The sequence below is a fragment of the Flavobacterium sp. HJSW_4 genome, assembly GCF_042436695.1.
In the GTDB taxonomy this organism is placed as follows: domain Bacteria; phylum Bacteroidota; class Bacteroidia; order Flavobacteriales; family Flavobacteriaceae; genus Flavobacterium.
This window is the reverse complement of the sequence record NZ_JBHNPP010000016.1, coordinates 57,672-115,342: the sequence shown is the minus strand read 5'-3', so window position 1 is coordinate 115,342 and position 57,671 is coordinate 57,672. Positions and strand designations below refer to the sequence as shown.

Sequence of the window (57,671 nt, the reverse complement as noted above, 5' to 3'; positions counted from 1 at the left end):
CAATGCCGATGGAGGTTGGAAAAGGTTACAGCATTAGAGGGCCACAGTCTTTTGACAGTCTAATTCGTACTGACTTTACTGGAAAATTCTATGGAACACCAAACAATGGAGATGTTCCAATTTCAACTACAGCTGATAAATTTCTCTTAATTGGAAACCCTTATCCATCTGCTATTGATGGGCGCCAATTTATTAGAGACAATGGAAATGTTGGACCACTATATTTTTGGACACACGTTTCGCCTCCAAAAAAAGAAAACGGAAGCAACACATACACATACAGCAGCCCTGATTATGCAGTATTAACATTATTTGGATCAACAAAAGCTACAACTGGAGGAGAAACACCTTCTGGATATATTGGTGTAGGACAAGCATTTATTTTAAAACCACAAGTAACTTCTATTACATTTACCAATAGCCAGCGTGTGAAAGCAAATAACACACAGTTTTTCAAAACCACAGCAAAAGAAGCTGAAATTGAAGTAAACCGTTTATGGTTAAATTTAAGCAACGACCAAGATGCATTTAAACAAATGCTAATTGGATATGCAGAAGGCGCAACAAATAGCTTCGATTATAATTATGATGCTACGACGTTGTCTGGCAATACATATGTTGATTTCTATAGTATAAATGAAACTAAGAAACTTACCATTCAGGCAAGAGCTTTACCATTTGACAATACAGAAACAATTCCTCTTGGTTATAAATCAACTGCTGAAAGTCAGTTTACAATCTCGATAGATCACGCAGATGGTTTCTTCAACAAACAAGCTGTTTATCTGGAAGATAAAACTACAGGTACTATAACTGACCTACGTTCTTCTAATTACACTTTCAAAACTGCTGTCGGAACTTTTACAGATCGTTTTATACTACGATACACGAACAAAACATTAGGCACAGATGATTTTGAAAATGTAGCAGATGGAGTTTTAGTTGCTGTAAAATCAAAAGTAATAAATGTAACAAGTGGCATCGAAAACATTAAGGAAGTACAAATCTTTACAATCGGAGGCCAATCACTTTTCAACAAAAATAAAATTGAAGCAAAAGAATTACAGATCGCCAATTTGTATTCTAGCAACCAAGTTTTATTAGTAAAAGTAACTCTTGAAAATAATCATACAGTCACAAAGAAAATCATCTTTAATTAATAACAAAAACCCATCTTAAAAGATGGGTTTCTTGTTTTTATCATTTTTGAAACAACGAAAAATTCTTTTTATAATTAGAAAATAAAATCTCTAACCAATTCTAAAACTTCATTGATCTCTTCTTTTGAATTGTAACTATGAATACAAAAACGAAGACGTTCTTGACCTTCTGGAACAATTGGAGAAAGAATAGCCTGAACATCAAATCCTTTATTTTGGAGTTTCTCTGACAACTCTTTTACATTTTTATTTCCAGGAACAATGGCAGAATGTATTGGAGATTTACTATGAACAAACATCGGTTTTAAACCCAATAAATTCTTCTGCTGATTGAAAAACACAATATTCTGGCGGAGCTTTTCAATGGCCTCTTTTTCGTTTTCCAACTGCTGATAGGCCGTAAAAATTGTTGCAACAGCGTGAGGAGATAAAGCCGTAGTATAAATAAAACTTCTAGCAAAATTGATTAGATATTCTCTAAGGGCAATGCTTCCTAAAATTGCTGCGCCTTGACAACCTAGACCTTTTCCAAAAGTTACAATTCGAGCAAAAAATCTATCGTGCAATTGCAGATATTGAGTAAGGCCTTCGCCTTTTTCCCCAAAGACTCCCAAAGCGTGAGCTTCATCAACAATCAAATAGCAATTGTATTTTTCTGAAAGCTGTATCAATTCTTCCAAATTTGGGCAATCTCCATCCATAGAAAAAACCGTTTCAGTCACAATGTAAATTGTAGCATCTGAAAATTTAAGGATAAGTTGCTCCAAATCTTCAAAATCATTATGAATAAAATGATGTGATTGGGCTTTACTCATGGCAATACCATCTTTTATTGAGGCATGACATAATTCATCATATAAAACAACATCATTTTCTTGCGGTATAGCGCTAAAAAAACCAAAATTGGCATCATAGCCCGAATTAAAAATTAAAGCCGTTTCTGCCTCATGAAATTCCGCTATAAAACTTTCTGCAATTTGATAAAGAGAATGGTTTCCCGAAATTAATCTTGAACCTGTAGCACCATTTTGAAAAATTTCACTTTCTAACAAATAAGCGTGCGTATGCTTGTAAATAGTTTCTGATTTAGAAAACCCGATATAATCATTTGAAGAAAAATCGATCAGATTATTAAACACAGGCAATTTTCTAAACAGACCGTTCTGTTTAGAACTTTCAATTTTAAGATTAAGACTTTCTGGCAATTCCATAAAAACAAAGTTAGGCAATTCATTTTAGAATAAAATAAACAGCGAGCTGCTAGAGCCCGCTGTCTTTCTAAATTTAAACCGCACTTATAAAAGGTGATTTTCTACTATAATTAGATTCGACCATCTCTTTTACTATAAATTTCGAGATGTCCATTGCAGTAATTTTATCTCCTAAACAATCTTCAAGATCAACAGAGATTTCAGAACTATCATCAGAAAAAACAATTAACGGAACTCGAACTTGCGTCCAATCTACTTTACTTTCGTTTAAAAGATCATAAGTAAATTGTCGGTCTTTTTGAATTTCAGGAAAATTCGTTTTCATCCAATCGGTAGCCATTGTTGTTTTTGGACTTTTTTTATCGAATGGAGTATCGATATTTAATCCGGCCAACAAAACATATCTTTCAATGCTATAATTTTTCATGGCCCTCAAAACGTTCTTTGTCGCTTGGCTCGCAACCAAAGGCTCTCCCCGACGTTGACCTATAGCACATAAAACCGCTTGACAATCTTTGAGCAATAGGTTTATCGATTCTTCATTAATAGCATCGCCCTTAATGATTTCTATTTTTGAATTTTGAATAGTAAAATTGTCTGGATTTCTTAGTAGAAGTTTTACACTAAATCCGTTTTCTAATAACTGGTTTACAAGATATTTTCCAGTTCTTCCGCCACCGCCTAAAACGGCAACTTTTGATATATTTTCCATATATACCTTTATAAAATTTGACATAAATAAGTTATGCTCCATCATACAAGACGAAGCATAAGCGTAAAAACTTACTGAGCTTTTACAATTGATCAAATATTTTACAAAGAGATTTTAATACTTCAAAAATAAGAAAAAAAGAAGAGGAATACCAGATTCCTCTTCTTATATAATTCATATACGGCTCTATATTAATATAGAATACTATAAAATTTAATTCGTAATTGTATAGGTGACAGTATTAGTTCCAACGCTAATCATCATATAACTAGTCGTATTTGGGTCATATCCACGATTAGCAATGTCACGATAAATGGCGCTAAAAGGAGACTCGCAACAATCACCAAGCCATGGAGCGGTATATGTCGGTCCTACGACAACATTTTCAGTTTCAATCGCTTTTTGATTGTTTACTGAAGCTTTAGTAACATTCTCAGAATTTGTAGTTAGAGACATTGTCCCAAAACCTAATGCAATTAGCAGCATTCCTAAAAAACTTTTTTCATACTATTTTTTTTAAATGTTAAACATCTACAAACGTAGCACATGTTAAGTAAAATATTACAATTTTTTATTTTGGCTTTTGGCTTAATTTGTTAATTTTATGATATATAGCCATTTACAATAAAAATCACTTTTAATTTAAAGCATAAAAAAAGCCAGACAATACTGTCTGGCTTTTTTTACTTATTCTGAAATTGTCTTAGTCAACTAATACAATAATCTTATTGTTTTTCATTTCGATTGTTCCTGACTTAATCTCTAAAGTATAAGTTTGGTCATTCACTCTCGTAAATTTATCAGCAGCCTCTTTAGAAAAACTGAAGCTTGGAGCTGCAATTTTAATTGTTCCTTCTTCTAGAATAGAAACAATTGGCGCGTGATGATTTAAAATCTGAAAGCTTCCATTAACTCCTGGCAAGCTAACCGAAGTTACCTCTCCTGAAAATAATTTTGCTTCTGGTGATACTATTTCTAAAATCATAATTTTTTAGTTATGAGTTATGAGTTATGAGTTATAAGTGAGATGAAACTCATAATTTATAACTCATAATTCATAATTATATTAAGCTTCTGCCAACATTTTCTCTCCAGCCTCAATTGCATCTTGAATAGAACCTTTCAAGTTGAAAGCAGCTTCTGGAAGGTGATCTAACTCACCATCGATGATCATGTTAAATCCTTTGATAGTATCTTTAATATCAACTAATACACCTGGGATACCTGTAAATTGCTCTGCTACGTGGAATGGCTGAGACAAGAAACGTTGTACACGACGTGCTCTTGATACTGCAAGTTTATCTTCTTCAGATAACTCTTCCATACCAAGAATCGCGATGATATCTTGAAGTTGTTTGTATTTTTGAAGAATTTCTTTTACTCTTTGTGCACAGTCGTAGTGCTCATTTCCTAAAATTTGTGGAGTTAAGATTCTAGAAGTAGAATCTAACGGGTCAACTGCAGGGTAGATACCTAACTCAGCAATTTTACGAGACAATACAGTTGTTGCATCTAAGTGCGCGAAAGTTGTAGCCGGCGCCGGGTCAGTTAAGTCATCCGCAGGAACGTAAACCGCTTGTACAGATGTAATAGATCCTTTGTTTGTAGATGTAATACGCTCTTGCATAGCTCCCATCTCAGTTGCCAATGTTGGTTGGTAACCTACCGCAGATGGCATACGACCTAAAAGTGCTGATACCTCAGAACCTGCTTGTGTAAAACGGAAGATGTTATCAACGAAGAATAATACATCTTTACCTTGGTCAGATCCAGCCCCATCACGGAAATACTCAGCGATAGATAATCCTGAAAGTGCTACACGAGCACGAGCTCCAGGTGGCTCATTCATTTGTCCGAAAACGAAAGTAGCTTTAGACTCTCTCATTCCTGGCATATCTACTTTAGATAAATCCCATCCTCCATTTTCCATAGAGTGCATGAAATCATCACCGTATTTAATAATTCCTGACTCTAACATCTCACGAAGCAAGTCATTTCCTTCACGTGTTCTTTCACCTACTCCAGCGAATACTGAAAGTCCACCGTGACCTTTTGCGATATTGTTGATCAACTCCTGAATCAATACTGTTTTACCAACACCAGCACCACCGAACAATCCAATTTTACCTCCTTTTGCGTAAGGCTCGATCAAATCGATTACTTTGATACCTGTAAATAAAACTTCAGATGAAGTTGATAAATCTTCAAATCTTGGTGCAGGTCTGTGAATTGGCAGACCGTTCTCTCCAGTTTTTGGCAATTCGCCTAAACCGTCAATGGCATCTCCAACAACATTAAATAATCTTCCATATACATCTGGACCGATTGGCATTTGGATTGGATTTCCAGTTCCAACTACTTCATATCCTCTACTTAAACCGTCTGTTGAATCCATAGAAATGGTACGAACAGTGTTTTCACCAATATGAGATTGTACTTCTAGAACTAAAATAGTTCCGTCTTTTTTAGTGATTTCTAGTGAATCATAAATTTTTGGAAGTTCAACATCTTTACCGTTGAAAACTACGTCTACTACTGGTCCAATGATTTGAGCAACTTTTCCTATTACTTTTGACATTACTTATGTATTTATTAAATAGCTATTTAGGTTTATCGAAAATACCTCTTTTTTCAGAGCGCAAAGATAATTTTTTAAAATATAAAATCAATTTTTTTTTCATAAAAAATAGCATGATTTTGTTTGATTCATAAAACTTGTCTAAAAAATAACAAAAACAGCATTTTTTTCATCAAAAGAAAAAACCGCTTCATTGGCAAAAATGAGCGGTTTTTTATGTTTTCCTTTTTTTAATGTTATGGAAGTGTCGCTGGATACTGAATTGGATAAACTCCTAAATCAACATGGCGCAGTGTCGAGCCATATTGTGCATTAATAGCATCAATAAAAATATTTGCAATTAAGCCGTAACCTCTCGCACTTGGATGCACACCATCTAGAGAGAAAGCACCACCGGTCGCAAAAGAAGAACTCATTACGAAATTGCCAAATCTAATTCCTCCATTAGCCAATTGTGTCATAGTTGCTCTTGTATCTACAAATGCAAGACCTTTTTCTTTTGCAACAGCTTCGATTGTTACATTATATGCATCTGTCGCTTTTTTAATTTCTGCAATTTCCGTTGGAATCAACACATGCTTATCTTGCAAAGGATAAGATATTCCGAATGCATTTAACGGAGCTGGAGGAGCAATACCGATTCCAGAATTGGCAGCTGTCGGCGCAGTACCAATATCAGGTCTAGTTGTCAATACAACTAAATCTGTAGCTTTAGCTTGTCTCGCTTGTCCGAAAACCGCACCATAAAAAGCCGCGTTCTGCGCTCCTAATGTTGGAGTAAATGCCGCTGTTAGTTGCACTCTCAAATCTGTTAAACTTTCATCTTTTATTAATAATGGACTTGCACCAGTTTCAGAAAGCAAATTAATTCTATCACCAGCATTAAAAGCGGTTAATGCTTGTTTTAACGGACCGTACAATTGTGTATTAAGAGCTTTTATTGTAGCCACACCTACAGCTTCATTATTTTTTCCAATTACTTTAGCCGTAAGCGGATTGTAAGGAACTGTCGTAAAGTGAGGCAAAGTAGTAATGTATGGCAAATTTGCCACAACACCTTTTGCTCCTTTTGCTGTTAAAGCAGTAGCCAAATTAGCATATACATTAGCAAAAACTGCTGGGTCTGTAATATCACTTGCCCCATAAGTAGCTGGATTAGGATTTCCTGTCTGATCTTTTCCAGTTCCGCCAGAAGTTGCATATCCCAAAACATCATTACCACCAATAAACAAAGAGAAGAAAGTTGGATCTTGTGCAACACCATCACCTAAAACTGTAGATGTAGCTGTACTTGAGAATCTTGCATAATATGGATTTGCCAATCCTGCTGCAACACCAGCAACGTTACCATAACCTGCTGCTAGCAAATGATAACTTTTAGCACCTGGAACTCCTAAATTATTAAATGTTCCAGTAAGATGAGCTGTAACTTCTGTAGTTGGCTTTCCTACCACATTTACAGGAGTTTGAGTTGGTCCATCAAAATACAAACGAGTTCCTGCTACTACATTTCCTCCCAAAAGCAAACCTCCAATATTATCATTCATTAGCGGCTGCGTAAAAGCTCCGCCGCCTGCAGCTACAAATTGCTGCGCTAAAATATTCGGATATGAATTCTCTTGTCCTTTCTTAAACAAAGCATTATCGCTATAACCTGCAGCAAAAGAATCTCCAAGCGCCACATACTTTGTAAAAACAGCAGAACCTGGAACTACTGGAACTTCTGCCGGAGTATTATTATCATCATTATTACAAGCTGCCATAAAAGCCAAAGAAACCAACAACAGCGTTTTTATATTTTTTTTCATAATTAGTACTTTTAGATTATTACCTCTTCATTTTCCCAAATAACTTCAGTGAAGTCATTTCAATTTCACATAATTACACCGTTATGGATTGATTGTCCAAGATGCAAACCACATTTGACCAATCATACCTGCTCCAATAACCTGAAGGTAATCTTTTCCGAAAAGATTTGTTGCGCCAACTTTAATAACCGATTTCCATTTTGGAATCCCGTAATTTACTTGAGCATCAAGAACAGTATTTTCTGGAATCATACCATCTCCGAAAGAAGACTCCCATAAGTACTCAGAATTCCATCTTACGTTTACATTAAATCCTAAGTTTTTAATCACTTTTGCATTTCCTAAAGAAGCTTTAATTCTATGTTTTGGAGTATTAAAACCAGCAACGAAATCAGGATCATCTTGTTGATCGAAATTAAATTGAGCATAATTATAGTTTACACCAACTTCAAAATCCTTATATACTTTTTTAGATAATCCTGCTCCAAAACCAAAAGATGAGATTTGAGCAGTTGTATTTGTATAAACCTGATACACTCTTCTATCTCCAAACGCAAGAGCTTGATACGTCTGTTGTACTGCAGGGTTTGTTGCATCTGTTCCAACCGTTCCGTAGTAAGGAGAGATAACTCTTGCAGTATTCATAAAGTCATTATAAATATTGTAGTAAGCATTCAAATCTACTGATAAGTCATTTTGAACTACTGTACGATATCCTGCTTCGAAAGCCTGAACTTGCTCTGGTTTTACCAAACCAATATTAGCCACTTGAAGATCACCAGGATTAGCCGAAGCTGCAAAAGCCTGAACTGAAGCTACCGTATAAGCATTACGATAAGCATTTTGACCAGACATATTGATTGTTGCCGGCTGACCCGCTATTGACTGACCTGCCGCACTTACATTTACTGTTTCTTGAAAACGATCTAAATTCTCTGGAGCCGAACCGATTAAAGCAAAAGGCCCTAAGTCTAAACCAATATATTGATCTTGTGTAGTTGGATTACGGAAACCTGTTTGATAAGACAATCTGAAATTGTGATTTTTTGATGCACCCGCAGAATAAACAAATGAAACTCTTGGAGAAACATTTCCATCAAAGTTTTGGCTTTTATCGTAACGCAATGACCCTGTAAATTTCAATCTGTCGTCTAAGAATTTTTTCTGTAATTGAGCATAAGCACCATATTCTTTATATTCAATTGGTCCATCATAATCTGTAAAGATTGTTCCTTCTGAATCCATTACATATTTTCTCCATGAACCTCCAACTTGAACTTCTGCCCATTTGATAACATCTCTAAAATTATAATTCACATCAGAGTGATATAATTTTGAGTGATCGATAAATTTAGCTCCTTGAGTCAAATCTGGATTTGCCACTACAGTTTCCAAAGCACTATTAAATTGCGCGCTTCCTGGTTCAAATCTTGCAGAACCTGTTGGTTTTGGAATGAATGAAATCGCCGCAGGCAACACATTATAATCAGCAAAATTTCTTGCAATTGAAGCAGACTCATTTGCATTTGTCCCCATAACTGCTCCCGCATATTGGTAAGCTGTAGCATAATTTGTAAACCATTCCTGATCTGATTTCGCAGCTCTGTTCACATTCCACGCAGCAAATCTCATATCATAAGAATTTCCAGCATCTTCACTTGTAAAATAAATTCGTCCGAAAAAGTTTTTACCCTTAACCTCAAATTTACCTTGCTGCATTAAGAAATCTTTCAAAGCATATCTATTTGCTCCTTGATAAATTGTACTTCCTGTTCCAATTTTATATTGCAAGATGAATTCTGTATCATCAGCCCAAGGTTTAATATGCGCACTAAAATCTGCTTTCATACTTTTAACCTTGTTATCTGTTAAGTCTTGTTCACGATATCCAGTTCTACTAACTTGTCCAACATTTGGGATAAAAGTTGTTACCTCGTCTCCATAAATATTCAAACCATCATAGTTTTGATTTACCGCGTGACTTTCACCTCCACTAGTCATACTTCTTTTATCAGCAGCAATCCATTCTGAAGCCTCCATATAAGTAAAGTTAGCTTTCATCGCAAAATGTTTCGTAAAAGCTTTAGCTGCTCTAATTCCAAAATCATTATAATCATTTGTTCCAGCAACATCCTGACTTGTTTGTCCATATTTATAGTAAACACTTATACCTTCATTTGTAAATGGACTTTTACTAGTCATAAACATAATTCCGTTAAAAGCATTTGCACCATATAATGCAGAAGAAGCACCTGGCAGCAACTCAACACTAGCTACATCAATATCAGATACCCCAATAAGATTTCCTAAAACAAAATTCAAGGCTGGAGAAGAATTATCCATTCCATCCACTAACTGCATGAAACGAGTATTCGCAACCGTTGCAAAACCACGTGTATTTATAGATTTAAAAGAGATACTACTCGTATTGAAGTTTACCTCTTTTAAATTCTCCAAACCATCGTAAAAAGTTGCAGCTGTTGTATTTTTAATTTCTTGAATCCCCATACGTTCAATTGTAACCGGAGATTCAATTACACGTTCTGGCGTTCTTGATGCAGAAACTACGATTTCATCTAATTTCGTTTCTTCATCTTTTAAAACCACATTTACTTTTTGATTTGCCGATGTCACACTTATCGTTTTCGATTCAAATCCTACAGCAGAAACCTTCAGAGAAAAAGGCAGCTTAGAATTCGTAGTCAATTTAAACGATCCATCGAAATCAGTAGAAGTACCACTGTTTTCTCCGACAACAACAACATTAGCACCAGGAATAGATTGTTTGTTACCATCTGTAACCGAACCTGTAATTGTATTCTGCGCAAAGGACACTCCGCTGAATAACAACATAATTAGCAAGTAGACTCTCATTTTGGGTTAGTTTTTTGTTAGTATATATAGCCAAAGTAAGAAATATTTTAACATGTATAAAAAAACGTTAAATAAAATTAATATTTGACATCATTTTTTACAATATTTTAACTATTTGATAATTCAATTTATTAAAATAAAAACAAAGAAAACGAGAAGAAAAACCAACATACTATGCATACATATAAAATTTCATCAAAAAATTGAAAATTTCATAAAAATACATATGTTCAAAAAAATTATTGACAATAAAAAAAAGCGAGACCTAAATCTCGCTTTTTTAACATATTTCTATTTCGAAAAATAAACTTATTCTACCGTAACCGATTTTGCTAGGTTACGTGGTTGATCTACATTACATCCTCTCATTACAGCAATGTAATAAGAAAGCAATTGCAAAGGAATTGTTGTAACCAATGGAGACAATGCATCTGAAGTTTCTGGAATTTCGATTACATAATCTGCCAATTCACGAACTTGAACATCACCTTTTGTAACTACAGCAATGATTTTACCACTTCTTGATTTAATTTCCTGGATATTACTTACGATTTTGTCATAATGTCCTTGTTTAGGAGCAATAACAATAACCGGCATCAATTCATCAATTAAAGCAATCGGACCATGCTTCATTTCTGCTGCAGGATAACCTTCAGCATGGATATATGAAATCTCTTTTAATTTCAATGCTCCTTCTAAAGCAACAGGGAAATTATATCCTCTACCTAAATAAAGACAGTTTGGCGCATCTTTAAAAGCAGCTGCAATTTCTTTAGCTCTAGCATCAGTTTCTAACGCTTCAGCCACTTTCTCAGGAATAATTTCTAATTCTTGAAGATAAGTATGGAAATCTGTATTTGATAACGTTCCTTTCGCTTTTCCTAAACGTAAAGCAATCATCGTTAAAACTGTAATTTGAGTAGTAAACGCTTTTGTAGATGCCACTCCAATTTCTGGTCCAGCATGCGTATAAGCACCTGCATGGCTTTCTCTAGAAATAGAAGAACCAACTACGTTACAAACTCCAAATACAAAAGCTCCGTTTTCTTTAGCCAATTTAATAGCTGCCATAGTATCTGCAGTTTCACCAGATTGTGAAATAGCGATAACTACATCATCTTTATTGATAATTGGATTTCTGTATCTAAACTCAGAAGCATATTCTACCTCTACAGGAATACGGGTAAATTCCTCAAAGATATACTCTGCTACTAAACCCGCGTGCCAAGAAGTTCCACAAGCAACAATTAAGATTCTTTTTGCATTTAAGAATTTCTCCAAATTATCTTCAACACCAGCCATCTGAACAATTCCTTCATTTGCATGAAGTCTTCCTCTGTAAGTGTCTTTAATTACACTTGGCTGCTCGTAGATTTCTTTAAGCATGAAATGATCATACCCTCCTTTTTCAATCTGCTCCAAATTCATTTGAAGCTCTTGAATGTAAGGATCTACTAAAGAGTCATCTTGGATTTTTCTAATTTTGATTGGCTTATGCAATCTGATATTTGCCATTTCGCCATCTTCTAAATAAACTGCATTAGAAGTATACTCAATAAATGGAGAAGCATCAGAGGCAATAAAATATTCGCCTTCACCAACTCCAATTGCCAACGGACTTCCTAATCTAGCCGCTACAATTTCGTTTGGATTTTTTCTATCAAAAACAGCGATTGCATACGCACCAACAACTTGGTTTAATGCAACTTGAACAGCTTTACCTAATTTAAGATTTTCTTTCTTTTGAACTTCTTCTATTAAATTAACTAAAACTTCAGTATCTGTATCCGATTTAAAAGTGTAACCTCTTTTGATAAGCTCTTCTTTCAAAGGCGCATAATTCTCAATAATTCCGTTATGGATGATTGCTAAATCTCCAGAATTAGAAAGATGAGGGTGCGAATTCACGTCATTTGGAACCCCGTGTGTTGCCCAACGCGTGTGCCCAATTCCAATATTTCCGTTTATTGTAAAACCTTCATTGGCTTTAGCTTCAAGATCAGAAACCTTACCTTTTGTTTTGCAAACTTTAATGCCCGACTCTTCGTCATACAACATAACGCCGGCACTATCATATCCTCTGTACTCAAGACGCTTTAATCCTTTTATTACAATAGGATAGGCATCTCGGTGACCGATATATCCAACAATTCCACACATATATATTTATTAATTTGGTTTCGTGTAGTAAACCTCAAGTTTCAATCTTTTATCATCCGGGATAGAAGCTTTTCCTCCATAAATGATTGTCCCTAAAGGATTCATAATTGATGTTCTAGGTACTGCAGATATAATCTCATTTTTATTCTTCAACGCATTAAATGCAATGGTTGCAGGGCTTTGAGAAACAACCAAACCTAAATCAACATTTTTTGCCGTCGCATCTTTTATCAGATTACGAATATGGCCTGTAATTCTAATTTTATAACTTTTCCCTCTTTTGTCAGAACCAAGAGTAATTAAACCTCCATAAGTCGAAGAAGCATCTGTAGAATAATCAACCAAAACAGCATTATTTGTCAAGTCATACAAATAAACTCTGTTTGGTTCTCCCGTATCCTTCATTTTTTCAGCATCGATATTAAACACCAAATTAGCCTCATTAACCTTCCAACCTTTAACGATAGCATTACTTCTCATTTCATCCAATTGGTCTGGAACTCCATTAGCACCAGTTACTGGCTCGCCTTTAGAATTATAACTCAATACATCTGTCGGATTAAAAAGCTTTACAACTGCTATAGATCCTTGTCCTCCTTTTAAATAAAGCTTTTCGTCCCCTTCTGTTTTATTAACATTTGTAGTTATGGCATTTACATAATCAGGATTTCGCACATCATCGAGAAAATTCGCTGTACTTGTTGTGGCTGCAGCAACTCCTTTCAAATTCAAAACAATAGTTTTATCCTCCGTAGTTTCTGGAGCATCTGTTGTAATTGCTGTTTTGGCTTTGTATTTAATTGTGATTTTACCTTCACTAAAATTCAGCAATGCCATATTAGTTGGGTTAGCCCCAGACTTTTCAACACTAAAATACAAACCTCTAAAATATTCTTGAAAAAGATCTTCAGTCGAAAGCTTTGAAGCTGCCGCATTTAAAATTTTATCTTGAAAAAACTGTTTGTTTAATTGCAAACGCATTTCAGGTTTTACTCTAGACAATGTTTTAGTACCATCAGTAGTAATACTATCCTTGTACTCCGTTGCATTAAAATAGAATTGTGTATTTTCCTCTGGTTTTTCAGCATCATTTAAAAAAGCACCTATTCTTTTATTCTGAAATTCGGTATTTTGATCCGTATAATAAAACTGAGGAATCTGAGAACCGCCACTATAATAGCTAGTTCTCATCTGGATTCCAGATTCATATATCTTTAAATCAAGCTTTCCATCTTTGCTTCCATAGATAGAATCCAAAACATAAGTATTATCTCCGTTATCTTTCGTTTCAGTTACTTTACTATAATACGGAATTTGTAAAACAGCACTTTCAATCACAGGAGACTCTCCAATTGTTGGAGAATAAATAACAAGCCCTACTTGAGTAACAAAATTTGCAGTCGTAGTTCCAAAAAGCGGATTTTCAAAAATACCAAGAGCATTTGGTGTCATACCACTTGACTGCACAGGAGTAACTTCTTGATTATATGCTAAAACATCATAATTTTCAGATTCAAGCCCAAAATGATCTTCACCAACTAAACCTTCACCAATCGCATTAAAATCTTTGTCACAAGAATATAAAAATACAGCCATTACAGCTAAAAGAGTTTTCTTAATAAAAGAAGTTCTATACATGTCTAATAATAAAATTAAAATTTAAAGTCCAAATGTTCTGTAGAAATTTGTATAAGCATCAGCAAATCCGTCTTTCCCGGCGAAAGGTAAAAAAGGTTTTCCTGAAGATTCTATAAATTTTGTTAAACTTGGAGAAACATTTTCTGAAGCAATAATTACACCATCAGAATGTAAAATACTAGCTTTTAAAACATTCTCGTAATTTGGCACTTCTAAATCTGACACTGCTTCATGAGGAACACCATCAAATTTAACTTTATTTATCATTTCTAAATCTAAGTTTTCATCAAACGATTGTCCGTAAACAGAAGTAATAATTTTAGTTTCAGAAAACAATGCTTCATGTTTATAATAATGCTTCATATAAATAGGAAGCATCGCTGCAAGCCAGCCATGAACATGTATAATATCTGGAACCCAGTTTAATTTTTTTACGGTCTCAACAACTCCTTTTGCAAAGAAGATCGCTCTTTCGTCATTATCAGGGTATAAAGCTCCTTCTTCATCCGTAAAAGTTGCTTTACGTTTGAAATATTCATCATTATCAATAAAATAAACCTGAATTCTTTCTTTCGGAATCGATGCTACTTTAATAATCAATGGCATATCTAAGTCATTCACTACCAAATTCATCCCTGAAAGTCTTATCACTTCATGCAATTGATGTCTTCTTTCATTTATGTTCCCATATCTAGGCATGAAAATTCTTATCTGGCCACCTTGGTCATTAATCATTTTCGGAACGTCATAAGACATTAAAGAAACCTCATTTTCAGCCAAGTAAGGCACGACTTCAGATGATACATATAATATCCTCTTATCTTTCATAATAGTATTTTACTTAATTTTGGTAATAAAAACGTCGCAAAATTACAAAATTTTATGCAGTTTATAACTAATATATTATGTTTGCATAAATTTTAATAATACCTCAATGCATATTTTCTACAGTAAAGCAGCGTTGATAGCCTATCTTAAAACTATCAAAACCGCAAATTCAACTATCGGATTTGTACCTACAATGGGCGCTTTACACCAAGGACATTTGGCTTTAATGCAGCGTTCGCTAAAAGAAAACAACGACACCGTAGTAAGTATTTTTGTCAATCCAACTCAATTTAACAACGCTGAAGATTTAGCTAAATATCCTCGAACATTAGAAGAAGATATTAAGAAAATGCGTACATTAAGTGATAAAATTATTTTATACGCACCTTCTGTTGAAGATATTTATGAAGGAAATACCGTTTCGCAGACTTTTGATTTTGACGGATTAGAAAACCAGATGGAAGGAAAATTCCGTCCTGGTCATTTTAATGGCGTTGGAACAATTGTAAAACGCCTTTTTGAAATCGTAACTCCAACAAATGCTTATTTTGGAGAAAAAGATTTTCAGCAGCTTCAAATCGTTAAAAAATTAGTCGAAAAAACAGAATTGCCTGTAAATGTTGTAGGCTGTCCTATTTTTAGAGAAGAAAATGAGCTTGCCATGAGTTCAAGAAATGAACGTTTGACTTCTGAAGAAAGAAAAGACGCTTCAATTATTTACAAAACTTTGACCGAGGCAAAAGAGATCTTTCAAAATCATAGTCCGCAAGAAACAATTGAATTTGTAGAAAATTCTTTCAAAGACAACAAAGAATTCGAACTGGAGTATTTTGTTATTGCTGACGAATCTACACTTTTATCTATCGATCAGAAAGAGAATGATAAAAAATATCGTGCATTTATAGCGGTATTTGTTAATTCTATAAGACTGATTGACACCATTTCATTTAATTAATCTAACTTTGCAACATGCAAATTCAAGTTATAAAATCAAAAATTCATCGAGTTAAAGTAACCGGAGCCGATTTAAATTATATTGGCAGTATTACTATTGATGAAACTCTACTAGAGGCTTCAAATATTATTGAAGGCGAAAAAGTATCTATTGTTAACATTAATAATGGCGAGCGTTTTGAAACTTACGCTATTAAAGGTGAAAAAAATTCAGGAGAAATTACTTTAAATGGTCCTGCAGCTAGAAAAGTGCAAAAAGATGACATCATCATTATCATTTCTTATGCTACATTGGATTTTGAAGAAGCAAAAACCTTCAAACCATGGATTATTTTCCCGAATGAAAACGACAATTCTTTAACCTAAGATTTTCTTTTTCTTACCGAATTCCCCTACTTTGTCAAAAGCCAATTTTGCACAAAAAAATCTTCTTTTGCCTTAATCGAAAATGATTTTGGCGCTAAAACACTCTGCTTCAAATTTTAAACTACTTAAAAAAGAAGCAAATAAAATAGTATATTGCTACACTATTTTCAATACTTTTTAATTTACTGAAATGCCACAAATCATGAAAAAAGTTTACCTACTATTTTTATTAATTTCGTTTTCGTCGTTTGCCCAAAAAACGTTCGACAACATTAAATCAGAAAAACTCGGAGAAGAGCGTAGAATTACAATCGGACTTCCAGCTTCGTACGAAGCCAACAAAGACAAAAAATATCCAGTTCTTTATTTATTGGATGGCGATTATTTATTTGATCCTTTTTCTGGAGCTGTAAATTATGCGACTTATTGGGATGACATTCCAGAAATGATTATCATTGGAATTCACCAAAATAAAGATGGAGAACGTTATGATGATTCAACAATTGATCAGAATGAAGGACTTCCTTTTGAAAAAGGAGCAAAATTTTTCGAATTTATCGGAGCTGAATTAGTGCCATATATTGAAAAAAAATACCGCACATCGCCTTTCAGACTTATTGCAGGTCATGATATAACAGCAAGTTTTGCAAATTTTTATTTGTATAAAGAATTTCCGCTTTTTAATGCTTACATCTGTTTAAGCCCAGAGCTTGCCCCAAAAATGGAAGTGCGTATTGCAGAGAAATTTGCTAAAATAAAAAGCCCTATTTTCTATTATCTTTCTGCTGGAGAAGGTGATATCAAAAAAATTAAAGAGCCAATTGATAAATTAAACAGTAATATTAAAATCGCTAATAATCCGTTAGTGAATTATAAATATGATGTATTTAAAGGCGCAACACATTATACAGAAGTATTACATTCTATACCAAGTGCATTATACCAGATTTTTGAAGTATACAGACCTATAAATTCTGCCGAATACAACGACAAAATTGCGGTTCTTGAAACAGGTTATGCAGAATATTTAGAAAAAAAATACGCTACAATGTCTGAAGTTTTAGGAGTTCAAATTCCTGTTCGAATGAGTGATTTTAAAGTAATGGAAAATCTTATTCTAAAAAGAAACGCCTACGATGAGTTAGGTAAAATGGCCGAAATTGGAAATGTAAATTATCCAAAAGCTATGTTGGGAGAATATGAATTAGGTTTGATGTACGAAAAAATGGGCGATCCTAAACACGCTTCGAAAAAATACCAAAACGCTTCACAAATGGAGCCAATTGGCGATTTGAACAAAGACATGATGTATGAGAAAATTGACGAAATGAATACACTTGCTAAAAAAAGTAAATAATGTCAAAAGTTAAAACTTCCTTCTTCTGCCAAAACTGCGGAACCCAATATTCTAAATGGCAAGGGCAATGCAACGCGTGCAAAGAATGGAATACGATTGCCGAAGAAATCATTCAAAAACAAGATAAGGTTGCTTGGAAAAGTGAACCTACTCCAACAAGCAAAGCACCAAAGCCTTTAAAAATTAACGAAATTGATTCTACTCAGGAAGTTCGAATGGACACTACCGACGGAGAATTGAATCGTGTTTTAGGCGGCGGACTTGTTCCTGGATCTTTAACTCTTTTGGGCGGTGAGCCCGGCATCGGAAAAAGTACACTTTTACTTCAAGTTTCTCTAAAATTACCTTATAAAACATTGTATGTTTCGGGCGAGGAAAGTCAGAAACAAATAAAAATGCGTGCAGAAAGAATTACGCCAAACAGCGAAAACTGTTATATTCTAACTGAAACCAAAACGCAGAATATTTTCAAACAAATCGAAACCATTCAGCCTGAAGTGGTCATTATTGACTCGATTCAGACTTTACATACCGATTATATCGAATCGACTGCAGGAAGTATTTCTCAAATTCGCGAAACCACTGCAGAACTAATTAAATTTGCCAAAGAAAGTAATATCCCAGTTATCTTGATTGGACATATTACGAAAGACGGAAATATCGCCGGACCAAAAATTTTGGAACACATGGTTGATACCGTTTTACAATTTGAAGGCGACAGAAACCATATTTACCGAATTTTACGTTCGCTTAAAAACCGTTTCGGTTCAACATCAGAACTTGGAATTTACGAAATGTTGGGCAGCGGATTGCGAGAAGTCAGCAATCCTTCTGAAATTCTGATTTCGCATAAAGACGAAGAACTTTCTGGAACTGCTATCGCTACAACTCTTGAAGGCATGCGTCCGCTAATGATTGAAATCCAATCTTTGGTTAGCACCGCAGTTTACGGAACACCTCAAAGAAGCACGACAGGATATAACGCCAAAAGGCTAAACATGATTTTAGCTGTTTTAGAAAAAAGAGCTGGATTTCGCTTAGGCGCAAAAGACGTTTTCCTGAATGTTACGGGTGGAATTTCTGTAGATGATCCCGCAATTGACTTGGCGGTTGTTGCTGCAATTTTATCCTCAAACGAAGATATTCCGGTTGGAAAAGGATTCTGTTTTGCGGGTGAAGTTGGGCTTTCTGGCGAAATTCGTCCTGTGAATCGTGTAGACCAACGCATTCAAGAGGCTGAAAAACTAGGTTTCGACACTATTTTTGTTTCTAAATACAACAAAATTGCTTTAAAAAATACTGGAATTAAGATTGAGCTTGTAGCAAAAATTGAAGATGTTGCAAGTATACTTTTTGGCTGATTTCTAAAACATTTCCTCTATGAATTTTCCAAAACAAAAAATATACAAAGCGCTAAAAATACTAGGAATAGTAATCGTATTGCTTTGCATCGGACTTTACTATTTTCGTGATTCCCTTTTAAAACAAGCTATTGCAAAAGTTACGCACAAAATGGCTGTGCAGTATCAAAGCAACTTTTCTGTAAAGTCGGCAACATTTGATGGCTTATCGACCATAAAATTGACAGATGTTGTTTTGGCGCCAATAAATGCTGATACGCTTTGTAAAATTAAAAACATAGAAACCAGCATCAGTTTAAGTAGTTTATTAATTGGGGATGTTCAGGTTGGAACTTTAAAAATTGACAACGGGTATATTCAATTAGTAAAAAAAGGCAAAAAACGAAATTTTGACGCTTTTCTAAAAAGAGATCGTGAAGAAACCGAATCAAACGAAAAACGCAAATATGCTGCTTTTGCTTACAGAATCATTTCTAAAGTATTGAATTTGGTTCCGACCGATATGGATTTGAAAAACTTTCAATTCAAAATCAATGATAACGGAAAACAAGCTTTTGTTGATGTAGACAAGCTTGTTTTAAACAATAAACAACTTGAAACCAATCTTCATGTTCAAGCAAAAGATTTTGATCAGCGCTGGAACATCAAAGGTTTTGCCGATCCGAGAAATAAAAAAGCTGACATTCGTTTTTTCAACCTAGATACTGGTGCCATTCGTGTTCCGTATTTGGATCAGCGTTACAACTTAAAAGCAAGTTTTGATTCTATTCGTTTGAATGTTCAAAACATTGACAAAAGCGGCAGCGAACTTCATATTGACGGTTACACTTCAATCGCCAATCTTAAAATCAATCACCCGAAAATCGCAAGCAAAGATGTGGTTATTAAAAATGCCCGCTTTGATTATCGATTTTTACTAGGAGATAGTTTTATTTCTATCGACAGTTCTTCAACTATGCAGTTGAACAAGATTAAAGTTCGTCCTTATATTTCTTACGATACTGAAAAAGACACGATTTATACTTTGAAAATGGATATTCCGAAAATGAATGCGCAAGATTTTATCGTTTCGCTTCCAGACGGATTATTTACACATTTCCAAGGAATGCAAGCAACTGGAAATTTTGATTACAAATTGGATTTTAAATTCAATAAAAACAAACCAAACACACTTGTTTTTGATAGCAAACTAAACAAAGAAGATTTACGAATTACCAAATATGGCGAAGCCGATTTAAATAAATTAAATGGCGAATTTGTTTATCGCGCTATAATTCAAAATGTATTACAGCGACCTGTTTTAGTTGGAACAGGAAACCCAAATTATACTCCGTTAGACCAAATTTCTCCTTATTTGAGAAAATCGGTTTTAACAACAGAAGATCCATCTTTCTTTTCGCATCGCGGATTTATAAATGAGGCTTTCAAACAATCGATTCTGAAAAACATTCGAACTAAGAAATTCTCTCGCGGTGCTAGTACAATTAGCATGCAGTTGATTAAGAATGTCTTTTTAACCCGTGAAAAAACGCTTTCGCGAAAGCTTGAAGAAATTCTATTAGTTTATATTTTAGAAAACAACCGAATTGTAAGCAAGGAAAGAATGTTGGAAGTTTATTTCAATATTATCGAATGGGGACCAAACGTGTACGGAATTGGAGAAGCGAGTCATTTCTACTTCCAAAAAAGCCCTTCTGCTTTAAACGTGGATGAATGTTTGTACTTGGCGACGATTATTCCGAAACCGAGAAAATTCATGTATCAATTTAACGACCAAGGTAATTTGAAAGATTACGCCATAAAAAACCAAAAGTTCTTGAAGAATTTGATGTTCAGAAGAGGACTTTTAGTTCCAGAAGACACGATTGGATTATTGCCAGTTTATATTTCTGGAAATGCGCGTTCTTTAATTCGCATTAAAGTTCCAGATTCTACAGCAATCAAAGCAGATTCTTTAGCTGTTGATGATGAATTTGATTTATAAAAAACAAAAAATCCCGATAACATAAGCTATCGGGATTTTTTATTTGAGAGATTACAAATTAAGGCGCTGGATCAGGAATTATAGCCTGAACAGCATCAATTTCTGCTAAGATTTGTTTAGAAAGAACAACATCAATGGTATCGATGTTTTCTTTTAATTGCTCCATAGTTGTTGCGCCAATAATGGCACTTGTCAAGAACGGTTGTTGTAAAACAAATCCCATTGCTAGTTGCGTTAGCGTTAAACCGTGTTTTTTAGCGATTTCTTGATACAATTTTGTCGCTTCGGTACATTGTTCACTATTGTAACGTTTGTATTGTGGAAAAAGATTAATTCTCGCTTTCGGGAGACTTTCTCCTGTTAAGAATTTTCCAGTCAAAACTCCGAAGGCTAAAGGCGAATATCCTAACAAACCAACATTCTCGTATTTTGAAACTTCTGCAGAGTTTACTTCAAACAAACGATTCAATAAAGAATACGGATTTTGAACGGTTTTGATTCTTGGCAAATCGTTGTATTTGCTTTCTTCTAAAAGACGCATCATTCCCCAAGCATTTTCATTAGAAACTCCAATGTGTTTGATTTTACCTTCTTTGATTAATCCATCGAAAGTTTCCAGAATTTCTCTGAAGTTGTCTTCCCAAACATCATCATGCCCTTGAAATGCACGCGTTCCGAAATTATTCGTTTTTCTTTCTGGCCAGTGCATTTGATACAAATCGATATAATCAGTTTGCAATCTTTTTAAACTGTTTTCAACTGCGTATTTAATGCTTGCAGGAGAAAAATCCAATTTCTCACGCATGTATCCAAAATTCGGATTTGGACCAGCAATTTTAGATGCCAAAACAACTTTATCTCTATTTCCTGATTTCTTAAACCAAGTTCCAATAATTTTTTCTGTGCTTCCGTAAGTCGCTTCACTCGCAGGAACTGAATACATTTCGGCTGTATCAAAGAAATTTACTCCTCTTTCAAGAGCGTAATCCATTTGTTCGTGTCCTTCTGCTTCTGTATTCTGCTGTCCGAAAGTCATCGTTCCAAGACAAATTTTACTAACTTTTATATCGGTGTTAGGTAATGTAGTGTATTTCATTTTTTTCTTTAGGTTCAAAGTTGCAAAGAAGCAAAGGTACAAAGTGATTTTTCAAATAGAAAAATGAGAAAGGTTAAAAAAAGTACAAGGTTTTAAAACTTTACAGAATAAAAAAAGGCTCAAAAGTAAAAACCTTTGAGCCTTTGTACCTCAGAACCTCTGTCCCTTAGTTTATGCTATTCAACATCTCAGCAATCTCATCTAATCTTGGAGTCAAGATGATTTCGATTCTACGGTTTTTAGCTTTTCCTTCTGGAGTTGTATTACTTGCCAAAGGAGAAAATTCGCTTCTTCCTGCTGCTGTTAATTTCTGTTTATTGATTTTTGGGTTTTCGCTTAAAATAGCCACAATTGCCGTTGCTCTTTTTGTAGACAAATCCCAGTTATTTGCAATTGGTCCTGAACCTGCGTATGGATCATCATCTGTATGTCCTTCGATTAAAACAGAAAGATCTGGATTATCGCCTAAAACTTTTCCAAGTTCAACAACCGCTCTTTTTCCTTCAGTTCCAACTGCCCAGCTTCCAGAATTGAAAAGTAATTTGTTTTCCATAGAAACATATACTTTTCCGTTTTTATGTTCAACCGTCAAACCTTTACCTTCAAAACCAGTTAATGCTTTAGATAAAGTTTCTTTCAGTTTGCGCATTGCTTCTTCTTTAGCCGCAATCATATCTTCTAATTCTTTTAGACGATTTGCCGTTTTGTCCAAACGCGCTTTTTCGTCTGAAAGAGCTTTTGCTTTTGCTTCTAACTGCGCTAACAAGTCACGGTTTTTAGCCATGTTTTTCTCTAATGCATCGTTGCTATTTTTCTCCAATGCATTATAAGAATCTTGTAAAACTTTGTATTTATTTTGAGCCGCAACTAAATCTGCTTTTTGTTTTGCCAAATCATCATTAGCAGTTGCTAAATCTTTAGTCAGTTTATCACGATCTAATTCTAATTGATTCTTTACTTTCTTCAAATTATCATTTTCGTCAGTAATAGAACGATTCTCTTTCTTCAAATCTGAATATTTTGTTTCTAAATCATTGTAAATTTTCTTAGAAACACACGACGTTGTGGATAAAGCTAAAGCTAGTAATCCGATGGAGGCTTTTTTAATCATCATCTTTAATTGATTTTATTTTGGGCGTTTAATACATTTAAACTTTCAGTTAAATTCTGTCCCGAAGTTTCGGGGGTAAATTCCAAATTCAAAAACAGAACCTGAATTCACACTTAAAATTTAAACTGCATTTTACTTTACAAGAACAATACCAAAAATTAGTCGATCTCGACTAAAATTGGACAATGGTCTGAATGCATAGCTTCTGGCAGTATAACAGCTCTTTTCAATCTGTCTCCTAACGCATCGCTAACTAAATTATAATCGATACGCCAACCTTTGTTATTTCCTCTTGCTCCTGCGCGGTAACTCCACCAAGAATAATGATGCGGTTCTTTATTAAAATGACGGAAACTATCGATAAATCCAGATTTCATGAAAGAATCTAACCAAGCACGTTCTGCTGGAAGAAATCCTGAAACGGTTTTATTACGAACTGGATCGTGAATATCTATTGCTTCGTGACAAATATTATAATCTCCACAGATAATAAGATTCGGAACCGTAAGTTTTAGTTCATTAATATAATTTTGGAAATCATCCATGAACATAAATTTATGATCCAATCTTTCAATATTTGTTCCAGATGGAAGATACAAACTCATTACAGAAACATCATCAAAATCGGCACGAAGATTTCTTCCTTCAAAATCCATGTGATGAATTCCTGTTCCGTAAACAATATTATTTGGTTTCGTTTTAGAAAGAATTGCTACTCCGCTATACCCTTTTTTGGTCGCAGGATAGTAATATTGAAACGGATAACCTGCAGCTGTAATATCATCTACCGGAATTTGATCCTGCGTAGCTTTTATTTCCTGAAGGCATATTACATCAGGATTTGCTTGCTTTAGCCACTCGATAAACCCTTTGTTTATTGCCGCTCTAATTCCGTTTACATTATAAGAAATAATTTTCATCAGTGATTTTTTTAGGATTTCAAATGTAATAAAAAAGTGCAAAGTTTGTCTTGGAAACAATGAAAAGTAGACTTTTTTGTTATCTTTGTTCGCTGTTCTAATAAATTAAAAGTAGTACATGGGTTTAGTTACCGCGAAAGAAGTTGCAAAGGCAATAAATGTTGAAAAGTACGGGGTTTTCGGTACTTTTTCTGGCTGGATTCTTATGAAGGTTCTTAAGATCTCGACCCTTAATAAAATTTACGATCGTAACAAACATTTGACAGACCTTGACTTTTTGAATGGAATTTTGGATGAAATGGAAATTAAATTCGAAATCCCTGAAGAAGATTTAAAGCGTTTGCCAAAAGATGGCGCGTATATTACCATTTCGAATCATCCGCTTGGTGGAATTGACGGAATTTTACTTTTGAAATTGATGCTTGAAAGAGAGCCAAATTTCAAAATCATTGCCAATTTCTTATTACACAGAATTGTTCCGATGAAAAAATACATTATGCCGGTTAATCCTTTTGAAAATCATAAGGATGCAAAATCGAGCGTAATCGGAATTAAAGAAACTTTACGCCATTTAAGCGACGGAAAACCGTTGGGAATTTTCCCTGCAGGTGAAGTTTCGACTTATAAAGATGGGAAATTAGTTGTAGACAAACCTTGGGAAGAAGGCGCGTTGAAATTAATCAGAAAAGCAAAAGTTCCTGTAGTTCCAATATATTTTCATGCTAAAAACAGTAAATTATTCTACTGGCTTTCTAAAATTGATGACACTTTGCGTACTGCAAAATTACCTTCTGAGCTTTTAACGCAGAAAGATCGTGTAATTAAAGTTCGTATTGGAAAACCAATTTCTGTAAGTGAACAAAACGAAATTGAATCTTTTGAAGAATATTCAGAATTCTTAAGAAAGAAAACCTATATGCTTGCCAATCCGTTTGAAAAAGATACCAAACTGATTGACACAGCGAGTTTAAAAATCCAAAAAGCACCTAAGAAAATTGCTACTGCAGCAAATGAGTCAAAACTGATTGACGAAGTGCAGGCGTTACGTAATAGTGACAGCAGATTTTTACAAAGCAAAAACTATGAAGTTTTCTTTGCAAGCGCAAAAGAAATTCCGAACATTTTGCATGAAATTGGACGCTTACGCGAAATTACTTTCCGTGAAGTTGGTGAAGGAACAAATGAATCTATTGACATCGATCAGTACGATCAATATTATCACCATATGTTTTTATGGGATGATGAAACCAAAAAAATAGCTGGTGCGTATCGTATGGGATTAGGTTCTGAAATTTATCCAAAACATGGTATTGAAGGATTTTATCTAACAGATCTTTTCAGATTTGAACCGGAACTTCATGATATGATGCACAAATCGATTGAAATGGGTCGTGCATTTATCGTAAAAGAATACCAGCAAAAACCAATGCCTTTGTTCTTGTTATGGAAAGGTATTATTCATACAACTTTACGTCATCCAGAACACAAATATTTAGTTGGAGGTGTAAGTATCAGCAATCAGTTTTCAGATTTCTCTAAATCATTAATGATTGAGTTTATGAAATCGAACTACTACGATCCGTATATTGCGCAATACATTCACCCGAAAAAAGCGTATAAAGTTAAACTGAAAGACGCTGATAAAGATTTTATCTTCGATGAAGCAGAATCTGATTTGAATAAGTTTGATAAAATCATTGACGAATTAGAACCCGGAAACTTACGTTTGCCAGTTTTAATTAAGAAATACATCAAACAAAATGCAAGAGTTGTTGCTTTCAACGTCGATCCTTTGTTTAACAATGCTATTGATGGTTTAATGTACATTAGAATTGCAGATATTCCAGAAAGCACGATGAAACCTGTTATAGAAGAGTTTCAGATTGAACTAGAAAAGAAATTATCTGAGAAGGAAGATTAATCATAAAATAAAAAAACCGTTTCTTGAGGAAACGGTTTTTTTTTATTTCATTTTTTATTTAAGCTAAGCTTTCGTTTTAAAAACTAAAACCAAGCTTTTTTCTCCACTTGGTATGTTTTATAAAACTCCTCATCAGATTTAGTCAAATAAATAATTCCTTCAACGAATCCAACTATTCCTCCTAAACCGCAAGTAACTATACTTACAACCAATTGAATAATTCCTTCTTTTTGGTAGCCTAAATAAAACTTATGTGCTCCAAACGAACCTAATAAGATTCCTAAAATTCCGGCAATAACTTTTTTATTCTCCATTTCTGAATTTGATTTTGTGTTTTCCATATAACATCAACTCTTATGTTTCCCCTACTCTTAAGGATTTTCAGTTACTCCATTTCTTCTTTTTAACAAAGGGCAAATTTATTCTCGGCAAGCGCTAACAGCAAGACCAAAGAGTTTTTATTCTATCAGAATAAGACATTTCTAAATAAAAAATCCCATTCATTTCTGAACAGGATTTAAGCAATATATTCGTTTGCTATTAAAACCAGCCTTTTTTACCAACTTGGTAAGTTTGGTAAAATTCTTCATCTGATTTTGTCAAGTAGATAATTCCTTCAATAAATCCGATTATACTTCCGATTCCACAAGTAACAACGCTAATTACGATTTGGATAATTCCTTCTTGAGTATAACCTAAGACAAACTTATGAATCCCTAAAGATCCGAAAAGGATACCCATAAGTCCTGCTAATACTTTTTTATTTTCTTGTTTAGGCTGAGACGGGGTATTCCAGCTTTCTGGTTTTGTAGTTTCCATTTTTATATTATTTAGTTAATTATTAATTCCTATTTCATCAATTTCTTCAACAGTACTTTTTGGATCTGCACCATAATAATTTTCTCCATGCTCACCTTCTGTTATTAGTAAAACCAGCATCCAAATTGGTCCAGCCAACGGAATTAAAGAAACTAAAACTGTCCAGCCACTTTTTCCTATATCATGCATTCTTCTAACTGTAACAGCCAAAGACGGGATTAGAGAAGCAAACGCATAAAGAAGAAATAATCCCACTGCAACTGAAATGCCTATCGTTGGGCCTAAAACTACTGATAGCATAAGCGATAAGAAGCCAATTACAAAAAAGAGAAGTGTTGTTACAAGGCGAAAATACCAATATTCACTTCTTCTAGCTCTCCCATTAAAGTTCGCATAGTTTTGGAACATGGCAGTTTTGTACCATTCAATCATAATTTAAGATAATTTGTTTGGGCCTACTCTTAGGATTTTCGGCTTTCTCCGAACTTTAAAAAAGAACCTATTTAGATTCATTCTTTTAAAATTCGGAAACAATATTATTAAAAAATACGAAATAAAACTAATCTTACCAAATAAAATTTACAAGAAAAAACTCGTTATTAAAACCTAAAGGCTGTAGGCTAGATTTTACCGTAAACCGCTTTAATTTTATCTACAATTACCTGAGCCAAACGCTCATGGCTTTCAAAAGTCCAACCTGCAATATGAGGCGTCAGCAAGACATTTTTTGCATTCATAAGATATTGAAGCGCTTCGGGAGTGCTGTTTTCTTGAAAAAGGGTTTCAAACGAAAGTTTCTCATATTCCAAAACATCCAAACCTGCCCCTAGAATTTTCTTCGCTTTCAAAGCTTCAACCAAATCAGCCGTCACGATGTTTTTACCTCGTGAAGTATTTATGATCCAAAAAGGCTTTTTAAAGGCATTTATAAAGCCGCTGTCAACCATTTTATCTGTTTCTGGTGTCCAAGGAAGATGGAGACTTAAAACGTCTGCTTTTTCGCGTAATTCATCCAATGAAACTTGTTTGGCATTTTCATCGCCAACATTATCCAAAATATCATAGCATAAAACTTCTGTATCAAAACCTCGGAGTTTTTTAGCGAAAGCTTTACCCATGTTTCCGTAACCGATAATTCCGACTGTTTTTAAATCCAGTTCGTGGCCACGATTGCTTTCTCGATTCCAATGACCTGCCTTAACTTCAGCATCAGCCTGATTTAAATTATTGAATAAAGATAAAATTACGCCAAGCGAATGCTCTGCAACAGCGTTGCGATTTCCTTCTGGAGCCGCAATGAGATGAATTCCTTTCGCGGAAGCATACTCACAATCAATACTTTCTAGACCTGCACCAACTCTTGCAATAAATTGCAACTTTGTTGCAGCGTCTAAAAATGTCTTATCAATCTTGAAACGACTACGAATTACGATTCCGTTATAGTCTTGAATTTTTGCTTCAATTTCTTCTTTTGAAGATTTGAAATCGGCGTGATTTTCGAAACCAGCTTCTTCCAATTGATTCCAAAGAATTGGATTATTGCTGTCGATATGAAGAATTTTTATACTCATTTTTTACTGAATTTTATAAATACAAAAATACGGGAAATATAATCTAGCGAAGTCGCAAAGACGCAAAGAAATATTTTAATAAAAAAAAAACAGAAAACTTCGTGCCTTTATGCCTTTGTGGCAAACTCCTTTTTTATTGCTCAGATTTTTTTTAACTTTGAAAGAATAAGAATTTTCAAATTCTATCATAATTACTCCAGAAAATCTTCTCAAATGAAATTAACCAAGACTTTTACAGCCTTTTTTGAAAACGAAAAATCAGGAGGAATTATCTTGCTCATTGTTACGCTTTTATCTTTATTTCTTGCTAATTCTTCTTTTCAAATCCCTTATGTTGCTTTTTGGGAAAAAGAAATTTCAGGACATTCTATTACACATTGGATCAATGATGGCTTAATGACCATATTCTTTCTTTTGATTGGTTTGGAATTGGAAAGAGAAATTTATCACGGTGAATTATCGAATATAAAAAATGCGTCTCTGCCGATAATGGCTGCTTTTGGAGGAATGCTAGTTCCCGCTGCAATCTTTTTGGCTTTAAATTACGGAACAACCACACAAAATGGCGCCGGAATTCCGATGGCTACTGATATTGCTTTTGCAATCGGAATTTTATCGCTTCTTGGCAGCAGAGTTCCTGCTTCTTTAAAAGTTTTTCTAACAGCACTTGCCGTTATTGACGATTTAGGAGCAATTATAGTTATTGCTATTTTTTACACCACATCAATTTCTTTTCTGAATCTTGGAATCGCGCTTGGAGTCTGGTGTCTTCTATTTGTTTTAAATCGAATGAAAATTCACAACCTTATTCCGTATCTCATTGGCGGAGTTATAATGTGGTATTTTATGCTCAATTCTGGAGTTCATGCAACCATTACTGGAGTTATTTTGGCATTTGTTATTCCGTTTGGAGATGGTGGTGAAAAAACATCTTCATATAGACTACAGCATTTTTTACATCAACCTGTTGCTTTTTTTATCCTTCCGCTTTTTGCAGTTGCCAATACTGCTTTAACAATCTCAGACAATTGGCACGAAGGCCTTAACCATGTCAACACTTACGGAATTATTCTAGGTCTTGTCGTTGGAAAACCGCTTGGAATTTTACTTTTCTCTTCAGTTGGCGTAACCTCAGGTTTATGCATTTTACCGAAAAACTTAAAATGGGCACATATTCTAGGCGCAGGAATGCTCGGTGGAATTGGTTTTACGATGTCAATTTTCATTACCGTTTTAGCATTCAAAAATCCTGAAATTATTGTTTTTTCTAAAATAGCAATCCTGATCGCTTCTTTCTTAGCGGGGCTTTTCGGATTTGTTTATTTGAAATACACTCTTAGTAAAAAATGAAATTTCAATTTAAATACTTTGTAGAGCTACTTGCGAAGATTCCTCCTTCCTCGGAATGACAAACTGAACTCTTTGATTTTCAAAATAAAAAATTCCAAATCCCAATGATAAAATTGGAATTTGGAATTTTAAAATATTGAAATTTAAATAACCTAACCTTTGATTTGTTTCAAAGAAGTCTTGATTCCTTTAATTAATGATGAACTGAAACCATTGTGCTCCATTTCATTTAAACCGACAATTGTACAGCCTTGTGGCGTTGTTACACGGTCGATTAATTGTTCTGGGTGCACTCGTTCTTCCAAAAGCATTTTTGCTGCGCCTTTTACCGTTTGAGCAGCAATTGCCAAAGCGGTGTTAGAATCGAATCCAATTTCGATTCCTGCTTGCATAGACGCACGTATGTAGCGTAATGCATAGGCAGTTCCGCACGCGCCTAAAACTGTTGCCGCATCCATCAATTTTTCGTCGATTACAGGAGCTGTTCCTAAATCTTGAAATAGATCTACAATTGGTGTAGCGTTTTCTTTGTATTTTTCTGGGAAAGAAATACAAGTCGCCGATTCTCCAAATTGCGCCGCAATATTTGGCATAATACGCACAACTGGAAATTCGTAGTTTGTTTTGGTTTGAAACACATCCAAAGACAATCCGCTTACGGCAGAAGCAATTGTTTTGTTTTTAATAACTGGCAGAATTTCGGCCAAAACAGTATCTACCTGATACGGCTTTATAGTTAAAATTACAACATCAGCTTCCTCGATGTTGTGTTTATTATCGTTAGAAACCGTAATTCCATATTCTGATAAATATTGAATACTTGCAATGTTTCTTCTTGTGACAGTAACTTGGTTGTTTTTCGAGAATTTGGCAATTCCCAAGGCAATAGAAACCCCAAGGTTTCCTCCTCCAATAATGTGTACTTTCATTTTGGTTGGATTTAATTTATTTCTGGTTGATAAATAGCTTTTTTCCGCGTACAAATTACGCAGATTTTAGAGATCTTAAATCACTGTAATAAACTAATTTGTGGCAAAAATCTAGAATCCTAGAATCAAGTTAGCTACTCCAAAGTAGAGCATAATTCCAAATACATCGTTGGTTGTAGTGATAAACGGACCTGTAGCGATTGCGGGGTCAATTTTATTTTTGTTCAGGAAAAGCGGTACCAAAGTTCCTAAAGTTGCTGCAAAAAGAATCACCACAATCATAGAAATTGAAATCGCAAATCCTACCAGATACTGCTGATACATGATGGAATGATATCCCAATAAAAGCAATGAAATAATACTTCCAGAAATCATAGAAACGGTAATTTCTTTAGTAAAATAACCGCGGCTGAAATCTTTCAAAGTTCCGTTTGCCAAACCTTGCACAACAATTGCTGAAGCTTGAACTCCGATATTTCCTGCGGTTGCAGATAATAAAGGCACAAAAATGATTAAAGTAGAATATTTTTGAAAAGTGCTTTCGTTTCCTTTCAAAACAAAAGAAGCTACAATTTCGATCACCATTCCAATCAAAAGCCAAGGTAAACGCGCTTTTGTCAATTCGTAAACGCTGTCATTCGATTCAACGTCTTGCGTAATACCCGCCGCCAATTGGTAATCTTTATCAGCTTCTTCCTTGATTACGTCTACGATATCGTCAATGGTAATTCTTCCAACCAAACGACCTAGTTCGTCAACAACAGGAATTGCCTCCAAATCATACTTTTGCATGATACGAGCTACCTCAACATCTTCTGTATCAACATTTACAAAATTTAATTTTCGGATGTAAACTTCTCCAATTTGTGTTTTGGTCGAAGAAGTCAATAAATCTTTCAGCGAAAGCCTTCCTTTTAATCGGTTTTCATCATCAACTACATAAATAGAATGTACTCTAGAAACATTTTCTGCCTGAATTCTCATTTCTTTAACGCAGGTTAAAACGTTCCAGTTTTCATTCACTTTCACAAGCTCTTTACCCATCAAACCACCAGCCGTGTTTTCATCGTAACGCAAAAGATCAACAATGTCTTTGGCGTGTTCAACGTCAACTAACTCCGAAATTACTTCCGCTTTTATTTCTTGCGAAAGTTCGGCGATAATATCGGCAGCATCATTGGTTTCAAGCTCATCAAGCTCTTCCGCGATTTCCTTTGGTGAAAGTCGGCTTAAGATGTTTTCACGCAGATCCTCTTCCAATTCAAGAAGAATTTCAGCGGTTTTATCACTATCTAAAACCTTAAAGATGTAAGTTGCCTCATCAAAATCTAATTCGTCTAAGATTTCGGCGATATCGGCGTGGTGTAAATCATTCAATAAAACTTCAAGTTCATTGTCGTTTTTATTGATGATCAGCTCTTCTAACTGATGTATAAATTCTTTACTAACTTTGAACTCCATCGGTTTCTATTTTTAGAGTTAGTTCAATAAATTCATCGACGCTTAATTGCTCGGGACGTTTATCAAAGATAGTGTCTTCTCGCAAATTGTCTGATAAATTTAATGTTTTCAAACTGTTACGTAATGTTTTTCGTCTCTGCTGAAAAGCGGTTTTTACTACTGTAAAAAACAACTTTTCGCTGCAAGGAAGACTGTAATCTTCCTTTCGGGTCATTCTCATCACACCCGATTTGACCTTGGGCGGAGGAATAAAAACGTTTTCATTAACCGTAAACAGATACTCGGTATCATAGAAAGCCTGAGCTAAAACTGATAATATTCCGTAGGTTTTTGAGCCTTTCTTTTCGCAGATGCGCTCAGCTACTTCTTTCTGAAACATTCCAGAAAATTCTGGAATCTGGTCTCTAAGCTCTAAAGTCCTAAAAACAATCTGAGAAGAAATATTATACGGAAAGTTACCTATTATGGCAAACTGTTTATTTTGGTAAACTTCATTTATATTATACTTCAGGAAATCCTGAGAGATAATTTTATTTTTTAATTTCGGATAATTGGCATCCAAATACGCTACCGATTCGGTATCAATCTCAATAACGTGCGTGTTGATTGGTTTGTCAAGCAAATACTTAGTAAGCACACCCATCCCTGGCCCTATTTCTAAAACCTCATCATATCCATTAAAAGTCAAAGTGTCTGCAATGGCTTTTGCGATACTTTCATCTTTAAGAAAGTGCTGTCCTAAATGTTTTTTTGCTTTTACTTTTTCCATTTCATTTCTTGTTTGCTTCCTGCTTTTAATATTTTAATAAGCAGATCCCATAATCGTATTCATAAACATATATTGAAAATGAATAACGTCAAATTGAATTCTTTCTAAACCGGTCAACAATCCAATGTTGGTTTTGTAACCGAATCTATAGTTTAAAAAATCAACATTCTTATTTTCCTTATTTTTGAAAGTCCTATTTGTATTGAACTTATCATTATCCTCTTTCAATGAAGCGCAAGGACGTGAAGAAGATATAATTGTTTTATTTTGTTTGTAAAAATTGTCAATTTTACTTTTTAAAACAGCATATTTTTGATTTACAAATGCATCATAAAATGTAGTTTCATTTGTGTCAAAATAGTTTTCCTCGGGAATTTCTGCTTTAATTTCATCGATATACTCAATAATTTCATTACCCTTATCATGAATGTGCGTTGCAAACCCCGTTATTTCTCCAAATGTTTTAGGCGACTCCTCATTTTTTATCTTTAAAACTTCATATTTAGAAAGGACGAAATTTTTTAAAATTTCTTTTGAAGTATATTCAATATCTCTAAATTCATTAAGTTGTAAAATAATAGATTTTGCCGTTTCTTCTTCATACACCACCTCTTTTTTGCTTTGACAACAAACATTCAGACTTAACAATAAAAACAAAACAATCTTTATTTGTAGGTGTTTCATAAACAAGATAGGTGGACAAACACAATTTTTAGTTCGAAATTAATTTTTTGCAAATATACTTTTTTTAGGTATTAAGCAGATAGACCTGTTAATTTTAATCTATAATATTCTTTGCTCCTTCAAAAATCACTTTTCAAGACCAATTTTATTCGTTTCCAAAAAAGACTAGTGCTCTGAAATAACTTCCAATTCTGTTCTGAAAGAAAGCATTTTATCAGCAAAGAGAGTTAAAGCTTCTCTGTGGAATTCTGGTTCGTCTTCGATATAAAACTTATCTAAGGTTTCTTTGCTATCCGTTACATATTGTACGGAATAGGTAATTCCGCCCATTTCTTCTTCAACCAAAACTTTTACAATTCGCGCTGAAGAGAATTTCTGAGTTGCCAGAATTTCTGGTATGTGTTTTTCCTGCATCCATTTTAACCATTGGTCGTGAACGCTTTCGTGTATGTTTGTGGTAACGTTGTAAATAATCATGTTTTAGACTTTCTTAGACTTCTTAGATGTCTAGATTTTTAGACTTTGATTTTCATCTAAGAAGTCTAAAGATCTAACAATCTAAAAAATCTTTATTTATAAATTCTTATCCCCTCTCAATTCTCGGTATTTTTTTCTGGCATCAACGAAGTAGATACTATCTTGATGGTTAAAAATTACCTTTTCATATAAAGGCTTGGCCTTTTCTGGATCTTTTAGTTCGTCGTTATAAATTTCAGCGGAGAAAAACAGTGCTTCATCTACATAAATTCCGTCACTATGATTGTCAATAATCTGCTGATATTGGCTTAAAGCCGAAGCAAAATCTTTTTGGCTTTCGTAAACTTTTCCTAAACGAAGTAAAGTCACTGCTTCAATTTCTTGCCCTTTATAGGTTTTTAGAATATTCTGAAACTGCGTTATCGCTTCTTGCTTTTTATTCTGATAAATTAAAAAATCTCCTTTTGCAAATTGCTTCAAAGCTACTTGAGTCGAATCTGCGGCAGTGTTATCATTAATTAAAAGAAAATATTCTAAAGCGTCATTGGCAATTAATTGCGTGTTTGCTGCTTTTAATTCTTTAAATTGTTTGTTTGCCCATTCAAAATCGCCTTTGTAATAACTTGTTTTGGCGGCTTTCAAACTGGCTTCGTGCGCCATTACGTCATTCTTTAAATCCAATTGAATTTGCGAATAATAAATCAACGCCTGATTGTACTTTTCTTCCAAAAGCAAAATATCAGCCAATTCCATTTTAGCATCGGCTTTTTGATATTCGTTTAAATTCAATTCTAAGGCTTTTTTGACTACTGCCTTTCCTTCTTCTGTTTTCTTCAAATTAAAAGCCAGAAAATGGGCTTGAATGATTTGCAAAGATAAGGTAAAAGGATTGATTTCGTAAGTTGCCAACAATTGCTGCAATTCCTGATTGATAATTGGATAATCTTTCTCCTGTGCTTTATCAATTTTAATTTGCATCAAATACGCATTACTCTGAATCAGCAAATCGCGGTCTTTAGTGTTTTGAAGAATGAAATTCAGAATTTCCTCAGCCGTTTCGTCATCATCTTCATTCATTGCGAACTGACTCAAATTGACAATACTCATCAACGATTCCGGTTCGCGTTTGTAAATGGCTTTTTCCTGAATAAACGCTTTTCCGAATTCTTTCTGCTGTACATAAAACCAGCTTAGATAATGATTCCAAAAAACATCTTGATCTTTCTGAGTTTTTAAGATTAATGCTTTTCGCATCGCATCTTTAAAAGCTGTATTATCGGTTTCGCCGTTCATGAATCGAGACAATTGCGTCTGAATCAAATTGGTGTTTTGCGGATTTGTAAACGATTCTGTCAATAATAAATCGATCATCAAATCGGTTTTTCCTAACTGACCGTACAACATTCCGATTTGAAAATTGAAATTGAAGTTCGGCTGAACTTGCATTGCGGTCTGATACGCTTTTAAAGCATATTCCAACAAAACTTTTTTCTCAAACGAAGTTGCGATTCCGTACACATCATTCGGACTCGTTTTTATTTTTTCGATTGCCTGTTCGTAGTAATTTTTTGCTTTCGAATCATTTTTCTGCAATTGGAAATTATATCCCAATTCAACTAAAAAAACACCTTGCTTGTAACGATTAAAACGATCTTGAATTGCTTTTTCGGCATTTGCAAATTGCTGCAATTGCTGATAACAATCGACTGTTCTTAAAAAATATTGGGTATTCGATGGTGCTGCTCGCAAAAGCTCTTCGTAACTGATTTTAGCTTTATCGAAATCACCTTTGTCGTAGTAATATTGAGCCAATTGCTCGTTTTGGCCAAACGCAAAACCAGAACATAACAAAACGATACCGATTAATATGTTTCTCATACTTTTTTAGTTTTCAGTCGCAGTCGCAGTTCTCAGTCAAACTGCAAACGTCACTTTTTAGTTTTTAGTCGCAGTCTCGGTTTTCAGTCTAAGTTTTACTGTAAACTGCGACTGTAAACTGGGACTTTTTTAGTTTTCCAAAAAATCAATCCTAAACCAATTAAAATAAATGGGATACTTAAAATTTGCCCCATATTAATCAGCATATTATTCTCGAAAGCTTCTTGATTTTCTTTGAAAAATTCAATTATAAAACGAGCTGTAAATAATAAAGTTAAGAAAGTTCCAAAGATTAATCCCTGCGTATTTCTGATTTTTTCTGATTTGTACATATAAAACAGAATTCCGAAAATCAATACATAAGCAAAAGCCTCATATAATTGCGTTGGATGTCTCGGAATCAAATCGTCTCTCTGAAAAACAACTCCCCAATTTCCGTTGGTTGGTTTTCCGTAGATTTCAGAATTCATAAAATTCCCCATTCTGATAAAAGCGCCCGTTACAGGAACTGCAACAGCCATTTTATCCAAAAGTCCTAAAAATTGAACTTTGTATTTTCGGCAATATAAAATCATTGCCGTGATAACTCCGATCGAACCTCCGTGACTTGCCAATCCTTGATAGCCCACAAACTGATAAGCTCCTTTTATTTTTTGAATTGGTAAAAGAATTTCTATCGGATGTTTGAAGAAATAGTCTGGTTCGTAAAAGAAACAATGTCCAAGTCTTGCACCTAAAACGGTTCCGACGATGACATAAATAAGTAAAGAATCGAGATTGTCTAAAGAAAGATTTTCTTTTTTATAAATGTTTCTTACGATATAAAACCCGAGAAGAAGTCCGCAGGCAAAAAGAGCTCCGTAATATTTAAGAGGAAAACTATCTGTAATCCAGAATATAACGGGATCAACGTTCCAGTTTAAGATACCGTTTTTCATGTAGTCTGAGTTTTTAGTCTCAGTTTTCAGTTTTCAGTCTCAGTTAGCAGCTGAAACTGCAAACTGAGACTGTGACTGTAAACTTAAAACTAGTTTATAATATCAAATCCGCAGTAAGAACGTAAAACCTCTGGGATTACGATTCCTTCTGGAGTTTGGTAATTTTCAATAATTCCAGCTAAAACACGTGGAAGCGCTAATGAACTTCCGTTAAGTGTGTGCGCCAATTGGTTTTTTCCGTCTTTGTCTTTGAAACGTAATTTCAAACGGTTTGCCTGGAAAGTTTCAAAATTAGAAACAGAACTGATTTCTAACCAACGATCTTGTGCTGTTGAAAACACTTCAAAATCGTAAGTTAAAGCAGACGTGAATCCCATGTCGCCTCCGCAAAGACGTAAAACTCTATATGGTAATTTCAATTCTTGAAGAATCTCTTTCACATGTTCTACCATTCCGTCAAGCGCAGCATAAGAATTATCTGGATGCTCAACACGAACAATTTCTACTTTATCAAATTGGTGCAAACGGTTTAATCCACGAACGTGCGCTCCGTAAGAACCTGCTTCACGACGGAAACATGGCGTATACGCTGTATGCAAAACAGGAAGATCACTTTCGTTTAAAATAACATCACGGAATAAATTTGTAACTGGAACCTCAGCCGTTGGAATCAAATATAAATCATCAATTGTAGAATGATACATTTGTCCTTCTTTGTCTGGCAATTGTCCTGTTCCAAATCCTGAAGCTTCGTTTACCAAATGAGGAACTTGAACTTCATTATATCCAGCAGCTGTATTTTTGTCTAAAAAGTAATTGATTAAAGCACGTTGTAAACGAGCCCCTTTTCCTTTATAAACAGGAAATCCTGCTCCAGTGATTTTTACACCCAATTCAAAATCGATAATATCATATTTCTTTACCAATTCCCAGTGTGGTTGTGCGCCTTCGTGCAAAACTGGAATATCTCCTTCTTGAAAAACATTTAAGTTATCATCTGGAGTTTTTCCTTCAGGAACAATGTCTGCCGGAAGGTTTGGCAAAGTGTATAGTTTATTCGTTAACTCAACAGCCAAAGCTTCTGCTTTTTCGCTCAGTTCTTTACTTTTCTCTTTTAGTGAAACTGTTTTTTCTTTTAAGATTGCCGCTTTAGCTTTCTCACCAGCTTTCATCAATTCACCAATATCTTTGGACAATTTATTAGATTCTGATAAAGTATTGTCTAATTCCACTTGTGCAGCACGACGATTTTCGTCTAATTGAACCACTTCTTCAACAACGCTTTTAGCATCGATATTTCGTTTTGCTAAAGCCTTGATTACTTTCTCTTGATTTTCTCTAATAAATGCAATTTGTAACATAGCTTGTTTTTTATAACTATTGTATTTTTTATAACGGAAGCAAATTTAAGGAAATGTTTGTTAACAATAGGTCAAAGTTTTGCAGTAAAACCGAAATCTCCTATAAACAGCAAAAGCACTCCTAAAGTGCCCTTGCTATTATTTGTGTTTTATAAAGTTTTATTCCAAAAAACGATGCCTGTCGTCTCTATGAAAAGCATAATCATTACCGTTATACTTCAGTTTTTCTACTTCTTTTTTAATTTTCAAGTCGCTTTTTTCTTCAATTCCGTTTTCTACATCATCTTCAAAAGCTTCTTCATAAGAAAAGTTTTTAGTGATTATCAAATCAAAATAGCCGTTTGTTTTCTGATCTGAAAAACTCATTCCGGTTTCTAAAGTTTCGATTTGAAAAGTTCCGCTGCCGTTAGAATCTCCATTAGTCAATCGAATTGGATATTCGTATAAAACCTTTCTAATTTCATTATCTACCAAAGTAACCAATGTAAACTTTTGCTCAGTATACAATACAATTCTACTTTTTGCGCTGGCTTCGGTATAAAAAGCAATCGCAGGAGTTTTTTCATCTAAAAAAACCAGATCTTTCAATATATGTGATTTCGAAAACTGAATGGCTTCATTATCATAATAACCTAGATTTTCATCAAATTCTTCGGCGATTATGCTTCCGTCTTCACGATTTACGAATAAGTATTTACGCTGAAAATAATTTCCCAATTCTTCGTCATCTTGAGATTTCAATACTTTTTTATCTCGTGAAACAGTCGTCAGAACAAAAAAAGCGGTTTGATCATCATAATTGATCGAACTTGACTCGGCGATTCTAATATCTGAATATTTGATTTTAAGACTTGAAGCTACTTTTGAAAGCAACTGCAAATTCATTTCTTTAGAATCTTCAATAGCATCGAGATTTTTAAAAATGAGTTTTCTTATGGGCTTTTTATTATGACTAAGATGTGCTTGCGTTTCTGAAAGCAATTCCTGATACTGAGCTTCAGCATCATTTTGAGGTTTTTCGTTTTTCCCGCAGGAATACAAAAACATCAAAACGGCACTTAAAAGAATCGTTTTTTTCATACGTGTAGATTTTTGTTAGATTTTTTTTGGGTGTTCCAAATATATAATTTTCTTACAAACCACAGCGAAAAAATAAAAACTTAATCTCTCTTAATTTCGTGTCCTACAAACTCTTCCAGTGTTTTAAACATTTCTTCAACTGAAAGCACTTCTGTATCGGGATGCGATTTTAAGAATGCGGCATTCAATTCAGCCAGATTTTCATCCAATTCAAAATAAGCATTGTTATTTAGCAAATCCTTGAAAGCGTTTGGAGCATCGAATCTATCTTTTAGAAATTTTCCCAATTTGATATTGCTCTGCAAACGCAATTTGCGGCATTGTTCTTTAAACAATTCCAAATGTTTTTCTGCACCAATTAAAGCTAAACCTTCTTCTATTAATTCGTTCAATTCTTTATTCCATCCTGAATCGTGAACAAACTTCGAAAAATTTCCTTCAGCATATTTTGAAGCATAAAAATCCAAATAGTAACTCATCAAAGCATCTTCGTGAATCAAATCGTCGTCTATTTTTTCTTCTCGCATTAAATTGATTACCGAAATATTCGAATTTACAACGTCTTGAGGGTTTTCGCTATTCGCCGCAGCTTCTGAAATGATGATTTTACCGAATTCCATTTGAATTTTATTTAAAGGATTGTTTTGCAAAGTTGAGAGAAATAATAATACAATCCACATTTTTCTGCACGTTTCCTTACTTAGCGGACTTTAATTTCATCATTACAAAATAGAAAAATCGTATTTTAGCACGATCTGAAACTCTTCCTCAAGCTAAAAATGGAAAACACGGAACAAGCTCATTTTGAAAAAACATTTTCTTATCTCAAAGAAGTTGGAAAAATATTGCCCAATTCCAAAAGTTGTTTTGATCTTTTAAAAAAACTGGATTTTCAAACAACAGATTTAGAATCAGATATTTTAATTGCTACGTTACACCAAATACAATTTGCTTCTAACACGAATACTTATTTTTACTTCTATTTTCCGCTAGTCAGTCATATTTTGCATTACAAACCTCATTACGAAAAAGAAATTTTAAAGTATTTAATAGGTCCGAACTTTGCAAACGGCACATCGGAAGTCGGAGAAATGATAGACGTGATTATTGGAGCAATGAAGTACAAACTAAACGAAAATCAAGATTACTTAAGCAAAGAAAGTCAAGATTGGATTACCAACGAATTACCTAAATTAGAAAAAGAAGTACAACGCGAAATAGATCTTTGCTGGAAAGAACTTGACGAATAAATTGTGGTCACAAACCGCACAAATCTTTTTTATCATATTTATCGTTACCAATCACAATCTTTAATCAAAATTAACGTTATCTTTATCTAATAAAAGATGCTGATAAAACTAAACACCTTTAACGCAACTATTTGGATAAAAATGCATCTGTTTATATAGAGAAAACTTTATGCAAAAGTTTTTGCAACCAAAACCAAAACAATGAAACAGATTATCCTAATATTTAGCATTCTGCTTGCTCTAACAAGTTGCGACAATGAAGATTTGCCAAACTCAGATGTGCAATATTCTTTAATTGCTAAAGGAGATTCTTTTTCAAATGAGGAAAGTCTTGCTGCAAGACATATCATTATCAAAGACCAAAAAGCTTGGGAAAAATTAATTGCAGAAATGAATGTTTCTACTAATTTATCTGATGATTTTAAAGAAATCAATATTGATTTTAGCAAATATCAAGTCATTGCGGTTATCGATAAAACTCAAAATACCGAAGGACATTCTATAGATATTGTTGAAATTACCGAAAATCGAAATACCATAATCGTAAAAGTCGAAAAACTTAAAAACGGAAATAGTACTTTAAAACTATCAAGACCTTACGATATTATCAAAACAGATAAAACAGACAAAAAAGTCATTTTTGAGCAATAATATTTGATTCCCACAAACTTTTAATTATTTCATTAATGGATAATCCAAAAATAAAGGAAAATCAATTTGCGGTTGGACAAGCAGAATACACAACTGGAATAATATTAAAGAAAAACAATCAATATTATAACTCAGGAGAAGACATTCAAGAAGTTTACTCAATATTTGAAAATTTAGATCTTGCAAAAGCATTTACAGAACAAGGCATTTCTAAAAATTCAAACATCGAATATTTTATACTCGATCATAAAGGCAAGTCAGTATATATTGTAGACCAAAAAGGTGAAAGAAAATAAACACTTTTTGGAGTTTCAAACTAAATCCCTTTATTCTCTACCAGCAAACCTTTCAATTCATTGGTTTTCAAATAAGCCGCAAAACGTCCAGAAAGCAATAACATTTCTTTTTCTTCGGGAGTTGTTTTTAGTTTGGTTTCAACATGCGAAGCATATTCGTAAAGCATTAAAAGTTCGCTTGCATCAAAATCTTTAAATTTTTCCCTATCTAAACTAGAAAGCAACGGCTCGCCAAATTTGTCTTTCTTAAAACTATCTGAACCAAACTTAGCAACCAATTCTGCTTTAAAATCATCATGAAGTTTCAGCCAGCTTGCAACTTCATCGTCGGTATCTTTCAACTGCGTTACCAAATCATCGTATTTCTGATCTTTTTTCAGGGTTAACAAATAATCGCGCAAAGTTGTAAAACCAATGATTTGATAGTTTGAGGTTGGAATTTTGTATCTGTCCAGCACATTTTCTACATCTTTTTCAAAAGTCATATATCGGGTTTGAACCGTGTACAAAGAAGCCGTTTCTAACAAAGAAAGCAATCCAATTTTCCCATCATTTATAAAAGGCGCTTTCTTCCCTTGCCCTAAACAATCAATAAAAAGCGCTTTTTTGTTTTTGTCTTTGACTTTAGAATCGTTATGAAGCAATTCAATCAAAGTTTCGTAACCCATATTATCCGAAGCGCCGCCATCAATCACACATAAAATTTTATCTTGATTTTTGATTCCGAATTTGGTTTTAGGAAGAACTCCAGGAAAAGCCGAACTTGCTGTAATCGCATAAGTCAACGGAAAATCATAACCGTTATTGATATGATTTTCGTCAAGCGAAAGTGAAGCTTTATTTGGAGCCAAAGACGAATTGATTTTTAAAGCCCGAATAATGTGCGGCATAAACGGAAAACGTTCTCCGTTGTTATAAGCCGTTCCGTTGGCCACCAAAATGGGCAATTGCGGATTGAGTTTGCTGTCTTTCGGAATAAAGAAATCAGACAAAAGCATTTGGGTTTTAAACTTATTCTGATTTTCCGGATTAGTGCTGTCGTATTGCAAAACTTCCAAATCAAGACGCTGCGCCATCGAGACTTTTTCTCCTTTTTCGTTTCTGCTATTATTTAAAAGAGAAAAAATAGTAGCCGATTTATTGACATCTGATTTGAAGGCATCGGCTTTAGAAAAATAAAATTCGTTGAAGGTGCAATTGTCAAATTGAAGTCTGTTTTTCAAAATCGTCAAATAATATCCTGCCGAATAACATCCGCCAGAAACGGTCGAGAAATAGTCGATTTCATTTAGAAAATTGCGATTCGTATCGTCTTCCTGAATTTCTTCTAAACCCAAAAGAACACCCATACTAAAAAACTGCGCTCTCGATCCGCCGCCAGAAATAGCAACTCCCAAAGCAATATTCGGATTTTGAAATCGGTTGTCGCGATCCTGAACCGATTTGTATTCGTTTAAATTGACTGCAGGAATGGAGTTGTAATTAATCTCAGAAAAAAGATTAATCTTATTTTGAGCCATTCCTTCATTCATTAAAACAAGAAAAAAAAATCCTATCGAAAGTCTTTTAAACATCATAAACGACAACATATTTTTGAATGTTTAAAATTAATTGAATTAATTCAAAATAAAATGTTTGCCCATTGATTTTTAACTTTTTCTGATTTCATTTTTGATTTCGAAAGCAAATTTTTAATCAAAAAGTAATATTAAAATAACCCTGAAAAACAAAACGTGTCTATGAAATACAAGAATAAAGCGTAATTTTATTCCATTCATAATCGATTTAGGGGCAAAATAGAAAAATATGAACGGAAGAAAAGCATTAGAATATTACGTTTTAGACGTATTCTCAAACGAAAGCTATAAAGGGAATCCGCTTTCTGTAGTTTTTACAGATGGAAATTTAAAATTAGAAACTTATCAGGATATTTCTAAAGAATTTGGCTATTCTGAAACGTCTTTTGTTTATTATTCTACGAGAGAAAAAGCACTTGTAGTTCGTTCGTTTACGCCAACCGGAATCGAAATTGATGGTGCGGGCCATAATTTATTAGGCGCAGTCTGCGGTGCTCTGCTAAAAGGGATGCCCATTTTTGATGAGCAGAACGAAAGTGAGCCTTTTGTAATTATGAACCATTCAGCAATTCCGGTAACAGTAAGTTTTGATTTGGATACTTTTTTTCCAGTTGTTCAAATGCATCAAAAATCGGCAGTTATAAAACAAGAAATCCCAACCTATAGAATTGCTGTGGCTCTCGGTTTAAAAATTGAAGATCTAGATGTCAATTCTTTTGTGCCAACAATAGTTAAGACGGAAGTTGCACATACAATGGTTCCTATAAAAAATAGCGAAATATTGAACAGCTTTGTTCCAGACAATCAACTTTTAATACAGATCTCAAAAGAATACAATTTTGAAGGTTTTTATTGTTTCGCTCCTGCGGATGAAGGTCAGGATCATATAGTTGAAACGAGATTCTTCAACCCTATCATCGGAATAAATGAAGATCCTGCAACAGGAACGGCTGCGGGTCCTTTAATTGGTTTTTTAACGGAGAAAAAATTCACTAAATCTGATAAAGAATATAAAATTCTTCAAGGCGTAAGGTTAAAACAGGCCTCAATAATTGAAGTAATGAATCGTGAAGAAGATATTTTGGTTGGAGGTTCTTCGATCATTACAATGAAAGGGGAACTTTATATATAAAAAAAACCGCATCTGGCAGAATGCGGTTTTAAAATATTTAAAACTAGATAACCTCTTAGTTCGTTTTCATTGGCGGTAAATCGAAAGCCTTTGAATCGTGTTCGAAGTTGTTTCTGTGTGCTCCATCGCAAAATGGTTTGTTTGCAGAATGTCCACAACGGCAAAGACCTAATGCAGATCTTCCTTGTAAACCGTAAAGTGCTCCTTCTGGATCCATAATTTCAAAATCTCCTTCGATTTTGATTGAACCATTTTTATTGATGATTAATTTAGTCTTGCTCATAAACTTGTTTTTTTCCGCTGCAAAGATTGCGAAATATATTCTCATTTATAAGCGCGAAACGTAGTTTAAACTGGTTCTATTTTATTTGTGATTTGCCACGAAGACGCAAAGGCACAAAGTTTAATTTTAAGTCAAGAATTGACCATACGGTTTGTCATTTCGACGAAGGAGAAATCTCCACGAGTAACTCCGTTTCTAAAAGCGCCAATCTTTGTCGAGCTTCTTGCGGAGATTTCTCCTTCGTCGAAATGACAAACTAGAATAAAAATCTTAGCGTCTTTTATCTTTACTGACAAAAAAACTATAGCGTCTTGTAAACGAAATTTTTAAACTTCACACTTCCTTTTCCGATAGAACAAAGTCCGATTCTTAATCCTAAGAAACCACTCAAAACGTTATGATTGTATCCTGAAACTTCTACAGAATTTTCAATTTTCTTCCAATCTTTTCCATCAAGACTATAAAACATATCAACTGTATTTTTGATGTTTTTTAGTTTCAAAAAGACTTTTCGTTTATGCGTATTTTTCTCCGTTGGAAATTGCCATCCTCTCAAATTTGCCAAAATGTTATTTTGATCAGCTAAAATTCCTGAGTAATATTTGTTGTCATAAAAAAGCACCAAACCTCCCGTTGCGTCGCCTTCAATTTCCATTTCAACTTCAGCAGAATACGAATGCCCGCCTGGAACCACTACCAACGGAGAACTGTTTCCTACTCCATCGCCTTTTCCTTCAATTGTTAAAGTATTATTAGCAACTTTAAATCTTGAAGCTTCTACTCCACTATAAAATTTCCATTGTGGTTTTAAAGCCGAACCTCCAAAATTATCGCTCAAAGAAAATTCAGGAAGTGTTTTCCCTTCTGGTTTTGCAATTGGCTTATCTGTTTGAATATTATCTGGAATTTTATACCAACCCTCTTTTGTCCATTCAACAGGTTGCAATAAAGTCTGACGTCCTAAATTGTAATAATCTTTTTCGTAGGCATGAAAAATCATCCACCATTTTCCGTTTGCATCTTCAAAAACGGTACTGTGACCTTTTGACCACCAAGTTTCAGAACTGCTATTTGTTCTCACAACTGGATTATGAGGCGAGTTTTCCCAAGGTCCAAAAGGCGATTTCGATCTTGCCGAAATTACCATATGACTTGTCGCTGGGCCTGCAGTTCCGCCTTCGGCAACGGTTAAATAATAATATTCCCCACGTTTGAACAATTTTGGTCCTTCCATACAAAAACACTCAATGCTCCATTCGCGCGGAATTTTCCAACCGTCATAAACATGTTTTAATTCACTTGTTACTGAAAGTCCGTCTTTGGATAAAGCAACATAACCTCCATTACTGAAATATAAAAATCGGTTTCCTTTATCGTCTGTAACATGTCCGGGATCAATATTTCCGATTTTCAAATCTACAGGTTCGCTCCACGGACCGTTTATAGAATCGGCTGTAACGACAAAATTGGTATTATTCGCAGGAAAATAGATGTAATATTTATTGTTGTATTTGATTAAATCTGGCGCCCAAACTGCTCCAACGTATTTATGAAGCGCATTGGTTACAGGTTCCCAATTCATTAAATCGGTCGAATGCCAAATTAAAAGTCCAGGATAATAATCGAATGAAGAATGCACGACATAATAATCTTTTCCGTCTCGCAGCAAACTAGGATCTGGATAATCGCCCGCAAAAATTGGATTAGAATATTGGTTTTGTTTTAGACTTTCTGCTGATTGCGATTGAGAATAACCACAAAGAGAAAACAGTACTAAAAAGGTTAGATATATTTTTTTCATGTTTTGATATTTTTTTCAAATATAGTCAAAAAGACTATAAGGTTTTAATTGAGGAGATTTTTTGTGATTGTTACGCAGAGATGAGCTGAAGATTTTCGCAGAGATTCGCAAAGTTTTTTTATAAAAGAAGTCAAAATTAATCTCGCGAAGTCGCAGAGACCCTAAGTTTTGCTCTAGTTTGTCATTTCGAGGAACGAGAAATCTTCAGAAGAAGCTCGACAAAGATTGGTTCTTTTTGGAGCGGAGTTACTCGCGGAGATTTCTCGTTCCTCGAAATGACAAACTCAATGGTTAATCCTTGGCTTAAAGCGAAAAAACTTTGCGCCTCTGCGACTTTGCGAGAACAAGAAATCAAAAAAATCTTAGCGAATCTCTGCGCTTTTTCTTTGTGAATCTCTGCGTAATAACGAAATCTCAATTCTATTGCTTATTTTTGCACTCTAAAATTCATATTAATGACACAGAATCCAAAGAGATATACGATCACGGCGGCATTGCCTTACACCAACGGACCTATTCATATTGGTCACTTGGCGGGAGTTTATGTGCCTGCAGATATATATTCGAGATATTTAAGATTGCAAGGAAAAGATGTAGCATTTATTTGCGGAAGCGATGAACACGGAGTTGCAATCTCTATGAAAGCCAAAAAAGAAGGAATTACACCACAGCAGGTTATTGATAAATATGATGGAATTATCCGTAAGTCGTTTGAAGATTTCGGAATTTCATTCAACAATTACTCAAGAACTTCGGCTAAGATTCATCATGATACGGCTTCGGAATTCTTTAGAACATTATATGATAAAGGAGATTTTATCGAAGAAGTAACTGAACAATTGTATGATGCAAAAGCAAATCAGTTTTTGGCAGACCGTTTTGTTGTGGGAACTTGTCCGAAATGTGGTAATGACGGAGCTTACGGAGATCAGTGCGAAAATTGCGGTTCTACGTTAAACGCGACCGATTTGATCAATCCAAAATCGACTATTACGGGAGAAACTCCAGTTCTTAAAGAAACAAAACACTGGTTTTTACCTTTAGATAGATATTCTGATTTCTTAACGGAATGGATTTTAGTCGGACATAAAAACGACTGGAAAACGAACGTTTACGGACAAGTAAAATCTTGGATTGACGCAGGATTAGAACCTCGCGCGGTAACACGTGACTTAGATTGGGGAATTGATGTTCCAGTTGAAGGTGCTGAAGGCAAAAAATTGTACGTTTGGTTTGATGCGCCAATTGGATACATTTCTTCTACAAAAGAATGGGCAGCGCGCGAAGGAAAAGATTGGGAACCGTATTGGAAAGATGAAGAAACAAAATTGGTTCACTTTATCGGAAAAGACAATATTGTGTTTCACTGCATCATTTTCCCAGCGATGTTAAAAGCAGAAGGAAGCTATATTTTACCAGACAACGTTCCAGCAAATGAGTTCTTGAATTTAGAAGGAAACAAACTTTCGACTTCTAAAAACTGGGCGGTTTGGTTGCACGAATATTTAGAAGAATTCCCAGATAAGCAAGATGTTTTGCGTTACGCTTTAACATCAAATGCGCCTGAAACAAAAGACAATGATTTTACTTGGAAAGATTTCCAAGCTAGAAATAACAACGAATTGGTTGCCGTATTCGGAAACTTCGTAAATCGTGTTGTGGTTTTAACTAACAAATATTACGAAGGTGTAATCCCGACTCCAAACGAATTTACAGAAATTGACGAAGCTACTTTAAACGAATTAAAAGCGTATCCAGCTGTAATTGCAAGTTCTGTTGAGCGTTATAGATTCCGTGAAGCTTTGGGCGAGTTGATGAATGTGGCTCGTTTAGGAAATAAATATTTAGCAGACGAAGAGCCTTGGAAAGTAATGAAAGACAATCCAGAGCGTGTAAAAACTCAAATGTATGTGGCGTTGCAAATTGCTGCTGCGTTAAGCGTTTTAGCTGAACCATTTTTACCTTTTACAGCTGCTAAATTGTCAAAAATCTTAAATTTAGGTGATTTGAAAGAATACTATAAAGGATTTAGCAAGTTCTTAAAAGAAAATCATCCTGGAGCTACAGATGTTGTTTTAGATAAAACATTAGGTTGGAATGATATTTCTGAGCATTCAGATTTAATTCCTGCTGGACATAAAATTGGTGAAGCAGAATTGCTTTTCGCTAAAATCGAAGACGAAGAAATACAAAAACAAATAGATAAATTGGAAGCAACAAAAACAGCTAATTTGGCTGAAAACAAACAAGCTGAACCACAAAAAGATTTAATTCAGTTTGAGGATTTTGCGAAAATGGATATTCGTATCGGAACTATTTTAGAAGCTGAAAAAATGCCAAAAGCAAACAAGCTTTTAGTTCTTAAAGTAGATACTGGAATCGATGTTCGTACGATTGTTTCAGGAATTGCTGAGAGTTTTTCTCCAGAAGAAATCATCGGGAAACGAGTTTCTGTATTAGCAAATTTAGCTCCAAGAGCTTTACGCGGTGTTGAAAGCCAAGGAATGATCTTGATGACAACTAATGCAGAAGGAAAATTAGTTTTCGTAAATCCAGATGCTGATGCACCAAACGGAGCGACTGTAAACTAAGGTTTTAGACTTTATATATAAAAGCGTGAATTGGTTAGAAATAACTGGTTCACGCTTTTTTCATTCCATAAATATCTGTGAGTACATTTTTCATCGAAATTAGTTTTCTTTCATAAAAAGTATGATATTAGTGCCGAAGTATTATTAGAAAAAAACCGACAATTATGGAAGTATTAGAAAGTTTGCCAACCTTATTGAAGTCTTTTTGGTATATCGCTATTCCGACAAGTTTAATTTTTCTTATTCAAACCGTTATTACCTTTTCAGGTCTTGACATTGCCGATGGTTTCGACACCGATTTTGACGCGCATTCGCATGATGGCGGAGATTTTCAATGGTTTTCGTTAAGAAACCTAATCAACTTTCTTTTAGGTTTTAGCTGGACAGGTATTTCATTTTATGCTACAATTGGCGAAAAGCCATGGTTTCTTATTACTTTATCTTTTGTTGTTGGAGTTTTGTTTGTGCTTTTGTTTTTTTTCGTAATCAAACAAGTGCAAAAACTAGCCGAAGACAATTCTTTTAAAATCACTAATACACTTGATAAAACTGCCGAAGTTTATTTGACAATTCCCGAAAACAAAAAAGGAAAAGGCAAAATCATGATCAGCGTTAACGGTGCTTTTCATGAACTGGAAGCCATGACAGAGAATGATAGAATTCCCTCTGGAAGCGCTGTAAAAGTGATCAAAATCGAAAACAACATTTTAATCGTAGAAACCATTTAACATAAATTATAATGATCAACCCAATTATTTTGATTGCAGTTGCGGCAATCGTTCTATTCGTAACCATTTCAGCATTAATCTCGAGGTACAAAAGATGTCCTTCAGATAAAATTTTAGTTATTTACGGTCGTACAGGCGGAACCTCAGCACGTTGTGTACATGGTGGTGGTGCTTTTATCTGGCCTGTTATTCAGGATTATTCATTTCTAGATTTAAAACCGCTTTCTATCGAAGCCAATTTAACTAATGCCTTAAGCCGTCAGAACATTAGAGTCGATGTTCCTTGTCGATTTACAATTGCTATTTCCACAGAATCTGACAGTATGAATACAGCTGCTGAAAGATTATTAGGTTTGTCATCAGAACAAGTTCAGGAATTGGCAAAAGATATTTTATTTGGTCAGTTGCGTTTGGTTATCGCTACAATGACTATCGAAGAAATCAACTCAGATCGTGATAAATTCTTGGATAATATTTCTAAAAACGTTGATAGTGAATTGAAAAAAATTGGTTTGAAATTAATCAACGTAAACGTTACCGATATTAGAGACGAGTCTGGTTATATCGAAGCTTTAGGAAAAGAAGCGGCTGCAAAAGCAATTAACGAAGCAAAAATTAGTGTTGCTGAGCAGGAAAAAATCGGTGAAATCGGTAAAGCACTTGCAGATAGAGAAAAAGACACTCAAATTGCAGAAACACATAGAGATCGTGACGTAAAAATTGCGATTACTCAAAAAGATAAAGAAATTAGTATTGCAACTGCTTCTAAAGACGAAACCATTGGTAAAGCTGAAGCCGCAAGAGATACCAGAGTAAAAACTTCTGAAGCTAACGCGATTGCAATTCAAGGTGAAAACGAGGCGAAAATTGCCATTGCAAATTCGGAAGCTATTCGTAGAGAAAAAGAAGCAGAATCTTTGCGTATTGCAATAGCAGCAGAAAAAGTACAACAAGCAAAAGCATTAGAAGAATCTTATCTTGCAGAACAAAAAGCCGAGTTGGCGCGTTCTGAAAGAGAGCGTTCTACACAAATTGCCAACATTGTAGTTCCTGCCGAAATTGCAAAACAAAGAGCAATTATCGAAGCACAAGCTGCAGCAGAAACCATCAGAGAAAATGCAAAAGGAGAAGCCGATGCTATTTTCGCTAAAATGGAAGCCGAAGCAAAAGGTTTATTCGAAATCTTAACCAAACAAGCAGAAGGTTACAAAGATGTTGTAGCTGCAGCGGGCGGAGATCCAAGCAAAGCATTCCAACTTTTATTATTGGAGAAACTTCCTGAATTGGTTAAAACTCAAGTTGAAGCCGTTAAAAACATCAAAATTGACAAAATCACCGTTTGGGATTCTGGAAACGGTCAGGGAGAAAACGGAAATTCTTCTACAGCCAACTTTGTTTCTGGAATGATGAAAACAGTTCCGCCATTAAATGATTTATTCAATATGGCAGGATTAAATCTGCCAACTTATTTAAAAGGCGAAGATGCTGCTCCTGAAGTTCCTCCAACTATTCAAGTAGAAGAAACAAAAGAGTAAAAAACTCCTTTTTAAAATAAAAAGCGCGAACCAATTAAGATTTTCAATTGATTCGCGCTTTTTGCTTTAATCTATTTGAGACTTTTAGTATTGATAAAAAAGTAAGATATTCGCTAAAAATATAAAAAATGATTAAATTATATAAATTACTCTTAGTCGCTTCAATTTTTCAATCCTGTAATTCAAACCAACAAACCCCAGAAATAGTTATTAAAAAACAAGCAACTGTTCTTTCAAAAAATTCCGAATTTGATTTAGCAAAAATTACTTTTAAAGAGAACCCATTTAAACTTTATTCTCAAAACATGTTAAACCCAAACAATGTTTCTTATGATGCTAAACGAGATGGGAAATTGACAGATGAAATGCTTCAATATAAAATTAGTACTACAATTACTGATTTTATGGATATTGACATTCCTAAAAATTTTGGATATCTTTATAGAAGCCCAGAATTAGACAGTATTGCAAGATTTGAAAACATTTATTTCAATTCACTTTCTTTGCTAACTAATAGTAATAAGAAACCAATAGCATTATACGCTGAAACCACTTTTACAACAGAAAAAGAAAGCAAGAAAAAGCTGGATGAAATAACAAAAAAACTTGGTAATCCCAAACATTCTTATTCTATTGGCAATGATTTCGATCAACGTTCCTACGAATGGGTTTTATCTGATAGAACTATTCAAATTCAAACATCATTTGGTTTTAGCATGTCTGTAAGCTCGGACGGTAATAATAGCAATGGAAAATATTACATATTAGATATATTAATTGTGGAAAATAAAAACAAAGAAGAACTCTATAACGCACACAAATATGAATTCCCAGATAAGATATTATTTGAAGGGAAATATCATAGTTATAAAGAATTTCAATTTGAAAAAAACACTGTTTTCGAGGATAATTTTCTTTTAAACTCAGCTAATGAAGCCAACTTAAAAGTAAAATATGGAATACAAGATATCTCATTAGAAAATGTCGATCAAACAACTACAAAACCAACTGCTGAATTTGACTAATAAAAAACCTTAATAAATTAAAATAAGTAAAGACCATCTGTTTATTTTTGAATATTAAAGATAAACAGATCAGTTTTTAGAATTTAAAATACATCAAATGAAAATTACCAAACCAAGATTAGCCTTAATTGCTGGAATACTTTGTATTTCAATTTTTCCAATCTTGGTAAAATTACGTTTAACTCCAGGACTAATTTCGGCATTTTACCGAATGGCTTTTGCAGTTACTTTACTTTTACCTTATGTCATTATTACAGGGAACTTTAAACTTCCAAAACCAAAATTTTTAATTTTAGCAGCACTTTGTGGCGTTATATTCTCGTCGGATGTTGCCGTTTGGAATATCGCCATTCAGGAATCAAGCGCGACACAAGCTTCGCTTTTAACGAATTTATCTCCAGTTTGGGTCGGAATTGGCTCATTTTTCTTTTTGAAAGTTCGTCCCGCTACTAATTTTTGGATCGGAACTGTAGTTTCTCTTTTCGGAATGATCACTTTGGTTGGTTTTGAGTTTTTTGTGGATCTGAACTTTGACAAAGCGTTTCTTTTTGCGGTTTTATCCGGAATCTTATATTCGATTTATCTTTTAATCAGCAAAAATGTTTTATCTCAAGTTGATGTTCTTTCGTTTATGACAATCAGTTTAACGTCTTCCAGTATTTATTTGGGAATTTTATGCTATTCGCAAAACGAACCTTTTACTGGTTTTTCAGATGCTGGCTGGTTTGTCTTGGTTTTGCAAGCTGTAATTTGTCAATTGTGCGCTTGGCTTTCGATCAGTTATGCCACACAACACATGCGCGCGACTAGAGTTTCGTTAAGTTTATTAAGTCAAGCTGTAATTACCTCTATTTTAGCTTGGTTGTTTTTGGAAGAAAAAATAACTTTACAAATGGTTTTCGGCGGAATCGTTCTCCTTTTCGGAATCCGAATTACTTTTTACGATAAAACTATTTCTTTGAAACGATTATTTTCTAAAAGCTAAAAGAAAGTTTCTCACAGATTACGCAGATTGAGCAGATTTAATTTTTTATCTTAACAGAAATTAATCAGGAAAAAATTAGTGTAATTACTTCGCCTGCTTTCAAAATCATTTATCTCAATAACTATTGGGAAAAAATTCGTGAATTCGTGGCTAAAAAACCTGAAACAAGTAAAAATTTGACACAAAAAAACTATGTTACATAAAACTAAAATACCAAACTTAAAAGTAATCGCATTTGATGCCGATGATACTTTGTTTGTAAACGAACCATACTTCCAAGAAACCGAACATAAATTTTGCGCTTTGATGGAAGATTACCTTTCGCATCAAGGCATTTCGCAGGAATTATTCAAAATTGAAATTGCCAATTTACCTTTGTACGGTTACGGAATTAAAGGTTATATTCTTTCAATGATTGAAGCCGCGATGAACATTTCAAACAATACAATTCCAGTTGAAGTGATTGAGAAAATCATTCAATACGGAAAAGAATTATTGGAGAAACCAATCGAACTTCTGGACGGAATCGAAGAAACGCTCGAAGCCTTAAAAGGAAAATACAAATTGGTTGTTGCTACAAAAGGCGATTTAAAAGACCAGCATAGCAAGTTGCATCGTTCTGGTTTAGGGCATTATTTTCACCATATCGAAGTAATGTCAGACAAACAAGAAATTGATTATCAGAAATTGCTTGGCCGTTTAGACATTCAAGCGCATGAATTTTTGATGATCGGAAATTCATTAAAATCAGATGTTTTGCCAGTTTTAGGAATTGGCGGTTATGCCGTTCATATTCCGTTTCACACGACTTGGGAACACGAAAAAATTAATCATACCATAGAACACGAGCATTTTAGTTCATTTGAAACTATTGCAGAAGTCGTTCCGAATTTATTATAATGAAAACACTTTTAGACTTAGAAAATTGGAATAGAAAAGAGCATTTTGCGCATTTCAAACAAATGGAAGAACCTTTTTTTGGTGCTACTGTAGAAATTGATTGCACCAAAGCATATCAAACGGCAAAAAGCTTGAACGCTTCTTTCTTCATTTTCTATTTGCATAAAACATTGGCAGCAGTAAATGCCATTGAGAATTTTAGATATCGCATTTCAGAAAACCAAATTTACATCAACGATCGTGTCGATGCGTCGGCAACAATTGGTCGTGAAGATGGCACTTTTGGGTTTTCTTTAATTGAATATAATCCCGATTTTAAAACATTTGAGCAAATTGCATTAACTGAAATTGAACGCATTCAAAACACAACCGGACTTTTCACGAGATCTTTTGATGATGATAATCTGATTCATTTCTCGGCAATTCCGTGGTTGAATTTTAGCTCCATCACCCATGCGCGCAGTTTCACGTATCCAGACAGCTGTCCGAAAATTTCTTTTGGAAAAATGATGGTTTCTGAAACTGGAAAAAGAACGATGTCAATGGCTGTTTATGTGCATCACGGTTTAATGGACGGAATGCATGTTGGTCAATTTGTAGATCTTTTTCAAGAGCTTATGAATCAATAAAAGAAGCGGAATAATTTACGCCTAAAAATACATGAAACGAATTTTTCTTTTTTTGTTTTTAATCTCCAATACTGTTTTGTTAAGTCAGACAGTATTGACTTCTTATGCAATCGATTTTAAAAACAAAATAGATCAATCGGAAATCATGACTGGCGAAAATACGGTTACTCATGATGTATTTGTCTTTGCCGCCAGCGCAGACAGCCTTTCGATATTAAAATACAATAGCGCTTTATTCTTAAGAGATAAATTTGTTACAAACCGTCAATTTGTTGAGAACAAATCTTTGATGGGTTATAGTTTTAGCGAAGACGGAAATCCTACTTTATATTGGTTTTCGAGGGAAGAAAAATCAATCATTTTAATTAAATATTATCTGGAAGACAAAACTAGCAGAGCGCTAAAATTTGCCATTCCGCTTGACGATAAATTTATATTAACGCATTACCAGAAAGACAACAATTTCTATTTGTTGATGAAAGAAAAAACAAAAGAAGCATTGACGGCTTTTATCTTTAAAAATGGAATCGCTCAAGAGAAGTTTCTAGATTTTAGTTCTTTCAAATTTATAGACCGTAAAACCCAGCCTAAAACATTCAGTCAAATTTTGAATGAAAATCCGATAGAGAAAATGGATTCTGGCGAGTACAATCTATTGTATAAAGTAAGTGCAAAAAGTAAACTTTACACCCTTCCTAACCGTTTGATCCTAACATTGGACCAAAGTTTTAGAAAAACCCAATTGTTTGATATTGATTTAGATAGTTTAAAAATAAAAGAAAAGACTTTTATGAAACCCGTTGGGGAGAAAAATCCAAAAACGTCTAACTCTTTTTACCACGAAAATAAATTATATCAAATCAATGTTAACGCCGACGAACTATTGTTTGATATAAAAGATTATGAATCTGGCGAATCCGTAAAAACATTTGCGGTTTCAAAAAACGATACGATCCGTTTTAGTAATTCGCCTTTACTGATGCAGATTGAAGATCGCGAACCTCGAAAATTAAAGAACACAGCAAAATTTTTAAAGGCATTATCTTCTCTTGATGCAGGGCTTTCGGTTTATAAAAACCAAAACAATCTCTTTATCACTTTAGGAGGAACGGGCAGCGATTTGAAAACGATATCCATGAATGGTTTTAATTTTAATGATCCTTTTGGCGATTTCCCTTCGAACAGTTATTACAATATTGAAAGTAATTATTCTGTGTTTTTTGAAAGTGTTTGGACCAAAAAATTAGAGTTAACCCACGAAACTCATGAACCTTTTGCGACTGATAAAATCTTTTATTTTTTAGATTCTCATAAAGAAGCCATTCTTCCAAATACGCTTAAACTGAGTAATTACAGCATTTTAAGTTATTACGACATTGTTGCAAAACAACTTGTTCTTCGCAAGTTTACTGACGGATTTAATTAAACCAATTTCTTTTAAGACAATTGATTCACAGTTCCTTAAGTTTTTATTTCTTAAAGACTTTTTTTATGCTTGAAGAAAATATCTTAAAAATTTGGAATAAATTTTGATGAAATTCATTTATGAAAAAACTGCTACTATTTTCCGTTTTGTTTTCGAATATGGTTTTGTTTGGCCAAACAGTCTTGAACTCTTTGCCATTGAATCTGAATAATTTGGCAAAAACTCAAATTCTAAATGTTGAAGATGAGAAAACCAATGACATTTATGCCATTGCTTGGGACAATACAGCCATAAACATTTTAAAATACAATAAATCGGTATTCTTAACAAGCAAGTTTACAGATTCGATAGGAAAGGAAGCAAATCGAAGTCTGATGGGATGTACTATTAGCGCAGAAAAACAACCAACATTGTATTGGATTTCACCAAACAACAAAAACATTCTAATTAGCACGTACGATCTGGATAATAAAACATCAAAGTTCTTAAATTTTGATTTTCCTAAAAACCACGAGTACATTATAAATTATTTCCAACAGAATAATGCTTTTTATATTCTTGGCAAAGAAAAAGACTTTGAACATCTTCTTCTTTACAAATTTGAAGATCAGAAATGTGAAATTAGAATGCTTGATTTTTCTTCCTTCACTTTCACTTACAAAGGCAATATAAAGACTTCTTTTAATGCGCTTATTAAATATTATCCAATCCAAAAAATGGAATCAGGCACTCTTAATCCTCTTGATCTTGCTTCAAAAACAAGTAAATTCTATGTCGTTGATGACCGTCTTATTTTGACATTTGATAATGGCGTAGCTAAAACTCAAGCTTTCGAAATTAACCTCAATACTGGCTCTTTAAACGAAAAAACATTTAGCAAGCCCGACTCCGAAAACTCTTTTGAGACTTCAAATTCATTTTATAATGATAAAAAGCTGTTTCAAATGCTGGCAAACGAAGATGAACTTGTCTTAGAAATAAAAGATTTTGATTCTGGAAATACCATTAAAAATTACTCCTTTTCAAAGAATGATACTATTCCGTTTAAAAACTCCCCTTTCTTTGTTCAAATTAATGATAGAAAACCTCAGCAGTTAAAAAACACTGCCAAGTTTCTTAAAAATTTAAACGGGCTTACCGCTGGGATTTCAATTGTCAAAAACAAAAAAAACAGTTTCATTACTTTCACTGGTTTTGGAGAAGCTAGAGCGTACTATTATTACTCTGAAAACCCTAACGATTTTGGAATGCGCGATTATTATACATTGAGTAAAATGGTCTATTTTGATGCTATGCTAAATCAAAATTTAGATTTTATAAGCGACAAACAATCAGAACCATTGGCAATGGATAATTTATTTTACTTTTTAAATACCCATAAAAACATCAAATTATATGATGCTTTGGATTTAAAAACTTATCGCATTTTGAGCTATTATGATGAGATTTCCAAACAGTTTATCATGCGAAAATTTACAGATGGTTTTATGATGGGAGATAGCGGAA

General features: G+C 34.2%; 51 protein-coding genes (2 of these 51 cut by a window edge). 21 read left to right on the top strand and 30 right to left on the bottom strand.

Annotation, left to right across the window (positions count from 1 at the left end; genetic code table 11):
* Positions 1 to 1,160 carry the end of a T9SS sorting signal type C domain-containing protein gene (locus ACE01P_RS15855; protein ID WP_379699653.1) on the top strand. It extends 3,001 nt beyond the left edge of the window, so the window shows 1,160 of its 4,161 coding nt (coding positions 3,002-4,161); its start codon lies off the left edge, out of view; the stop codon is at positions 1,158 to 1,160.
* A 74-nt stretch (positions 1,161 to 1,234) separates the two neighbouring features.
* On the opposite strand, the gene ACE01P_RS15850 is transcribed toward ACE01P_RS15855, so the two are convergent.
* From ACE01P_RS15850 to ACE01P_RS15805, 10 genes are all read right to left on the bottom strand, one after another.
* A complete protein-coding gene (locus ACE01P_RS15850) occupies positions 1,235 to 2,371 on the bottom strand; it encodes an aminotransferase class I/II-fold pyridoxal phosphate-dependent enzyme (protein WP_379699651.1) in 1,137 nt (378 codons plus the stop codon).
* A 73-nt stretch (positions 2,372 to 2,444) separates the two neighbouring features.
* A complete protein-coding gene (locus ACE01P_RS15845) occupies positions 2,445 to 3,083 on the bottom strand; it encodes an NAD(P)-dependent oxidoreductase (protein WP_379699649.1) in 639 nt (212 codons plus the stop codon).
* A 213-nt stretch (positions 3,084 to 3,296) separates the two neighbouring features.
* The gene (locus ACE01P_RS15840; protein WP_379699647.1) at positions 3,297 to 3,569 is read right to left on the bottom strand and encodes a hypothetical protein; all 273 of its coding nucleotides are present in this window, start codon (positions 3,567 to 3,569) and stop codon (positions 3,297 to 3,299) included.
* A gap of 217 nt (positions 3,570 to 3,786) precedes the next feature.
* Positions 3,787 to 4,068: a F0F1 ATP synthase subunit epsilon gene (locus tag ACE01P_RS15835; RefSeq protein ID WP_129747880.1), complete on the bottom strand. Its 282-nt coding sequence runs from the start codon at positions 4,066 to 4,068 to the stop codon at positions 3,787 to 3,789.
* 81 nt (positions 4,069 to 4,149) lie between these two features.
* Positions 4,150 to 5,661 carry a F0F1 ATP synthase subunit beta gene (atpD, locus tag ACE01P_RS15830; RefSeq protein WP_379699644.1) on the bottom strand — a complete coding sequence of 504 codons (1,512 nt, stop codon included), beginning with the start codon at positions 5,659 to 5,661 and terminating at the stop codon, positions 4,150 to 4,152.
* A gap of 236 nt (positions 5,662 to 5,897) precedes the next feature.
* Complete coding sequence (locus tag ACE01P_RS15825; RefSeq protein ID WP_379699641.1) at positions 5,898 to 7,469, bottom strand: G-D-S-L family lipolytic protein; 1,572 nt, start codon at positions 7,467 to 7,469, stop codon at positions 5,898 to 5,900.
* Between the two features lie 81 nt (positions 7,470 to 7,550).
* Positions 7,551 to 10,343, bottom strand: coding sequence for a TonB-dependent receptor (locus ACE01P_RS15820; protein WP_379699638.1), 2,793 nt, complete (start codon positions 10,341 to 10,343; stop codon positions 7,551 to 7,553).
* A gap of 309 nt (positions 10,344 to 10,652) precedes the next feature.
* Entirely contained in the window at positions 10,653 to 12,503 is a 1,851-nt protein-coding gene (gene glmS, locus ACE01P_RS15815; RefSeq protein ID WP_379699635.1) for a glutamine--fructose-6-phosphate transaminase (isomerizing), read from the bottom strand.
* Positions 12,504 to 12,512: 9 nt separating this feature from the next.
* Positions 12,513 to 14,099 (bottom strand): DUF4270 domain-containing protein, encoded by a 1,587-nt coding sequence (locus tag ACE01P_RS15810; protein WP_379699633.1) that lies wholly within the window; start codon positions 14,097 to 14,099, stop codon positions 12,513 to 12,515.
* Between the two features lie 63 nt (positions 14,100 to 14,162).
* Positions 14,163 to 14,969, bottom strand: coding sequence for a glycogen/starch synthase (locus ACE01P_RS15805; protein WP_306153700.1), 807 nt, complete (start codon positions 14,967 to 14,969; stop codon positions 14,163 to 14,165).
* 106 nt (positions 14,970 to 15,075) lie between these two features.
* Between ACE01P_RS15805 and panC the strand changes: the two genes are divergently transcribed.
* From panC to ACE01P_RS15780, 5 genes are all read left to right on the top strand, one after another.
* The gene (gene panC, locus ACE01P_RS15800) at positions 15,076 to 15,924 is read left to right on the top strand and encodes a pantoate--beta-alanine ligase (RefSeq protein ID WP_379699628.1); all 849 of its coding nucleotides are present in this window, start codon (positions 15,076 to 15,078) and stop codon (positions 15,922 to 15,924) included.
* A 14-nt stretch (positions 15,925 to 15,938) separates the two neighbouring features.
* On the top strand, positions 15,939 to 16,289 hold the full coding sequence (gene panD / locus ACE01P_RS15795) for an aspartate 1-decarboxylase (RefSeq protein ID WP_008465481.1): 351 nt from the start codon (positions 15,939 to 15,941) through the stop codon (positions 16,287 to 16,289).
* A gap of 202 nt (positions 16,290 to 16,491) precedes the next feature.
* A complete protein-coding gene (locus ACE01P_RS15790; RefSeq protein ID WP_379699625.1) occupies positions 16,492 to 17,646 on the top strand; it encodes an alpha/beta hydrolase in 1,155 nt (384 codons plus the stop codon).
* Positions 17,646 to 19,007 carry a DNA repair protein RadA gene (gene radA / locus ACE01P_RS15785; RefSeq protein WP_379699622.1) on the top strand — a complete coding sequence of 454 codons (1,362 nt, stop codon included), beginning with the start codon at positions 17,646 to 17,648 and terminating at the stop codon, positions 19,005 to 19,007. The genes ACE01P_RS15790 and radA overlap by 1 nt, the downstream gene beginning before the upstream one ends.
* A 19-nt stretch (positions 19,008 to 19,026) precedes the next feature.
* Positions 19,027 to 20,991 (top strand): transglycosylase domain-containing protein, encoded by a 1,965-nt coding sequence (locus tag ACE01P_RS15780; protein ID WP_379699619.1) that lies wholly within the window; start codon positions 19,027 to 19,029, stop codon positions 20,989 to 20,991.
* A 58-nt stretch (positions 20,992 to 21,049) separates the two neighbouring features.
* On the opposite strand, the gene ACE01P_RS15775 is transcribed toward ACE01P_RS15780, so the two are convergent.
* From ACE01P_RS15775 to ACE01P_RS15765, 3 genes are all read right to left on the bottom strand, one after another.
* Positions 21,050 to 22,087, bottom strand: coding sequence for an aldo/keto reductase (locus tag ACE01P_RS15775; protein WP_379699617.1), 1,038 nt, complete (start codon positions 22,085 to 22,087; stop codon positions 21,050 to 21,052).
* A 166-nt stretch (positions 22,088 to 22,253) separates the two neighbouring features.
* A complete protein-coding gene (locus tag ACE01P_RS15770; RefSeq protein WP_379699666.1) occupies positions 22,254 to 23,198 on the bottom strand; it encodes an OmpA family protein in 945 nt (314 codons plus the stop codon).
* Positions 23,199 to 23,356: 158 nt separating this feature from the next.
* Entirely contained in the window at positions 23,357 to 24,118 is a 762-nt protein-coding gene (locus ACE01P_RS15765; protein ID WP_379699614.1) for an exodeoxyribonuclease III, read from the bottom strand.
* A gap of 118 nt (positions 24,119 to 24,236) precedes the next feature.
* On the opposite strand from ACE01P_RS15765, the gene ACE01P_RS15760 reads away from it, so the two are divergent.
* Positions 24,237 to 26,039, top strand: a complete 1,803-nt coding sequence (locus ACE01P_RS15760; protein WP_379699611.1) for a GNAT family N-acyltransferase — start codon at positions 24,237 to 24,239, stop codon at positions 26,037 to 26,039.
* 83 nt (positions 26,040 to 26,122) lie between these two features.
* Here the strand turns inward: ACE01P_RS15760 and ACE01P_RS15755 are convergent, their stop codons facing one another.
* From ACE01P_RS15755 to ACE01P_RS15740, 4 genes are all read right to left on the bottom strand, one after another.
* A complete protein-coding gene (locus tag ACE01P_RS15755) occupies positions 26,123 to 26,380 on the bottom strand; it encodes a TM2 domain-containing protein (RefSeq protein WP_379699608.1) in 258 nt (85 codons plus the stop codon).
* A 199-nt stretch (positions 26,381 to 26,579) separates the two neighbouring features.
* Positions 26,580 to 26,858 (bottom strand): TM2 domain-containing protein, encoded by a 279-nt coding sequence (locus ACE01P_RS15750; protein ID WP_260671832.1) that lies wholly within the window; start codon positions 26,856 to 26,858, stop codon positions 26,580 to 26,582.
* 15 nt (positions 26,859 to 26,873) lie between these two features.
* The gene (locus ACE01P_RS15745) at positions 26,874 to 27,290 is read right to left on the bottom strand and encodes a DUF805 domain-containing protein (protein WP_379699605.1); all 417 of its coding nucleotides are present in this window, start codon (positions 27,288 to 27,290) and stop codon (positions 26,874 to 26,876) included.
* Positions 27,291 to 27,478: 188 nt separating this feature from the next.
* A complete protein-coding gene (locus ACE01P_RS15740) occupies positions 27,479 to 28,429 on the bottom strand; it encodes a 2-hydroxyacid dehydrogenase (protein WP_379699602.1) in 951 nt (316 codons plus the stop codon).
* A gap of 213 nt (positions 28,430 to 28,642) precedes the next feature.
* Between ACE01P_RS15740 and nhaA the strand changes: the two genes are divergently transcribed.
* The gene (gene nhaA / locus ACE01P_RS15735; protein WP_379699600.1) at positions 28,643 to 29,779 is read left to right on the top strand and encodes a Na+/H+ antiporter NhaA; all 1,137 of its coding nucleotides are present in this window, start codon (positions 28,643 to 28,645) and stop codon (positions 29,777 to 29,779) included.
* A gap of 152 nt (positions 29,780 to 29,931) precedes the next feature.
* Here nhaA and proC read toward each other — a convergent pair whose 3' ends face one another.
* The 10 genes from proC to ACE01P_RS15685 form a co-directional block, all read right to left on the bottom strand.
* Positions 29,932 to 30,708, bottom strand: a complete 777-nt coding sequence (gene proC / locus ACE01P_RS15730) for a pyrroline-5-carboxylate reductase (RefSeq protein WP_379699597.1) — start codon at positions 30,706 to 30,708, stop codon at positions 29,932 to 29,934.
* Between the two features lie 111 nt (positions 30,709 to 30,819).
* Positions 30,820 to 32,169 carry a magnesium transporter gene (gene mgtE, locus ACE01P_RS15725; RefSeq protein WP_379699594.1) on the bottom strand — a complete coding sequence of 450 codons (1,350 nt, stop codon included), beginning with the start codon at positions 32,167 to 32,169 and terminating at the stop codon, positions 30,820 to 30,822.
* Entirely contained in the window at positions 32,153 to 32,938 is a 786-nt protein-coding gene (gene rsmA, locus ACE01P_RS15720) for a 16S rRNA (adenine(1518)-N(6)/adenine(1519)-N(6))-dimethyltransferase RsmA (RefSeq protein WP_379699592.1), read from the bottom strand. Before rsmA ends, mgtE begins: the two co-directional genes overlap by 17 nt.
* A 33-nt stretch (positions 32,939 to 32,971) precedes the next feature.
* Positions 32,972 to 33,544 carry a hypothetical protein gene (locus ACE01P_RS15715; RefSeq protein ID WP_379699589.1) on the bottom strand — a complete coding sequence of 191 codons (573 nt, stop codon included), beginning with the start codon at positions 33,542 to 33,544 and terminating at the stop codon, positions 32,972 to 32,974.
* Positions 33,545 to 33,787: 243 nt separating this feature from the next.
* On the bottom strand, positions 33,788 to 34,099 hold the full coding sequence (locus tag ACE01P_RS15710) for a DUF4286 family protein (RefSeq protein WP_379699586.1): 312 nt from the start codon (positions 34,097 to 34,099) through the stop codon (positions 33,788 to 33,790).
* A 96-nt stretch (positions 34,100 to 34,195) separates the two neighbouring features.
* Positions 34,196 to 35,977 carry a tetratricopeptide repeat protein gene (locus ACE01P_RS15705; RefSeq protein WP_379699584.1) on the bottom strand — a complete coding sequence of 594 codons (1,782 nt, stop codon included), beginning with the start codon at positions 35,975 to 35,977 and terminating at the stop codon, positions 34,196 to 34,198.
* Between the two features lie 95 nt (positions 35,978 to 36,072).
* The gene (gene lgt / locus ACE01P_RS15700; RefSeq protein WP_379699582.1) at positions 36,073 to 36,915 is read right to left on the bottom strand and encodes a prolipoprotein diacylglyceryl transferase; all 843 of its coding nucleotides are present in this window, start codon (positions 36,913 to 36,915) and stop codon (positions 36,073 to 36,075) included.
* Between the two features lie 89 nt (positions 36,916 to 37,004).
* Positions 37,005 to 38,276, bottom strand: coding sequence for a serine--tRNA ligase (gene serS / locus ACE01P_RS15695; RefSeq protein WP_379699580.1), 1,272 nt, complete (start codon positions 38,274 to 38,276; stop codon positions 37,005 to 37,007).
* 159 nt (positions 38,277 to 38,435) lie between these two features.
* A complete protein-coding gene (locus ACE01P_RS15690) occupies positions 38,436 to 39,356 on the bottom strand; it encodes a hypothetical protein (RefSeq protein WP_379699577.1) in 921 nt (306 codons plus the stop codon).
* Positions 39,357 to 39,436: 80 nt separating this feature from the next.
* Positions 39,437 to 39,976, bottom strand: a complete 540-nt coding sequence (locus ACE01P_RS15685; protein ID WP_379699575.1) for a hypothetical protein — start codon at positions 39,974 to 39,976, stop codon at positions 39,437 to 39,439.
* 159 nt (positions 39,977 to 40,135) lie between these two features.
* Here ACE01P_RS15685 and ACE01P_RS15680 point away from each other — a divergent pair, with 159 nt between their 5' ends.
* The 3 genes from ACE01P_RS15680 to ACE01P_RS15670 all read left to right on the top strand — a co-directional run bounded on the left by ACE01P_RS15680 (position 40,136) and on the right by ACE01P_RS15670 (position 41,553).
* Complete coding sequence (locus ACE01P_RS15680) at positions 40,136 to 40,606, top strand: hypothetical protein (RefSeq protein ID WP_379699573.1); 471 nt, start codon at positions 40,136 to 40,138, stop codon at positions 40,604 to 40,606.
* Positions 40,607 to 40,807: 201 nt separating this feature from the next.
* Positions 40,808 to 41,257, top strand: a complete 450-nt coding sequence (locus ACE01P_RS15675) for a protease complex subunit PrcB family protein (protein ID WP_379699570.1) — start codon at positions 40,808 to 40,810, stop codon at positions 41,255 to 41,257.
* Between the two features lie 35 nt (positions 41,258 to 41,292).
* Positions 41,293 to 41,553, top strand: a complete 261-nt coding sequence (locus ACE01P_RS15670; protein ID WP_379699568.1) for a hypothetical protein — start codon at positions 41,293 to 41,295, stop codon at positions 41,551 to 41,553.
* 20 nt (positions 41,554 to 41,573) lie between these two features.
* On the opposite strand, the gene ACE01P_RS15665 is transcribed toward ACE01P_RS15670, so the two are convergent.
* Positions 41,574 to 43,130, bottom strand: a complete 1,557-nt coding sequence (locus ACE01P_RS15665) for a patatin-like phospholipase family protein (protein WP_379699565.1) — start codon at positions 43,128 to 43,130, stop codon at positions 41,574 to 41,576.
* Between the two features lie 229 nt (positions 43,131 to 43,359).
* Between ACE01P_RS15665 and ACE01P_RS15660 the strand changes: the two genes are divergently transcribed.
* Positions 43,360 to 44,262 carry a PhzF family phenazine biosynthesis protein gene (locus ACE01P_RS15660; RefSeq protein WP_379699562.1) on the top strand — a complete coding sequence of 301 codons (903 nt, stop codon included), beginning with the start codon at positions 43,360 to 43,362 and terminating at the stop codon, positions 44,260 to 44,262.
* A gap of 55 nt (positions 44,263 to 44,317) precedes the next feature.
* On the opposite strand, the gene ACE01P_RS15655 is transcribed toward ACE01P_RS15660, so the two are convergent.
* Entirely contained in the window at positions 44,318 to 44,545 is a 228-nt protein-coding gene (locus tag ACE01P_RS15655; RefSeq protein WP_306153757.1) for a CDGSH iron-sulfur domain-containing protein, read from the bottom strand.
* 301 nt (positions 44,546 to 44,846) lie between these two features.
* Positions 44,847 to 46,346: a family 43 glycosylhydrolase gene (locus ACE01P_RS15650; RefSeq protein WP_379699559.1), complete on the bottom strand. Its 1,500-nt coding sequence runs from the start codon at positions 46,344 to 46,346 to the stop codon at positions 44,847 to 44,849.
* A gap of 455 nt (positions 46,347 to 46,801) precedes the next feature.
* Here ACE01P_RS15650 and metG point away from each other — a divergent pair, with 455 nt between their 5' ends.
* The 9 genes from metG to ACE01P_RS15605 form a co-directional block, all read left to right on the top strand.
* Entirely contained in the window at positions 46,802 to 48,937 is a 2,136-nt protein-coding gene (gene metG / locus ACE01P_RS15645; RefSeq protein ID WP_379699557.1) for a methionine--tRNA ligase, read from the top strand.
* A 164-nt stretch (positions 48,938 to 49,101) separates the two neighbouring features.
* Complete coding sequence (locus tag ACE01P_RS15640) at positions 49,102 to 49,665, top strand: NfeD family protein (RefSeq protein ID WP_379699554.1); 564 nt, start codon at positions 49,102 to 49,104, stop codon at positions 49,663 to 49,665.
* Positions 49,666 to 49,676: 11 nt separating this feature from the next.
* Positions 49,677 to 51,200 carry a flotillin family protein gene (locus ACE01P_RS15635; RefSeq protein WP_379699551.1) on the top strand — a complete coding sequence of 508 codons (1,524 nt, stop codon included), beginning with the start codon at positions 49,677 to 49,679 and terminating at the stop codon, positions 51,198 to 51,200.
* Between the two features lie 128 nt (positions 51,201 to 51,328).
* Complete coding sequence (locus ACE01P_RS15630; protein WP_379699549.1) at positions 51,329 to 52,225, top strand: hypothetical protein; 897 nt, start codon at positions 51,329 to 51,331, stop codon at positions 52,223 to 52,225.
* A gap of 97 nt (positions 52,226 to 52,322) precedes the next feature.
* Positions 52,323 to 53,210, top strand: coding sequence for a DMT family transporter (locus tag ACE01P_RS15625; protein WP_379699547.1), 888 nt, complete (start codon positions 52,323 to 52,325; stop codon positions 53,208 to 53,210).
* A 192-nt stretch (positions 53,211 to 53,402) separates the two neighbouring features.
* The gene (locus ACE01P_RS15620; protein ID WP_144216688.1) at positions 53,403 to 54,110 is read left to right on the top strand and encodes an HAD family hydrolase; all 708 of its coding nucleotides are present in this window, start codon (positions 53,403 to 53,405) and stop codon (positions 54,108 to 54,110) included.
* Entirely contained in the window at positions 54,110 to 54,739 is a 630-nt protein-coding gene (locus tag ACE01P_RS15615; RefSeq protein WP_379699543.1) for a CatA-like O-acetyltransferase, read from the top strand. Before ACE01P_RS15620 ends, ACE01P_RS15615 begins: the two co-directional genes overlap by 1 nt.
* Before the next feature lie 31 nt (positions 54,740 to 54,770).
* Positions 54,771 to 56,165, top strand: a complete 1,395-nt coding sequence (locus ACE01P_RS15610; protein WP_379699541.1) for a hypothetical protein — start codon at positions 54,771 to 54,773, stop codon at positions 56,163 to 56,165.
* A 119-nt stretch (positions 56,166 to 56,284) separates the two neighbouring features.
* Positions 56,285 to 57,671 carry the 5' portion of a hypothetical protein gene (locus ACE01P_RS15605; protein ID WP_379699538.1) on the top strand. It continues 59 nt past the right edge of the window, so 1,387 of the gene's 1,446 nt are visible here — the first part of the coding sequence; its start codon is at positions 56,285 to 56,287; the stop codon falls past the right edge of the window.

Coding starts and splice junctions, on each gene's coding strand:
- ACE01P_RS15650 (WP_379699559.1), bottom strand. CDS start 46,346: ATGAAAAAAATATATCTAACCTTTTTAGTACTGTTTTCTCTTTGTGGT.
- ACE01P_RS15850 (WP_379699651.1), bottom strand. CDS start 2,371: ATGGAATTGCCAGAAAGTCTTAATCTTAAAATTGAAAGTTCTAAACAG.
- ACE01P_RS15665 (WP_379699565.1), bottom strand. CDS start 43,130: ATGATGTTTAAAAGACTTTCGATAGGATTTTTTTTTCTTGTTTTAATG.
- nhaA (WP_379699600.1), top strand. CDS start 28,643: ATGAAATTAACCAAGACTTTTACAGCCTTTTTTGAAAACGAAAAATCA.
- ACE01P_RS15775 (WP_379699617.1), bottom strand. CDS start 22,087: ATGAAATACACTACATTACCTAACACCGATATAAAAGTTAGTAAAATT.
- ACE01P_RS15750 (WP_260671832.1), bottom strand. CDS start 26,858: ATGGAAACTACAAAACCAGAAAGCTGGAATACCCCGTCTCAGCCTAAA.
- lgt (WP_379699582.1), bottom strand. CDS start 36,915: ATGAAAAACGGTATCTTAAACTGGAACGTTGATCCCGTTATATTCTGG.
- ACE01P_RS15615 (WP_379699543.1), top strand. CDS start 54,110: ATGAAAACACTTTTAGACTTAGAAAATTGGAATAGAAAAGAGCATTTT.
- ACE01P_RS15770 (WP_379699666.1), bottom strand. CDS start 23,198: ATGATTAAAAAAGCCTCCATCGGATTACTAGCTTTAGCTTTATCCACA.
- ACE01P_RS15705 (WP_379699584.1), bottom strand. CDS start 35,977: ATGAGAAACATATTAATCGGTATCGTTTTGTTATGTTCTGGTTTTGCG.
- ACE01P_RS15635 (WP_379699551.1), top strand. CDS start 49,677: ATGATCAACCCAATTATTTTGATTGCAGTTGCGGCAATCGTTCTATTC.
- ACE01P_RS15620 (WP_144216688.1), top strand. CDS start 53,403: ATGTTACATAAAACTAAAATACCAAACTTAAAAGTAATCGCATTTGAT.
- ACE01P_RS15690 (WP_379699577.1), bottom strand. CDS start 39,356: ATGAAAAAAACGATTCTTTTAAGTGCCGTTTTGATGTTTTTGTATTCC.
- ACE01P_RS15610 (WP_379699541.1), top strand. CDS start 54,771: ATGAAACGAATTTTTCTTTTTTTGTTTTTAATCTCCAATACTGTTTTG.
- ACE01P_RS15655 (WP_306153757.1), bottom strand. CDS start 44,545: ATGAGCAAGACTAAATTAATCATCAATAAAAATGGTTCAATCAAAATC.
- ACE01P_RS15755 (WP_379699608.1), bottom strand. CDS start 26,380: ATGGAAAACACAAAATCAAATTCAGAAATGGAGAATAAAAAAGTTATT.
- ACE01P_RS15790 (WP_379699625.1), top strand. CDS start 16,492: ATGAAAAAAGTTTACCTACTATTTTTATTAATTTCGTTTTCGTCGTTT.
- ACE01P_RS15685 (WP_379699575.1), bottom strand. CDS start 39,976: ATGGAATTCGGTAAAATCATCATTTCAGAAGCTGCGGCGAATAGCGAA.
- ACE01P_RS15820 (WP_379699638.1), bottom strand. CDS start 10,343: ATGAGAGTCTACTTGCTAATTATGTTGTTATTCAGCGGAGTGTCCTTT.
- mgtE (WP_379699594.1), bottom strand. CDS start 32,169: ATGGAGTTCAAAGTTAGTAAAGAATTTATACATCAGTTAGAAGAGCTG.
- ACE01P_RS15740 (WP_379699602.1), bottom strand. CDS start 28,429: ATGAGTATAAAAATTCTTCATATCGACAGCAATAATCCAATTCTTTGG.
- ACE01P_RS15675 (WP_379699570.1), top strand. CDS start 40,808: ATGAAACAGATTATCCTAATATTTAGCATTCTGCTTGCTCTAACAAGT.
- ACE01P_RS15780 (WP_379699619.1), top strand. CDS start 19,027: ATGAATTTTCCAAAACAAAAAATATACAAAGCGCTAAAAATACTAGGA.
- ACE01P_RS15710 (WP_379699586.1), bottom strand. CDS start 34,099: ATGATTATTTACAACGTTACCACAAACATACACGAAAGCGTTCACGAC.
- ACE01P_RS15840 (WP_379699647.1), bottom strand. CDS start 3,569: ATGCTGCTAATTGCATTAGGTTTTGGGACAATGTCTCTAACTACAAAT.
- ACE01P_RS15845 (WP_379699649.1), bottom strand. CDS start 3,083: ATGGAAAATATATCAAAAGTTGCCGTTTTAGGCGGTGGCGGAAGAACT.
- ACE01P_RS15760 (WP_379699611.1), top strand. CDS start 24,237: ATGGGTTTAGTTACCGCGAAAGAAGTTGCAAAGGCAATAAATGTTGAA.
- metG (WP_379699557.1), top strand. CDS start 46,802: ATGACACAGAATCCAAAGAGATATACGATCACGGCGGCATTGCCTTAC.
- serS (WP_379699580.1), bottom strand. CDS start 38,276: ATGTTACAAATTGCATTTATTAGAGAAAATCAAGAGAAAGTAATCAAG.
- ACE01P_RS15640 (WP_379699554.1), top strand. CDS start 49,102: ATGGAAGTATTAGAAAGTTTGCCAACCTTATTGAAGTCTTTTTGGTAT.
- ACE01P_RS15765 (WP_379699614.1), bottom strand. CDS start 24,118: ATGAAAATTATTTCTTATAATGTAAACGGAATTAGAGCGGCAATAAAC.
- ACE01P_RS15810 (WP_379699633.1), bottom strand. CDS start 14,099: ATGGCTGTATTTTTATATTCTTGTGACAAAGATTTTAATGCGATTGGT.
- radA (WP_379699622.1), top strand. CDS start 17,646: ATGTCAAAAGTTAAAACTTCCTTCTTCTGCCAAAACTGCGGAACCCAA.
- atpD (WP_379699644.1), bottom strand. CDS start 5,661: ATGTCAAAAGTAATAGGAAAAGTTGCTCAAATCATTGGACCAGTAGTA.
- ACE01P_RS15835 (WP_129747880.1), bottom strand. CDS start 4,068: ATGATTTTAGAAATAGTATCACCAGAAGCAAAATTATTTTCAGGAGAG.
- ACE01P_RS15625 (WP_379699547.1), top strand. CDS start 52,323: ATGAAAATTACCAAACCAAGATTAGCCTTAATTGCTGGAATACTTTGT.
- ACE01P_RS15745 (WP_379699605.1), bottom strand. CDS start 27,290: ATGATTGAATGGTACAAAACTGCCATGTTCCAAAACTATGCGAACTTT.
- ACE01P_RS15680 (WP_379699573.1), top strand. CDS start 40,136: ATGGAAAACACGGAACAAGCTCATTTTGAAAAAACATTTTCTTATCTC.
- ACE01P_RS15805 (WP_306153700.1), bottom strand. CDS start 14,969: ATGAAAGATAAGAGGATATTATATGTATCATCTGAAGTCGTGCCTTAC.
- ACE01P_RS15660 (WP_379699562.1), top strand. CDS start 43,360: ATGAACGGAAGAAAAGCATTAGAATATTACGTTTTAGACGTATTCTCA.
- panD (WP_008465481.1), top strand. CDS start 15,939: ATGCAAATTCAAGTTATAAAATCAAAAATTCATCGAGTTAAAGTAACC.
- panC (WP_379699628.1), top strand. CDS start 15,076: ATGCATATTTTCTACAGTAAAGCAGCGTTGATAGCCTATCTTAAAACT.
- ACE01P_RS15630 (WP_379699549.1), top strand. CDS start 51,329: ATGATTAAATTATATAAATTACTCTTAGTCGCTTCAATTTTTCAATCC.
- ACE01P_RS15825 (WP_379699641.1), bottom strand. CDS start 7,469: ATGAAAAAAAATATAAAAACGCTGTTGTTGGTTTCTTTGGCTTTTATG.
- ACE01P_RS15670 (WP_379699568.1), top strand. CDS start 41,293: ATGGATAATCCAAAAATAAAGGAAAATCAATTTGCGGTTGGACAAGCA.
- glmS (WP_379699635.1), bottom strand. CDS start 12,503: ATGTGTGGAATTGTTGGATATATCGGTCACCGAGATGCCTATCCTATT.
- proC (WP_379699597.1), bottom strand. CDS start 30,708: ATGAAAGTACACATTATTGGAGGAGGAAACCTTGGGGTTTCTATTGCC.
- rsmA (WP_379699592.1), bottom strand. CDS start 32,938: ATGGAAAAAGTAAAAGCAAAAAAACATTTAGGACAGCACTTTCTTAAA.